Source organism: Paraeggerthella hominis, assembly GCF_021044775.1.
GTDB lineage: Bacteria > Actinomycetota > Coriobacteriia > Coriobacteriales > Eggerthellaceae > Paraeggerthella > Paraeggerthella hominis.
Genome location: NZ_JAJNOQ010000012.1, coordinates 1 through 57165, shown reverse-complemented (window position 1 = coordinate 57165; position 57165 = coordinate 1). Strand labels below are relative to the sequence as shown.

The 57165-nt window shown below is 63.7% G+C and carries 49 protein-coding genes and 2 tRNA genes (1 of these 51 only partly in view); 17 read left to right on the top strand and 34 right to left on the bottom strand.

The features are described from left to right. A protein-coding gene (locus tag LQE90_RS11290) for a UvrD-helicase domain-containing protein (protein ID WP_216529882.1) crosses the window boundary here: on the bottom strand, positions 1-2524 show its 5' portion. Its footprint begins 1067 nt before the window's first position; only the first 2524 of its 3591 coding nucleotides appear in the window; it begins with the start codon at positions 2522-2524; its stop codon lies off the left edge, out of view. Between the two features lie 3 nt (positions 2525-2527). After that, the gene (locus LQE90_RS11285; protein WP_231088312.1) at positions 2528-5413 is read right to left on the bottom strand and encodes a PD-(D/E)XK nuclease family protein; all 2886 of its coding nucleotides are present in this window, start codon (positions 5411-5413) and stop codon (positions 2528-2530) included. Between the two features lie 63 nt (positions 5414-5476). Here LQE90_RS11285 and LQE90_RS11280 point away from each other — a divergent pair, with 63 nt between their 5' ends. Beyond that, the gene (locus LQE90_RS11280; RefSeq protein ID WP_216529880.1) at positions 5477-6400 is read left to right on the top strand and encodes an EamA family transporter; all 924 of its coding nucleotides are present in this window, start codon (positions 5477-5479) and stop codon (positions 6398-6400) included. Positions 6401-6551: 151 nt separating this feature from the next. Here the strand turns inward: LQE90_RS11280 and LQE90_RS11275 are convergent. Beyond that, positions 6552-6626, bottom strand: a tRNA-Glu gene (locus LQE90_RS11275). 152 nt (positions 6627-6778) lie between these two features. Between LQE90_RS11275 and LQE90_RS11270 the strand changes: the two genes are divergently transcribed. Both LQE90_RS11270 and LQE90_RS11265 read left to right on the top strand, forming a co-directional pair. After that, complete coding sequence (locus LQE90_RS11270) at positions 6779-8230, top strand: glycosyltransferase (protein WP_231088311.1); 1452 nt, start codon at positions 6779-6781, stop codon at positions 8228-8230. 8 nt (positions 8231-8238) lie between these two features. Beyond that, on the top strand, positions 8239-9771 hold the full coding sequence (locus LQE90_RS11265; protein WP_114567436.1) for a DEAD/DEAH box helicase: 1533 nt from the start codon (positions 8239-8241) through the stop codon (positions 9769-9771). A gap of 137 nt (positions 9772-9908) precedes the next feature. Here the strand turns inward: LQE90_RS11265 and LQE90_RS11260 are convergent, their stop codons facing one another. Next, on the bottom strand, positions 9909-10280 hold the full coding sequence (locus tag LQE90_RS11260) for a DUF1667 domain-containing protein (RefSeq protein WP_114567437.1): 372 nt from the start codon (positions 10278-10280) through the stop codon (positions 9909-9911). After that, positions 10280-13243 (bottom strand): FAD-dependent oxidoreductase, encoded by a 2964-nt coding sequence (locus LQE90_RS11255; protein ID WP_216529878.1) that lies wholly within the window; start codon positions 13241-13243, stop codon positions 10280-10282. Before LQE90_RS11255 ends, LQE90_RS11260 begins: the two co-directional genes overlap by 1 nt. 99 nt (positions 13244-13342) lie before the next feature. Between LQE90_RS11255 and LQE90_RS11250 the strand changes: the two genes are divergently transcribed. Continuing rightward, positions 13343-13693: a NifB/NifX family molybdenum-iron cluster-binding protein gene (locus LQE90_RS11250; RefSeq protein ID WP_114567439.1), complete on the top strand. Its 351-nt coding sequence runs from the start codon at positions 13343-13345 to the stop codon at positions 13691-13693. A 266-nt stretch (positions 13694-13959) separates the two neighbouring features. Here LQE90_RS11250 and rplT read toward each other — a convergent pair whose 3' ends face one another. Genes rplT through infC form a run of 3 tightly spaced genes read right to left on the bottom strand, consistent with a single transcriptional unit; the run spans position 13960 to position 15117 of the window. After that, complete coding sequence (gene rplT, locus LQE90_RS11245; protein ID WP_114567440.1) at positions 13960-14313, bottom strand: 50S ribosomal protein L20; 354 nt, start codon at positions 14311-14313, stop codon at positions 13960-13962. A 23-nt stretch (positions 14314-14336) separates the two neighbouring features. Next, positions 14337-14534 carry a 50S ribosomal protein L35 gene (gene rpmI, locus LQE90_RS11240; RefSeq protein WP_114567441.1) on the bottom strand — a complete coding sequence of 66 codons (198 nt, stop codon included), beginning with the start codon at positions 14532-14534 and terminating at the stop codon, positions 14337-14339. Continuing rightward, positions 14527-15117, bottom strand: a complete 591-nt coding sequence (infC, locus tag LQE90_RS11235) for a translation initiation factor IF-3 (RefSeq protein WP_181792600.1) — start codon at positions 15115-15117, stop codon at positions 14527-14529. The genes rpmI and infC overlap by 8 nt, the downstream gene beginning before the upstream one ends. A 432-nt stretch (positions 15118-15549) precedes the next feature. Between infC and LQE90_RS11230 the strand changes: the two genes are divergently transcribed. Further along, positions 15550-15963, top strand: a complete 414-nt coding sequence (locus LQE90_RS11230) for a YbaN family protein (protein WP_216529877.1) — start codon at positions 15550-15552, stop codon at positions 15961-15963. 90 nt (positions 15964-16053) lie between these two features. Here LQE90_RS11230 and LQE90_RS11225 read toward each other — a convergent pair whose 3' ends face one another. From LQE90_RS11225 to LQE90_RS11185, 9 genes are all read right to left on the bottom strand, one after another. After that, positions 16054-16377 carry a VOC family protein gene (locus tag LQE90_RS11225; RefSeq protein ID WP_114567444.1) on the bottom strand — a complete coding sequence of 108 codons (324 nt, stop codon included), beginning with the start codon at positions 16375-16377 and terminating at the stop codon, positions 16054-16056. A gap of 34 nt (positions 16378-16411) precedes the next feature. Continuing rightward, positions 16412-17263 carry a class II fructose-bisphosphate aldolase gene (locus LQE90_RS11220; RefSeq protein ID WP_216529876.1) on the bottom strand — a complete coding sequence of 284 codons (852 nt, stop codon included), beginning with the start codon at positions 17261-17263 and terminating at the stop codon, positions 16412-16414. An 8-nt stretch (positions 17264-17271) separates the two neighbouring features. Beyond that, on the bottom strand, positions 17272-18270 hold the full coding sequence (locus tag LQE90_RS11215; protein WP_114567446.1) for a dihydroxyacetone kinase subunit DhaK: 999 nt from the start codon (positions 18268-18270) through the stop codon (positions 17272-17274). Positions 18271-18343: 73 nt separating this feature from the next. Beyond that, positions 18344-18973 (bottom strand): DAK2 domain-containing protein, encoded by a 630-nt coding sequence (locus tag LQE90_RS11210; protein ID WP_216529875.1) that lies wholly within the window; start codon positions 18971-18973, stop codon positions 18344-18346. A gap of 138 nt (positions 18974-19111) precedes the next feature. Then, a complete protein-coding gene (locus LQE90_RS11205; protein WP_216529874.1) occupies positions 19112-20260 on the bottom strand; it encodes a histone-lysine N-methyltransferase in 1149 nt (382 codons plus the stop codon). Positions 20261-20294: 34 nt separating this feature from the next. Beyond that, positions 20295-20660 (bottom strand): SURF2 Surfeit locus protein 2, encoded by a 366-nt coding sequence (locus LQE90_RS11200; RefSeq protein ID WP_216529873.1) that lies wholly within the window; start codon positions 20658-20660, stop codon positions 20295-20297. A 26-nt stretch (positions 20661-20686) separates the two neighbouring features. Continuing rightward, entirely contained in the window at positions 20687-21490 is an 804-nt protein-coding gene (locus tag LQE90_RS11195; protein WP_225749360.1) for an ABC transporter permease, read from the bottom strand. Next, a complete protein-coding gene (locus LQE90_RS11190) occupies positions 21487-22173 on the bottom strand; it encodes an ABC transporter ATP-binding protein (protein ID WP_216529872.1) in 687 nt (228 codons plus the stop codon). Before LQE90_RS11190 ends, LQE90_RS11195 begins: the two co-directional genes overlap by 4 nt. A gap of 45 nt (positions 22174-22218) precedes the next feature. Then, positions 22219-23601, bottom strand: a complete 1383-nt coding sequence (locus LQE90_RS11185; protein WP_216529871.1) for a TrpB-like pyridoxal phosphate-dependent enzyme — start codon at positions 23599-23601, stop codon at positions 22219-22221. Between LQE90_RS11185 and LQE90_RS11180 the strand changes: the two genes are divergently transcribed. The 4 genes from LQE90_RS11180 (at position 23600) to LQE90_RS11165 (ending at position 29100) form a co-directional block, all read left to right on the top strand. Next, positions 23600-23851: a hypothetical protein gene (locus tag LQE90_RS11180; RefSeq protein WP_216529870.1), complete on the top strand. Its 252-nt coding sequence runs from the start codon at positions 23600-23602 to the stop codon at positions 23849-23851. The genes LQE90_RS11185 and LQE90_RS11180 overlap by 2 nt on opposite strands. A 268-nt stretch (positions 23852-24119) precedes the next feature. Then, positions 24120-27098 carry an insulinase family protein gene (locus LQE90_RS11175; protein WP_216529869.1) on the top strand — a complete coding sequence of 993 codons (2979 nt, stop codon included), beginning with the start codon at positions 24120-24122 and terminating at the stop codon, positions 27096-27098. A gap of 235 nt (positions 27099-27333) precedes the next feature. Continuing rightward, entirely contained in the window at positions 27334-28110 is a 777-nt protein-coding gene (locus LQE90_RS11170) for an ABC transporter ATP-binding protein (protein WP_114567454.1), read from the top strand. Between the two features lie 60 nt (positions 28111-28170). Continuing rightward, positions 28171-29100 carry a SufB/SufD family protein gene (locus tag LQE90_RS11165; protein WP_114567455.1) on the top strand — a complete coding sequence of 310 codons (930 nt, stop codon included), beginning with the start codon at positions 28171-28173 and terminating at the stop codon, positions 29098-29100. A 53-nt stretch (positions 29101-29153) separates the two neighbouring features. On the opposite strand, the gene larC is transcribed toward LQE90_RS11165, so the two are convergent. The 4 genes from larC to LQE90_RS11145 form a co-directional block, all read right to left on the bottom strand. Beyond that, the gene (gene larC, locus LQE90_RS11160; protein ID WP_216529890.1) at positions 29154-29708 is read right to left on the bottom strand and encodes a nickel pincer cofactor biosynthesis protein LarC; all 555 of its coding nucleotides are present in this window, start codon (positions 29706-29708) and stop codon (positions 29154-29156) included. Next, entirely contained in the window at positions 29708-30493 is a 786-nt protein-coding gene (larB, locus tag LQE90_RS11155) for a nickel pincer cofactor biosynthesis protein LarB (protein WP_216529868.1), read from the bottom strand. Before larB ends, larC begins: the two co-directional genes overlap by 1 nt. Positions 30494-30673: 180 nt before the next feature. After that, the gene (locus LQE90_RS11150) at positions 30674-31888 is read right to left on the bottom strand and encodes an acyl-CoA dehydrogenase family protein (protein ID WP_216529867.1); all 1215 of its coding nucleotides are present in this window, start codon (positions 31886-31888) and stop codon (positions 30674-30676) included. A 358-nt stretch (positions 31889-32246) separates the two neighbouring features. After that, a complete protein-coding gene (locus LQE90_RS11145; RefSeq protein WP_231088310.1) occupies positions 32247-33236 on the bottom strand; it encodes a substrate-binding periplasmic protein in 990 nt (329 codons plus the stop codon). Positions 33237-33735: 499 nt separating this feature from the next. Here LQE90_RS11145 and LQE90_RS11140 point away from each other — a divergent pair, with 499 nt between their 5' ends. Continuing rightward, the gene (locus tag LQE90_RS11140; protein WP_225749366.1) at positions 33736-34566 is read left to right on the top strand and encodes a ComF family protein; all 831 of its coding nucleotides are present in this window, start codon (positions 33736-33738) and stop codon (positions 34564-34566) included. A 52-nt stretch (positions 34567-34618) separates the two neighbouring features. On the opposite strand, the gene LQE90_RS11135 is transcribed toward LQE90_RS11140, so the two are convergent. Then, on the bottom strand, positions 34619-35944 hold the full coding sequence (locus LQE90_RS11135; protein ID WP_114567460.1) for a glycosyltransferase family 2 protein: 1326 nt from the start codon (positions 35942-35944) through the stop codon (positions 34619-34621). Positions 35945-36265: 321 nt separating this feature from the next. Between LQE90_RS11135 and ahcY the strand changes: the two genes are divergently transcribed. From ahcY to LQE90_RS11120, 3 genes are all read left to right on the top strand, one after another. Beyond that, the gene (gene ahcY, locus LQE90_RS11130) at positions 36266-37525 is read left to right on the top strand and encodes an adenosylhomocysteinase (RefSeq protein ID WP_216529866.1); all 1260 of its coding nucleotides are present in this window, start codon (positions 36266-36268) and stop codon (positions 37523-37525) included. A 6-nt stretch (positions 37526-37531) separates the two neighbouring features. Beyond that, positions 37532-38452 carry a GGDEF domain-containing protein gene (locus LQE90_RS11125; protein WP_216529865.1) on the top strand — a complete coding sequence of 307 codons (921 nt, stop codon included), beginning with the start codon at positions 37532-37534 and terminating at the stop codon, positions 38450-38452. A 158-nt stretch (positions 38453-38610) separates the two neighbouring features. Further along, positions 38611-39846, top strand: coding sequence for a DEAD/DEAH box helicase (locus LQE90_RS11120; RefSeq protein ID WP_439651866.1), 1236 nt, complete (start codon positions 38611-38613; stop codon positions 39844-39846). 19 nt (positions 39847-39865) lie between these two features. Here the strand turns inward: LQE90_RS11120 and LQE90_RS11115 are convergent, their stop codons facing one another. The 5 genes from LQE90_RS11115 to LQE90_RS11095 all read right to left on the bottom strand — a co-directional run bounded on the left by LQE90_RS11115 (position 39866) and on the right by LQE90_RS11095 (position 45264). Next, on the bottom strand, positions 39866-42208 hold the full coding sequence (locus LQE90_RS11115) for an HAD-IC family P-type ATPase (protein ID WP_216529887.1): 2343 nt from the start codon (positions 42206-42208) through the stop codon (positions 39866-39868). Positions 42209-42218: 10 nt separating this feature from the next. Then, positions 42219-42890, bottom strand: a complete 672-nt coding sequence (locus tag LQE90_RS11110) for a pentapeptide repeat-containing protein (protein ID WP_216529863.1) — start codon at positions 42888-42890, stop codon at positions 42219-42221. Between the two features lie 213 nt (positions 42891-43103). Further along, the gene (locus tag LQE90_RS11105; RefSeq protein ID WP_231088309.1) at positions 43104-43556 is read right to left on the bottom strand and encodes a GNAT family N-acetyltransferase; all 453 of its coding nucleotides are present in this window, start codon (positions 43554-43556) and stop codon (positions 43104-43106) included. A gap of 71 nt (positions 43557-43627) precedes the next feature. Beyond that, positions 43628-43987 (bottom strand): hypothetical protein, encoded by a 360-nt coding sequence (locus LQE90_RS11100; protein WP_369412414.1) that lies wholly within the window; start codon positions 43985-43987, stop codon positions 43628-43630. A gap of 8 nt (positions 43988-43995) precedes the next feature. Beyond that, on the bottom strand, positions 43996-45264 hold the full coding sequence (locus LQE90_RS11095; protein ID WP_231088308.1) for a Y-family DNA polymerase: 1269 nt from the start codon (positions 45262-45264) through the stop codon (positions 43996-43998). A 246-nt stretch (positions 45265-45510) separates the two neighbouring features. Between LQE90_RS11095 and LQE90_RS11090 the strand changes: the two genes are divergently transcribed. From LQE90_RS11090 to LQE90_RS11080, 3 genes are read left to right on the top strand one after another with little or no spacing between them, the layout of a single operon-like run. After that, positions 45511-46125 (top strand): Type 1 glutamine amidotransferase-like domain-containing protein, encoded by a 615-nt coding sequence (locus LQE90_RS11090; RefSeq protein ID WP_216529861.1) that lies wholly within the window; start codon positions 45511-45513, stop codon positions 46123-46125. Further along, entirely contained in the window at positions 46122-47378 is a 1257-nt protein-coding gene (locus tag LQE90_RS11085) for a winged helix DNA-binding domain-containing protein (RefSeq protein WP_231088315.1), read from the top strand. Before LQE90_RS11090 ends, LQE90_RS11085 begins: the two co-directional genes overlap by 4 nt. Further along, the gene (locus LQE90_RS11080; RefSeq protein ID WP_231088307.1) at positions 47375-49843 is read left to right on the top strand and encodes an ATP-binding cassette domain-containing protein; all 2469 of its coding nucleotides are present in this window, start codon (positions 47375-47377) and stop codon (positions 49841-49843) included. The genes LQE90_RS11085 and LQE90_RS11080 overlap by 4 nt, the downstream gene beginning before the upstream one ends. Here the strand turns inward: LQE90_RS11080 and LQE90_RS11075 are convergent. The 3 genes from LQE90_RS11075 to LQE90_RS11065 are packed head-to-tail and all read right to left on the bottom strand — an operon-like array spanning position 49840 to position 52397. Further along, on the bottom strand, positions 49840-51357 hold the full coding sequence (locus LQE90_RS11075; RefSeq protein ID WP_216529859.1) for a hypothetical protein: 1518 nt from the start codon (positions 51355-51357) through the stop codon (positions 49840-49842). The genes LQE90_RS11080 and LQE90_RS11075 overlap by 4 nt on opposite strands. Before the next feature lie 5 nt (positions 51358-51362). Continuing rightward, a complete protein-coding gene (locus LQE90_RS11070) occupies positions 51363-52070 on the bottom strand; it encodes an ABC transporter ATP-binding protein (RefSeq protein WP_216529858.1) in 708 nt (235 codons plus the stop codon). Between the two features lie 24 nt (positions 52071-52094). Further along, complete coding sequence (locus tag LQE90_RS11065; RefSeq protein ID WP_216529857.1) at positions 52095-52397, bottom strand: hypothetical protein; 303 nt, start codon at positions 52395-52397, stop codon at positions 52095-52097. Positions 52398-52601: 204 nt separating this feature from the next. On the opposite strand from LQE90_RS11065, the gene LQE90_RS11060 reads away from it, so the two are divergent. Further along, positions 52602-53642 (top strand): hypothetical protein, encoded by a 1041-nt coding sequence (locus LQE90_RS11060; RefSeq protein WP_231088306.1) that lies wholly within the window; start codon positions 52602-52604, stop codon positions 53640-53642. On the opposite strand, the gene LQE90_RS11055 is transcribed toward LQE90_RS11060, so the two are convergent. From LQE90_RS11055 to LQE90_RS11040, 4 genes are all read right to left on the bottom strand, one after another. After that, the gene (locus tag LQE90_RS11055; RefSeq protein WP_216529855.1) at positions 53639-55018 is read right to left on the bottom strand and encodes a sensor domain-containing diguanylate cyclase; all 1380 of its coding nucleotides are present in this window, start codon (positions 55016-55018) and stop codon (positions 53639-53641) included. The genes LQE90_RS11060 and LQE90_RS11055 overlap by 4 nt on opposite strands. A 117-nt stretch (positions 55019-55135) precedes the next feature. After that, positions 55136-55672, bottom strand: a complete 537-nt coding sequence (locus LQE90_RS11050) for a VanZ family protein (RefSeq protein ID WP_216529854.1) — start codon at positions 55670-55672, stop codon at positions 55136-55138. Between the two features lie 259 nt (positions 55673-55931). Then, positions 55932-56006: transfer RNA gene (locus tag LQE90_RS11045), tRNA-Thr, on the bottom strand. Between the two features lie 171 nt (positions 56007-56177). Beyond that, on the bottom strand, positions 56178-56768 hold the full coding sequence (locus LQE90_RS11040; RefSeq protein ID WP_114567474.1) for a TetR family transcriptional regulator: 591 nt from the start codon (positions 56766-56768) through the stop codon (positions 56178-56180). Positions 56769-57165: the final 397 nt, after the last annotated feature.

The window sequence follows — 57165 nt, the reverse complement described above, 5'->3', positions numbered from 1 at the left end:
GCTGCGCGAGCGTCGCACGGTAGGCGGACTGCGTACATGAGCTGCTTCGGCCCTCGGCGCACGCGAACCCGCCGCCCTCGACCAACGCGCGGGCCGCGTCAAGGTCGGCGCTTTCCTCCAAGTCGCCCGCAAGCGGCATCTTGGACCGGCTCTTCACCTGCTCGAACGCATCCAAAGATGCGCCGGGAGCAAGCGAAGCCCGCGCCACGGACCCGCAAGCCTCCACCAGCAGCTTTCCCGCGCCCGCGCGCCCGTCGGCGAAATCCGCAAGCGCCACGATAGGAAACTCGAGGCCCTTCGAGGCGTGAATGGTCATGATCTTCACCACGTCGCCGCCAGCGCCGGACAGGGCGCCGGGCGACTCCTTCAAGCCAACCGACAGCTCTCCGGCGAAGATGCGGGCCGTCGAAGCCAGGCCGGCATGGTGCTCGGCCTCCACGGACTCTATGAGGCGAACGGCCTTCAGCACGTTGGCCGCGCATGCCGTTCCCACGGCCCCCTGCTCTTCGAGGCGCGCCATCCAGCCGCTTCGAACCACGGCGTCGCGCACCACGGCGGACGCGGGAAGGACCCGCGCCAAACGCTGCGCGCGGTCGAAGAGCCGCACGGCATGGGCCAGCCGGGGAGCAAGCTCGTCCGAGCGGGAAGCCAACCGCGCGAAGCCCCGATCGAGGTCGCGACGGCGCACCCTGCCCGTATCCGGGTCCTCCTCGGTAGCCAGCTCCAAAAAATCGTCGGCCGAAAGACGAACCATGTCGCTTGTCAGCACCTCGAACAGAGCAGCGGTGTTCGCCGGATTCGCAAGCGCCTCCAGCAGTCGCGCCACCACGCGAACCTCAGGCGCCGAAGCGAACTGCGATCCGCCCGTCACCACGCATTCGAAGCCCTCGGCGCGCAGCGCTTCGGCGTACACGCCCGCACGGCTCATCTTGCCCAACAGCACCACCATGTCGCCCGGAGCATGCCCGTCCTCGCGCAAAGACGCGAAGCGTCGGGCGATCTCCCGCGCACCGGCGCGCTTGACGTCGTCGATGCCCACGCCCGTGCCGCGCCCCGCCGGCTGCACGGCCAGCACCAGGTCGATGCGCGGTGCGCTCCCCCGGTAACGCGACGGGCGCGCATCGTGGGGTTCGAGCGACATGAACGCGTCGCCGAAGACCTGGGGCTGCTCGAACACGCGATCCACGAACGAGAGCACGTCGGCGTGACTGCGGAAATTCTTGGCAAGCTCCACGTAGAGCGCATTCACGTCGGCCGAGCGCATGACGCGTTTGTGGGCCTCGTACACGTTCACGTCGGCTCCGCGGAACCGGTAGATGGACTGCTGCGCGTCCCCGACCGTGCACAGGTGGGCGAAGCGCGGGCCGGACAGGCGCGCGATCATGTCGATCTGCAACTGGCTGGTATCCTGAAACTCGTCCACCATGACCAGCTTGAAGCGGTCCTCGTAACGGCGAGCGATGTCGGGATGCTGCTCGAACGCAGCCAGCGTGCGCGTGAGCAGATCGTCGTTGTCCAGCTTGCACAGCGCCTGCTTGGATTGCTCGTAGCGCAGCGACACCTCGCGCGCAAGCTCTTTGAGGTCGGCCGCCAACGGGAAAGCCAGCCCCAGCGCGATCTGCCGAGCCGCGTCCTCGTACACGGCCTGGTACGCTTTGACCGCCTCTTTCACGGTAGCCTTGAAATTGCCCCCGATGCGCGGGCACCCTTCGAGCGCGCCCGCCAGCGCGTGCAGGGCCGCTATGTTGTCCGCTCCGGCGGCAGGCCCCGCAACGGAGCCGTAGCGGCAAAGAAATGCCTGAAGGGCCTCGATCGCGTCCGCGGCCTGCCCGCGCGCACGCTCGGCCGTAGCGCTGCCGCCCGCCTGCTCGAGGGCGGGCTGCACCGTTTCGTACGCGAGCAGAAGCTCGCGCGCAAGCGCAGACGCGCACGCGGGCTCGGGTCCGAAGTCCACGGCGTCAATGCCTCCGCGCATGCTGACGGCTTTGTCCAGCAACGTCGCCAGCATGGAGGCCACCGACGGAGCCGAGGGCAAGGACGACCGCGCGGGATACTCGTCGAACAGCGCCGCATAAGACCCGCGCGCGATGATGTCGTTGTCGTCGCCGAGCGCCGCGTCGATGGCGTCGGCCACCAGATCCGCGCGCTCCGCGTCCCCCACAATGCCAAACGCAGGGTCTATCCCCAAATCGAGCGCATGGGTGCGCAGGATGCGCGCGCACATGCCGTGAATGGTGGATATCCAGGCTCCGTCCACTTTGAGCGCTTCTTCGACCAGGCCTTCCGCGCGCAAGGTGCGCTTGACGCGCGCTTTGATCTCAGCCGCCGCCTTCTCGGTGAACGTGATGGCCAGCACTTCGTCCACGCCGCCGGCTGCCGGCCCGCTTTCCGGCAGCAGCGCGTACGCAATGCGCTGCGTGAGCGTGAAGGTCTTGCCCGATCCCGCCCCCGCAGACACGAGCAACGGTCCTTTCACGTGCTCGATGCTTTCGCGCTGACCGGGCGTGCAGGTACGCAAGTCCATGGATCAACGCCTCCTTTCGCACGTGAGGACCGGACAATGGCCACAGGGGTCTTCGCCGCGCGGATCAGGCGCTATATCCCCGCGGGAAAGCGTGCGGACAGCCGCTTCGATACGCTGCTCCACCACGTCAAGAAGCTCCTGGAACGTCGCCGCGCCCACAGCCTCTCCCGCCGGGCCCGGAACGCCGCACGCCTGCATGTCGAGCCCCGGAACATCCGACTCGCCCACGACGCTGCGGTCCACGGCGCCCGCCACGCGAGCCGCCTTTCCGTACGACACGTACAGAGCGCCCACAACATCCAAGCCCAGCAAACGTCGCGCAACCTGCGCGTACGCAAGCGACTGAATCTTGTGCGGGAGCACGGCTCCGCCCGCCTGCGCCGCCTCCGACGCTGACGCGAGCGCGTAGTCGCCCGTGAGCGACCCCTTGTAGTCGATGACCACCGCTTGACCTCGATCGTTCACGTCAATGCGGTCAATGCTGCCGCGCAGCAGGCATCCCGCGTACGCGAACGGCTCGGCCTCGCCGAAATCGAGCTCGAAGCAGGTCGGCTTGAAGCCGGGAAGCAGAAGCGCCTCCCGATCAAGGTAGCCCAGCAGCCTTTTGCGCAGATCGGCCACTTCCGATTCCTCGAACTTCGTCCGAGGAATTAGCGGATTGCGGTTGCGCTTGAGCTCGCGTTGAAAGCCCAGGTGCCGGTCGAACGTAGCGCCCAGAAGCTCCCGTGCGCGCGCCAGGTTGTCCTGGGTCACTTTAGCGTTGCCCGCTTCACGGAAGCGCTCGTAGAAGCTTTTGAGCACCCCGTGAGAGAAGCTGCCCATCTCAAGCGGCCCGAACCCCGCGTCAGGCTCCGACAGGCGCAACCGGCGCAGAGCGAACCATTTGTACGGGCACTCCAGATAGCTTTCCAGAGCAGACGGCGAAAGGGCCGGTCGGTCGTCGCCGCCCGCGCCCCGCGGAACCACGATGTGCGAACGCAGGGGCTCGGACACCTCGCCGGAAGCGGGGACAGGCCACGCCAACGGCTTTCGAGCATCGCCCGCCGGCCGGGGCGCGAGGTTCGCGTGCAGCGCCTCCTCTCCCGCGCCGCGCGCATGCGGAACAAGGCTGCAAGGAAGTCCCGTGGCGCGATCCGAGGCCCCGTCCTGACCGTCGGACGCCCGGTAGCAATCGAGCAGTTCCTCGTACATGACCGCAGGGTACGCCTCGTCCGCGTCCTCGGTGTTGAGCGGGCGCTCCAAGACCGCAGCAGAGCACGCGCAAGACAGCGCGCGGAAAAACGTCCGGCGACCTTGCGCCAGCGCATCGCGGCAGCGCCCCAAGCCCAGCTTGTCCAGCAGCAAGGTCGCACCGTCTTCGTTCGCCCGCACGGGATAGGAACGCGCGTCCATGTCGCACAGCACAAGCGTCGAGCACGAGCACGCCGCGCGCTCGGCCACGTCGGCAAGCGAAAGAAACACCGCTTCGGGCTGCCGCTTCCCTTCAAAGGAAGGGTCCGCCGTTCGAAGGCTCGCGCGAACCATCGCGCGTTCCAGAAGCGGGCGCGCCGCCAAGGCGTCGGAGCCGGTGCGAGCGCATGCAGCCGCAAAGGAGCGAGCCGCCGAAACGGCAGCAAGCTGCTCCGAGCGAAACGACGCGTCAAGATCGATGCGACGGCGAAGGCGATCCTCGAAGCACGCAAGCGCACCGTCGACGTCGCCGCGCCGAAGCGCGGCCAGGGCGCACGCCGCAACCTCGCTCGCGTCCGACAGATCGCGCACGACGCGCTCCCGATCCGTTGTCCGATCGCCGCGCCACGCCGCATCGAGTTCGCACGCCGCGCGCCTCCCCAAGCCCGAAAACGCGCTGAACGCGAAATCGGAAGCCAGGGTCAAGCGGCAAGAATCGTCGCTCGCAAACGCCCACAGCGCCAGAAACGAGCGCCCGAACGCCGTATCCGCGAACGACCGGCGCGAAGACGCCGCCGCGCATATCCCGCTGACAGCCAAAGGACCCGCCAGCTCGTCGAAAAGGGCGCGCGGATCGCGAGCGGACACGACCACCGGCAGCGGCGCGCGCCCTTCCTCGCGCGCCGCTGCGCGCTCGGCGGCAACGGCCTCGGTCACGCACGAGAGCACCAGCCCGCAAGCCGCATAACGGCCAGCCGGTAACAGGAAGCGCACGGCGCCCGTCGGCTCGAGCGGACCCTCCTCCTGCGACAAGAACAACCGGTCGAGCAGCGACGTCAATTCGGGCGAACGGCCAAGCGACGACGACGGCGCACGGCACCCGTCGTCAAGGCGCACGACGTCGCCCCGCTCGGCAAGCGCGTCGAACAGCTCGCCGTACGCCTGGCCGATGTCGTCGAATCCCGCCAAAACAAGCGGAGGGAACGCGCAATCGCACCTGGAAAGCGCGCAAGCCGCCTGGGAGCGTTCGCACAGCGACAGCTCGTCGAGCAAGCCGGCGTAGCGCCCGAGTACCGCGAGCGCCCCGCGCTGCGCTGCGCTCAGCTCGCGCTGGCGCTCGTCGCACGCAAGCGCATCCAGCAGAGCCGGGAGCGATTCGCGAGCAAGCCCCGCCAAAAGAGAGACCGTGCCCGGCGTGGGCTCCACGGCATTGCCGCGTGCCCGCATCTCAAAGCAGGCTCGCTGCATCAGAAGGTCGCGCTCCCCGCCCTGCACGAGGGCGCGCCCGTCTCCGTAGATCTCCCATTGGTCCGCCACCCAGGAGTCGGGGGTTTCCACGCGCACGCCGAACGAGCAGGAGCCGTCCGCAAGAGCGCGCCGCAACCGCAGGACCGCGGCGGGCGTCGGCGCCAACAGCACGGGCACGCGCCCTGCGGCGCACCACGGAGCGAGCGTTTCGGAAATCGCGAAAAGCACGTCTTCCGCGTTGTCGAATGTCATGTGTTGGTAAGGCATGCCGTCATTGTAGCGCCCGAGCGCCCCTGCATGCGCTAGAATGGCGGCATGCAGAAGAACACCTTGAAATACTCGACCCTCGTATTCCTGGGTGGAGCGAGCTACGGCGTCATGGCGGCAACGGTCAAGATGACGTACGCCGCAGGTTTTTCCTGGACGCAAGCGGTGGCAAGCCAGGCCCTGTTCGGCACGCTCCTATTCGCCATCGCCCTTGCCGTGTCGCTCGGGCGCGGACGCAAACCGGCGCCCCTGACCCCGAAGCGCATCTTGTCGTTGATGGGACTGGGCCTGAACACCTGCGCCACGTGCGTGCTCTACAACCTTTCCCTCACCATGCTTCCGGTTTCGGCGGCTCTTACCATGCTGTTCCAATTCACGTGGATCGGCATTGTCATCCAGGTAGCAGTTACCCGGCGCAAGCCGCAGGCAGCCGAGCTGGTGGCCGCGGTCGCCATCCTTGGCGGGACGCTTTTCGCAAGCGGGATGTTCTCGAGCGCGGTCGGGGAGCTGAATCCGATCGGCATCCTCTGCGGACTGGGATCCGCCGTCAGCTGCGCGCTGTTCATGTTCTTCTCGAGCCGCGTGGGATGCGGCCTTCCGCCTATCCAGCGAGGGCTCGTGGTCTGCCTGGGCGCATGCGTGCTCGGATTCGCCCTGTGCCCGGACTACTTCGCCAGCGGTGCGATTCAAGCGGGCATTTGGAAGTACGGGCTGGTGCTGGGGCTGTGCGCGCTGTTCGTCCCCGTCATCTTGTTCGGCATCGCCACGCCCCATCTTTCGACGGGACTCTCCACCATCATGGCTTCGTCCGAGCTGCCCTGCGGCATCGCCATTTCGGCGGTTCTCGTTGGCGAGTCGGTGGACGCCCTGCAGCTTGTCGGGGTGATCGTCATCCTGATCGGCGTCGTGGTGTCGCAGCTTCCCAGCCTGCTTCCCGCGAAAACGGCAGCAGAGCCGCAATCCCCGAACTAGCCCGAGCGGCCCCGTCCCGACCCTGCGGGCAACCCGAATCGAAAACGTGGGCGCGACACGAAAAAGCGCGAACCCCCAATGGATTCGCGCTCGATGAATTGTCGTTCAAAAAAGGAAACCACCCCGGAAGGTGGTTTGCCTGTATCCACGATGGTGCCCCCAACGGGAATCGAACCCGTGTCTCAGCCTTGAAAGGGCCGCGTCCTGACCTCTAGACTATGGGGACGGTTGCGTTTTCGTCTCCGAAAAGCAGCCTGAATATTATTGCAAAGGTTTCCTCAAATTGCAAGAGAAAATTTTGGAGGAATATTTCAGGGCTTTTTCTCCTGCGCGCCACGGCGTCAACGAAGCGCGGCCGTTTGCGGTATGATAGACGGCATGGACAACGAAACCAAGTCAACACCCCTGTCGCCGGACGTCGAGAAACCCGGCGCATCCTCGGACGAGGCCCTTGAGGCGCGCGCTGGGCAATCGCTCGAAGCCGAAGCGGAGCCGGCAGCCGACGTTGCACTCGCCCCGGTGGAGCCGAAATCCGAAGAGCCTCGCAAGCCCCTCGTCATCGTCATGCACGCCTCCGTCGGTTCGGGGCACCGCAGCGCCGCGAACGCCGTGGCTCAGGCGTTCGACCTCATGCGCGACGAGCGAAACGCCCATGCCCGAACGGATGCCGATCAAACCGACGAGACGCTCGCCAGCCTGGTCCCCGAGGATCTGGAAGTCGAAGTGCTCGACGTGCTCGATTTCGGCCGCGTAGTGTTCGACGGAAACAAGGCGGCATCGCTGTTCACGGGCGCAACGCGACCCATCTACGACCTCACCTGGCGCTTCACGCTGACCGGCCGCCTTCTTTGGGGCGGCGGAACTATATGGAACCATCTCATGTACGGCGCGTTCACCGACTACGTGGAGAAAAAGCAGCCGATCGCGGTGGTCTGCACGCATATCACCGCAGCCAACGTTGCAACGGCCGCGCGCATGCTGACCGGGCAGCGCTTCCCCATCGTCTGCGTTCCCACGGACTACGAGACCGAAGGCCTTTGGCCCCATCGCGCCGCCGACCTGTTCTGCGTGGCGAACGAATCCATGGCCGAAACGCTGCGCCCGCGCAAGGTTGCCGAAGATCGCATCCTCATCACGGGCATCCCCACGCGCGACGATTTCCGCCGCGACTACGATCGCGTCGCCACGCGCGAGCGACTGGGGCTTCCCCAGAACAAGCGCGTCGTGCTCGCGCTGGCCGGCGCGTACCTGCCGCAGCCTTACGTGCACTTCCGCACCGCGCTCGACAAGCTGCTGCCCTACCTGCACAGCCTGAGCGGCACGCTGCACTTCGTGTTCATAGCAGGAAACGACGCCGAGTACGCACGGCATCTTCGCCAAGAGTGCCAGGAACTGAGCATCGAAAACGTCACGGTGCTCGATTACGTAGAGGGAATGGCCGCGCTCATGGCTGCAAGCGACCTGGTCATCTGCAAGTCGGGCGGCCTTACGGTGACGGAATGCCTGTGCTCGCAGGTGCCGATGATCCTTTTGGGCCGCGCGTACGGCCAAGAGAAGGTCAACGTGCAAATGCTCACCTCGCTCGGCGCGGCCATGCACGTGACCACGGCGCGCGAGCTTCTTGACGCTTTGCGCCACATCGCGAAGAGCCCCGACAGCGCCCGCGCCATGCTAGTCAACGGAAGCTTCCTGCGGCGGCCGAACGCGGCCCGCGACATCGCAGCAGCCACGTTGCGCCTGGCCGCTGCGCCGAAAAACGGCGACGATCCCATCTATCGCAAGCATTTCCTACATTTCTACTGGGGCGACAAGCCCGCACACATTCGCTAAGGAGAATCATGTTGCAATTCAACGAACTCGGCCTGTCCGACCAGGCCCTTGAAGCCGTCGCGCGCCTGGGCTACGAAGCCCCGACGCCCGTTCAGGAACAGGCCATTCCGCTCGCGCTGGAAGGACGCGACCTCATCGCTGCGGCCAAGACCGGCACCGGCAAGACTGCTGCGTTCTCGCTGCCCTCCCTCGACCGTCTGGAACACGCGAAGGGCGGCCAGGGCCCGCTCATGCTGGTGGTCACGCCCACGCGCGAACTGGCGCAGCAGATCGGCGAGGTGTGCACCGCCATCGCCACCTCCACGCACCATCGCATCCTCACCGTGGTGGGCGGCCTGTCCTACGAGCCTCAGATCAAGAAACTCAAGCACGGCGTCGACGTGCTCATCGCCACGCCCGGACGCCTGGTTGACCTCATGGAACAGCAGGCGGTCCGCCTGGGAGACGTGGAAGTGCTCGTGCTCGACGAAGCCGACCGCATGCTGGACATGGGCTTTTGGCCCGCCATGAGAAAGATCATCGGCGCTACGCCCACGACGCGCCAGACGCTGCTGTTCAGCGCCACCATCGACGCCTCCATCAAGAACAGCGTGGGAAAGCTGCTGCACGACCCCGCTTTCGTAGAGATCGCGCACAAGGGTGAAACGGCCGACACGGTGGATCAGTACGTCATCCACGTGCCGCAAGCCGTGAAGCCGGCGCTGCTCAAAGCCGTGCTCGCCGAGAAAGGCGCCGATCGCGTCATCGTGTTCGCCCGTACCCGCAGCCGCGCTGACGCCACCTGCCGGCGTCTCAAGCGCGCCGGTTACTCGGTCGAGGCCATCCACTCCGACCGCAGCCAAAACCAGCGCCGCCGCGCGCTCGACAACTTCGCCGCCGGAACGACCGGGATCCTCGTGGCCACCGACGTGCTGGCGCGCGGCATCGACGTGGAGGAAGTCGAGTACGTGGTGAACTACGACCTGCCCACTCAGCCCGAGGATTACGTGCACCGCATCGGCCGCACGGGTCGCGCAGGCGCCGCAGGCTACGCGGTGTCCTTCGTCAGCCCCGAAACCGTCGATGCGCTGCGCGACATCGAAAAGCTCATCAAGCGCCCCATTCCGGAAATGCAGCTCGCCTCGTTCGACATGCAGGAGGCCGAGGAAGACGCCGTTGCCAAGGCGCAGCGCGCCGACGCCCGCCGAGACCCGGAGATCAAGCAGGCGGCCAAGGAGCAGGCGGCTCGCGAGCGCAAGAAGGCGAAGGCGCGCGAACAGGCTCAAACGGAATCGACGCCGAACGCCGGCGGGCCGAAGCGCCGCGGCGGCAAGAAGCCAGCAGGAACGCAGGGAGCGCAGCCGAACAGGCAAAACCCCGGACAAGCCAAGTCTCAGCGCGCCGGCGGCAACGCCGCCAAGCCCGCCGGGCGCAGCACGAGCAGCGGGCGTCCGACCCAAAGCGGCTCGCCCAAGCGCACCGGAGCCGACCTGCGCCCGGGACGCGCGCATCGCGCCGACGTTGCCCAGCAGCGCTCCAACGGACGCGGCAAGCGTCGCTAGCCCGCACACCGCACACCGCACACCGCACACCGCACACCGCACACCGCACACCGCACACCGCACACATTGTCGCCCGAAACGCACGGTTTTCCCTTCGATTCCGTACGTTTCGGGCGACAATTCGTTTTACGTCGCCGTTACGGCACGCTTTTCGTGGCGATCACCGCCACGCCGGTACCGCAAGCATCTTCGATCAGCACCGCACCGGCTGAAACAGGCGCCTCCAGTCGCAGCGCGCCAAGCGCGGCCAGAACCTCGGCCATGCGGTCCTTCGGCACCGGTTGCGCGGTCTTCACGCTCACCGGCTCCAGACAACCCGCAACGGGAAGCACCGCGGTCACCATCCGCTCGGGGCTGACGGCCTCCTGCGCCGCGTACTCGGCTCCGCGCTTGCACGTGTGACCGGACACCTCGGCCACGGTTCCATCCTCGGCAAACGACACCTCCACCGGGCACCCCAGCGGGCAGCGAATGCACGTGAACACGGCAACGTCGGTCGCGAACTGCATCAGTCGGCACCTCCCCCGGTCATAGACGGGACAGAAAGCGCTCGATCCCCGTCGCCTGCGCCCTCGACGCGTACCCGCACGCTCTCCCAACGGACAAGCTCAGCCGCGCTCACGGGAATCTGGACCATCTCGGCAGGCACGGCGACCATCGTCTTCGCTCGCTTGACCGTATGCGCGCGCCCGTGCGCATCGACTCCCTCCACGACGAATCGAGGATTGCGAACGGAGCGCGAAACCCGCAGAGAAAGCGCCACGTTGCCGCTCGGGGAACCCGCCGCGTCCACGGCATGGGGAACCACGTAGCGCACGCCCTGAGCGGCCAACACGGGCACCGACGCGCGCCGGCGCTCGCGGCGCGCGTCGACCTCGCCAAGCGCGTAAGCCGCAGCGGAAGCGCCGGCCAAGTCGCCTTCGGCAGACGCATGGTCCGCCAAATCGTGCACGTGCAGCGCGTTTCCGCACGAGAACAAGCCCGCCACGTTGGTTTCCAGCCGGCTGTCCACGCGCGCGCCGCCGGTGACGGCGTCCAGTTCCACGCCGGCCGTCCGAGCCAGCTCGTTTTCGGGAAGCAGCCCCACCGACAAAAGCAGCGTATCGCACGCCACCCGCTGCTCGGTACCGGGAATCACCTGCACGGTATCGGGATCCACGTCCGACACGTACACGGCGCTCAACCGTCCTTCGCCCTCCAAGCGCGTGACCGTGCGGCTCAGGAACAGCGGTATGCCGAAGTCGTCCAGGCATTGGACGACGTTGCGACGAAGCCCCGACGGATGGGGCATGAGCTCGTAGACGCCCGCCACCTCGGCCCCTTGCGAAACCAACCGTCGCGCCATGATGAGCCCGATATCACCGGACCCCAAGATGACCGCGCGTTTTCCCGGCAAGCACCCTTGCAGGTTCATGAAGTTCTGGGCGCTGCCCGCGCTGAACACGCCGGACGGACGCGACCCTGCCACGTTGAGCGCGCCCAAACCCCGCTCGCGCGATCCCGTTGCCAGAACCACGGCCCGGGCACGGACCGCATACGCGCCGCGAGGACCCACCACGTGAACCGAGAACAGCCCGTCAGCTTGCTCCTGGGGCGCATCGATCGACGTAGCCGTAGCGTCTCGCAGCACGCAAACACCGGATGCGTTCGACAAGGCAAGCTGATCGGCCTCGCGCTGGGCGTACTCGGGACCCGTCAGCTCCACGCCGAACCGATGCAGTCCGAATCCGTTGTGCACGCACTGCTTGAGAATGCCGCCCAGCTTTGCCTCGCGGTCGATCAGCACCACGCGAGCGCCGTGCGCCGCCGCCGCGCGCGCCGCCGCAATGCCGGCCGCGCCGCCGCCCACTACGGCGACGTCGCACTCCCGGGCCATAGCGGGCGCACGCTCGACGCTTGCAGCGCTCGCAGCTTCGCTGCCCTCGAAGCCCTGCACGACGCTCGCGTAGTCGGTGCGCGCCGATGCCACCACGGGCGACCCCGGCAGGCGCTTATCCAGGCGATCGGGGGTCACGCCCGTTTCGCGCGCGACGATCTTCGCGATCTCGGGCGAGCAGAACCCGCCGTGGCAACGGCCCATCATGGCGCGCGTGCGCCATTTGAGCGCATCGAGCGACAGAACGGGCAACGGCCCCCGCAGGGCCGCAACCAATTCCGCTTCGGTCACCTGGCAGCATCGGCACACCACATGGCCCCAGCGGGCATCGCGCGCAACCGCTGCGGCGCGCGCGGCTTCGTCCATGTTCGCAAACGCCTTGCAAGCCTCTCTTCGGGCGCGGAACGACTCGTTGACCGGGGCGTCCAGCAGCGCGGCGACCTCGCCTGCGATATGCTCTCCCACGGCAGGCGCCGACGTGAGCCCCGGAGAGTCGAAGCAAGCCACGTTGAAGAACCCCGGGGCATCGTCGGGCTGGCCAATCACGAAGTCGTACCCTTCAGCGTTCGACGCGCGAAGGCCGGCGAAGTTGGTGATAAGGCCGCGGCCGTTCGCCTCCGGCCACGTCTTGCGCGCGGCGTCCAGCACGAACCGCAAGCCTTCGGCCGTCGTCGACGCGTCGGTCTTGTCGGCCTGGTCCACGGCGTTGGGGCCCACCAGCAAGTTGCCGTGCACCGTAGGGGTTACGAGCACGCCCTTCCCCGCCGACGACGGCGCCTGGAACATAGTGCGCGAGAACACGGACCCCTTGTCCGTGTCGTACAGGCAGTACTCGCCCCGTCGCGCCACGATGCGCAGCTTGCGGGCGCTGACCATGTTGTTGATCTCGTCGGAGAACACGCCGGCAGCGTTCACCACCGCGCGCGCCGCCATCGTCAGCCCGCCGGCGGTGCTCACGCGGTACCGATACGGAGCAGCGCTTCGGCGCACCTGCCCGCGCCGCTCGGCAACGCGCTCCGCCGCTGCTTGCTCCTCAGCGGTCAAGCGATCGAGGCCCGTCACGCTCTGCTCGAACAGAAAGGCAGCGCCATGCAGAGCCGCCTGCTCGGCAGCGAACAGCGCCACCTCGTAGGGATCGCATATAGCGCCCGTTTCGGCAAGCAGGCCGCCGCGAACCTGCGACGAGACGGAGGGCTCGAGCGCCCGCACGGCAGCCGCATCGAGCTCGCGCACCCCTTCGATGCCGTTTCGGGCAGCCCGCTCGACCAGCTGACGCACCGCGGCCAGCTCCTCGTCGGAGAACGCGAGCACCATCGACCCGTTCCGACGATACGAAAATCCCAATTCATCGGCCCAGCGGGAGAACAGTTGCGAGCCCCGTGCATTGAACCGCGCCTTGAGCGTACCGGGAGCAGGATCGTAGCCGGCATGCACGATCCCCGAATTCGCGCGCGTTGCACCGCACGCCACATCGTTTCCCGCTTCGAGAACCGTGACGTGAACCCGCCAGCGAGCAAGCTCGCGCGCCACGCAAGCGCCCGCCACGCCCGCACCGATAATCGCAACGTCCGTTGTGAGAAAAGATTCAGTATCCATGTCGTTCAGCTTACTATTTATCCCCGTTGGGCGAAAGAGCGAACTTGGCTTGCGCGAATAACGGTATCGTAGGCGCAACGAATCGAAGAAAGGAACGAGATGCGCATAGCCGTGGCTAGCGAAGGCCTGAAGGTATCTCCCGTGTTCGGGAAGTGTGCCAGCTTCACCTGCTACAGAATCGAGCGCGGCGTCATCGTTGAATGTCAGAACATGCCGAACCCACTCTTTCCCCCGAACCGTCTTGCCTCCCTTCTGCACGAGCTTGACGTCCGGGTGCTCATAACCGGAACGATCGAGCGCGAAGCCGCGGAAGCGCTGCGCGCCGTCGACATCGAAGTGGTGCCCAACAGGGGCGGTACCGCGCGCCATGCGGCCGAAGTCTACCTGGCGCGCACCTTGATCGGCTCGGACGAAAGCGATGAAGAGGAACTTGACGTCGTAGAGGCGTAAACCGCGCAAGGCGACCGCAAGGGTCGGCCCCGTTGCAGCTTCGCACCCCGTCTTAGGCATGCTGTTCGACACGGGAACGGAAAGACCCGCACGGTTTCCCTTTATCCTCGAAACGAACGAAAGGCCCCGCTCCGGGGCCTTTCGTTCGTGCAGGGCGCAAGCGCACCTCATCGGTTGCGGCGCTAGAACACAAGAAGCCCCCGAACGATCGGGGGCTTCTCAGCATTAAGCCGTTGCGCCGACCGGTAGGTCGGCGCAACTAAAAGCTACAGGGCCTTCTTGGCAACCTCGACCACAGCGGCAAACGCCTCGGGATCGTTGATGGCCATATCGGAAAGCACCTTGCGGTCCAGCTGCACGCCAGCCTTCTTGAGGCCGTTCATCAGCACCGAGTAGCTCAGGCCGTTCAGGCGAGCGGCCGCGTTGATGCGGGTGATCCACAGACGACGGATCTCGCGCTTCTTGTTGCGACGGTCGCGGTACATGTATTGCAGCGAATGCTGCACCTGTTCCTTCGCGGCACGATAAGAACGGGACTTTGCACCGTAATAGCCCTTGGCACGATTAAGGACGGTACGACGCTTCTTATGGGCGCTGACTGCGCGCTTAACACGAGGCATGTTGTATCACTGCTCCTTTTAGACTAGCGAAGGCCGAGATTACGCGCGATAACCTTGTTATCGGCCTTGGCCACTTCGGTCTCATGACGGAAATTACGCTTACGCTTCTGGCTCTTCTTCGTCATGATGTGGCTCTTGAAAGCCTTGGAGCGCATGATCTTGCCGGAGCCGGTAACGCGGAAACGCTTCGCGGTGCCGCGATGGGTCTTCATCTTAGGCATTGCCTTCGTCCTTCCCTTCTTCTTTCTTCTCGTTCTCTTTCTTTTTCTTCGCCAACGTCGCTGCAGGCAACGGGGCGATGAGCATGTGCATGTTGCGGCCTTCCATCTTAGGCTGGGTCTCGATGACCGCTACGTCCTTCAGATCGTCGGCCAGCCGCTCCAGGATGGTGAGGCCCTGCTCCGGGTGCGCCATTTCGCGGCCGCGGAACATGATAGTGATCTTGACCTTGTTGCCGCCGTCGAGGAAGCGCAGAACGTGCTTCTTCTTCGTGGTGTAGTCGCCCACGTCGATCTTCGGGCGGAACTTCATTTCCTTGGTCTCGATCTTGCTCTGGTTCTTGCGAGCCTGCTTCGCCTTGATGGCCTGGTCGTACTTGAACTTGCCGTAATCCATGATGCGGCACACGGGCGGGTCGGCGTTCGGGGCGATCTCGACCAGGTCAAGGCCCTCGTTATCGGCGATTCGCTGGGCCTCAGATGTGACGTAAATACCCATCTGCGTCCCGTCGAACCCGATCAACCGGCACTCGCGCACGTTGATTTGTTCGTTGAGCCGAGGCTCCTGAGCAGCTATCGCGCTCACCTCCCTTTCTAGCGCGCTTTTGCGCGTCAATAAAAAACCCGCAGCTCCGAGAGCTTGCGGGTTTCGCTTTTCGATCAGGCTGTGAAGCCGAATATTCGAGCGACCCGTCAGCTGCCGAAGCGCCGAAACAGGTGGAGGGTTTCCCCTCGCTTGTGTAAACAGCTTGTATATAATAGCACAGCGCAAACCAAATACAATATGCGGCTTGCAACTTTTTTTGCGTCTCCCCTTCTTCGTTTGGGACGACGCATTTCCCAGAACCTGGCCGACCGACAGAATAAGAGAAGCGCCCGAAAAACACCAGGAGATTCATAGAGGTTATGGACCCCTGGGGTAAAACCCCGTATGCGGCGCACGTCATGTTTGCTATACTCGCGGCACCGAATAAGCCTCCCGCCCTTTGGCGAGCACATCGTTCGACGGAAGGAACCCATGAGCCGCTTGACCCGAATCCTCATGCTCGCCGGAGCCTGGATCGCCTGCATCCTGGGTTGCGTCGGCGTGTTCATCCCCGTGCTTCCCACCACGCCCCTGCTTCTACTGGCCACGTTCCTGTTCGCCAAGTCCTCTCCGCGCTGCCATGCGTGGATCGTTTCGACGAGGGTCTACAAATCCTATGTTGCGGCGTTCAAGGAAGCCGGCGGCATACCGGCCGCAACCAAGGTCCGCATCCTCACGGTATCGTTCGTCGTTATGGGCGCGAGCGCGCTTCTGGTTCAAAAGCCCCTCGTCTGGGGCATCTTGGGGTGCGTGGCGGCATTTCTGGTCTACCTCATGTTCGTGCGCATTCCCACCATATCGCTGGAAAGCGTGCAAACCGTCCGTCAGGCCGAAGAAGCCGAATAGCGAACCGCGCTCGGGCAGCGCGCTCCTTTTCGCGCCCCTCTCCAAAAAAGAAAAGCCCGGTCTTCGCTGCTGCGAGGACCGGGCTCGACGCTAGTTCTTATCTTCGTACAGCTCGATGACGGCGCCGTCCATCTCGACAAACGCAAGGCGAACCCCCGGACCCGCATCCATAGGCCCGCAGATAGCACGATCGGCCTGCTCGACGTAGCGGTCCAGATCGTCCACCGCGTAAGCAACGTGCCAGCGACGGTGCAGCTCTTCGGGGAAAGGCGTGCCCTCCTCGAACTTCAGGTACTCGATCTTCATGTCGTAATCGTCCACGTTGGACACCCAGAACTTCATGTCCTCGTTGTAGGTCATGTTCGGCTTCTTCTCCGTGATGGGAATGCCGATGTGCATATAGGTTGCAGTCATCCTGGTTTCCTCTCGTCTCGGGTCGTTCGCAGCGTCAGGCCGACGGAGCCATGGAGAACATGTCCATGGCGGCCTCGGCATCGGCTTGCATGGCCTTCGTTGCCGCATTGGCCAATGCATGGAAGTACTTGGGGTGCGATTCGGCGATGAGCGCCTCCACGGCACGCACGCCCGCATTGCTCATGTAGCTGAAATAGTTGATCTTGCGAATGCCGGCCGCAATGGCCGCGCGCGTGTCCTCGCGCGAAAGCCCGCTGCCGCCGTGCATGACAAGCGGGACGCCGCAGACGCGCTTGAGCTCGGCTATGCGATCGAGGTCAAGCTGCGGATCAGCCTGGTAGAAGCCGTGCACGGTGCCTACGCTGGCAGCCAGCGCATCGATGCCCGTATCGGCCACGAAGCGGGCGGCCTGCGCAGGATCGGTGTACACGTTCTCGCGGTCGTCGTCGGCGTCTTCAAGCCCTTCGTGGCCCGTGGTGAACCCGATCTCGGCCTCTACGTCGGCCCCGTACCGGCGCGCCAGCTCCACCGCCGCCCGCGTGAGCGCGACGTTTTCCTGGTACGGCAGCTGCGATCCATCGATCATGATGGCAGAAAATCCCAGATCGAGCGCACGTTTCACATAGTCGAGGTCTTCGCCGTGATCAAGCATGACGCACACGGGCACCCGCGCGGCCTTGGCGCGCGCAACCATAACGGGCCCGATCACGTCGATGGACGTCTCGTGCTCGTGCAGTTGAGCGTGCTGGATGATGACCGGCTCGTTGCGGGCCTCGGCAGCCGAGATGGCCGCCAGCAAAAGCTCGAGGTTCGGCGTGTCGAACGCCGCCGCCGCGCAACCGCGCTCCTCCGCCCAATCAAGGACGGCACTCATGGAAGTGAGCATACCGGCCCCTACTTCTTGAGGTACGGCGTGTTGCAGGGGGCGTTCCATAGACGCAGCAGCTCGTCGTCCATGCGGGCCATGAACATCTGGAAGCCGGCCTGCTCCTGAACGGTCAGCATCTCGCCGACGAAGTTCGCGACCACCTCGATATCCTGCTTCGCCAGCTCCTTGACCGCGGCGCGGTACACGATAAGCTGCTCCATGAGCGTCGTAGCGCCCGAGCCGTTGATGATCAGCATGACGCGCTCGCCCGGCTTGATGCCGATGTCGTTTACCAGCGCGTTCACCATGATGGCCGCGGTTTCGTCGGCGGACTTCATCGGCTGACGGCCGCCGCCTTCCTCGCCGTGCTGGCCCATGCCGATTTCCATCTCGTCGTCCTCGAGCTCGGCAAGCAGCGTTCCCGTCTGAGGATGGGTGGCACCGCGCACGGCCACCGCCAGCGTGGCCATGTTGTCGGCGAAGCGCTGCGCGACGGCGGCCACCTCTTCCAAGCTCATGCCCTCGGCGGCTGCGGCTCCTGCGATCTTGTACGTGGGGATGCATCCCACCAGGCCGCGGCGATCGTCGCCGTTTTCGCGCGGGGCGTTGGCGATGTCTTCCTGCGTGACCACCTTCACCACGTTCAAGCCCTGCTTCTTGCACTGCTTCATGGTCATGTTGCCCGTCAGCATGTCGCCCGCATGGTTGAGCACGATGTAGAGCACGCCCTTGCCCTTGTCGGCCAGCTTGATGGCGTCGACGCACGCCTGCGGGCCGGGCGCGGCGAAGATGTCGCCCACCACGTCGATGTCGACCATGCCCTCGCCCACGAAGCCCTCGATAGCCGGCTCGTGTCCGCTTCCGCCCTGCGTGACGATGGTCACGCGGTCGGCTTCGGCCAGCTTCTTGTTGATAACCATGTTATCCTCGCCCAGTTCGAGGATGTCGGAATTGGCCAAGGCCAGGCCTTCGAGCAGTTCCGCGGTAAGATCCTCGGGGTCGTTGATGAACTTCTTCATGCTCATAGTGCTCCTCCTTGCAAGATGGACGATGGAAAAGAAAGGCCCGCTGCGCTCGGCAGCAGGCCCGATTCCTGAATCAGTGCGACACGCCCCCGGCGAGACCGCGCAAGAACAACGAAGTTGAGACGGCGCCCGCGTCGGGCGTGCCGATAGTCTGATCACCGTAACTGCGCGCGCGACCGAATTTGGAAGCGAAGCCCTCGCTCGCCTTCGCGCCGGCCTCGGCCGCCTCGGCCGCCGCAGCGAACACCGCAGCCGGATCGTCCGAAGCGCACGTCTGCGACGCCTCGACCGCAGGAATGAGCGCGTCCATCATGGTCTTGTCCCCCACCTGGGCATTCGTGATATCCTGCATCTCGGCCAAGCAGCCGGCGAACATCCGGCGCGCCGCATCCGCATCGATAGCGCTCTCGTCGTCGGCAAGATGGACGCCCAAGCCGCCGATCATCGTGCCGTAAAGCGGGCCGGCCGATCCCCCGCGCACCGCCATGGCGGCCATGCCCAGATCATCGAGGAAGTCTTTGATCGACTGGTCGGGATCCCACCCCGCAACCTGCTCTTGGACGAGCTTGGCTATCTTGGTGATGGTGATGCCGTGATCCCCGTCGCCGAATTTGGAATCGATGTCGCTTAGCACCTCGGCGTTCTCCAGCAGCAAGCGGGCGCTTTCGTCCAGCATGCGCCCAAACGCGTCGCGATCGATCATAGGACCCCTTTCCCGATGAAAGTCGATTGCCCTAACTCTAACGGTAAGCGTAGACGAAATCAATGAGAGAACGAGAAACGCCGCCTCGAAGCGGCGGCGTTTTCGCAGAGTCCGTCCCTGTCGTCGCAGGGCGAGTTCTTACGCGTTGACGTACACGTAGATGATGCGGATGGTGTCGGCCAAGTTGCCCGAGGTGTTCGCCGTCGAGTAGTTGTACAGAAGAACGCTCGACCACTGATGGGGCGCGCCGCCGAACTCCACGGTGCCCGAGAAGGAGCACGTTTCCTTCACGAGCGTCGTGCCGTCGCTGGCGTACTCGGAGTACGTCGACTTGTCGGACGGCAGCTCCACGGAACCCTCCGGCACGCTCACGCCGGCCTCCTGCAGCGTTTTCTCTACAATGTGCTCGTTTTTCACAGCATCGACGAAGCTCAGCGAGCCGTAGCCAAGCGATGCGGTGGCCGCCGAGTAGCCGGCTTGAATGACCTTGCCCTCTTCGTTCAGGCCCAGGTACACCGTAGGCGTGCCCGAACGCGTATCGGCAGGCTCGTCGGTAAGCGCCACCGTTACGTTGGTCTTGACGGGGTTGCCCTCCTCGTTGACCTCCTTGGAGCTGGTTTCGGTCGCGCCGCGCTTGAGCGCCGTCACGGCCTCGTCCTTCGTCATGCCAAGCAGCGACGTGAGCGAGGGGACCTGCGTCTTCTTCGCCACGGTGGTGCTGGCGTCCTTGGTTTCGCTCTGGCTTTGCTGCATAGCGCCGACTTCCTGGGCGCTTTGCTGCTCTTGAGCTTGCTGAGCGGCCACCAGCCTGCTCTCTTCGAACCACTGCCACACGAAAAAGCACAGCGCGCCCATGAGCAGGATCAGCAGGATGACAATGGCGATGAGAATCTTGCGCATGCGACGGGACTTGCGCTGATGGGGCGGAACGAAGGGCTTCTCCTTCTTGCCGTGCTTGCCCTTGGCCGGTTCGGGCTGGACCGCAACGGGATCGTCCCCGAACAGCAAGGGAGGCGCCTCCACGGGCTCAAGGCTCTCGAAGGCGTCGGGGTATTCGTCGGCGTTGTCCCCGCGGTAGCTGAAGCCGCCTGCGTGGGCGCCGTCAGCCACGGGAGCGAACGCCTCGGTCAGGCCGATTCGCCCCTCTTCGTCAGAGCGGTCCTCTGTAGGATCGACCGCCGCGCTCACCGGGGAGAACGCCTCGGTCAGGCCGATCCGCTCATCGGAGGCGAAATCGTCTTTGTGGCTCGAAGTGCCGTTGGGTTCGTTTGCAGCGTGTTTGGGCATCGAAGCACCTTCCTACTGGGCGCAGGCGCATTCGCTAGCGCATAAAGAGTACATAGTACGCAATGAAGCCGACGATGGCCAGAAGCGCCACCGCGATGATGATCTTCTGCATCGCGGACATCGGTTCGACCTCAAGGTCTTCCGCGGTCGTCTCGCGGTAGCCCTTCTTCGAACTCTTCGAGCCTGCGCTCGAAGGCCTCGCGTCGTCGGCCGCCGACGCCTCCCGCTCGTCCTCGGTCGAAGAGGGCGCGTCGAAAGAGGGCTCGGACGGCACCGCGCCGTCCGTTTGGGCGGGCTCGGGGGCAGGCGCGGACGGGCGAAGGCCCGCTTGGATCACGAAATCGTCATCGTCGTCAGCGTTAACGGTGATATGGGAGAATTTGGTATCGCCAGAAGCCACGGAGCCGTCCTTTCACGTCAGCAAGATTATAGAGGATTATCGGGACGTATTCCCTTGTCCAAATAATATCCATCGGGCGCGAAACGCTTGCGATACGTGAGAAAGCAGGCCGAAACGATGGCCACCGTATTGGCCGCCGACAGCATGAGCATGACCACGATCTGGTATTTCGCCGCCGCCAGAGGATCGGCTCCCGCCAAAAGCTGGCCCGACATCATGCCGGGGATGGCAACGATCCCGGCGGCCGACATGGTGGCCAGCACCGGCGTCATGCCCGCGCCGATAGCGGCCTTGATCGACGGGAACGCCGCTTCTTTCGGCGTAGCGCCAAGCGCCACGAGCGCGAACATCTCGTTGGAGCGCGAATCCATGTCCGCGAACAGCCGGTCGATGGCAACCGCGATGGCCGACATCGCGTTTCCGATGATCATGCCCGCAATGGGAATGAGCTGCCGCGCGTTGTACCAAGGATCGGCGTGCATGACCCCTTCCACCACCACGAAGCCCACGGCGATCGACGACGAGAACAGCGACGCGAACACCGCCGCGCGAAGCCCCGGCACCGAGCTTTTCACGCGCGAGGTTGCAATCTGCGTGGCCGCCGTCACCATCACGGCCAGCGCCAAGAGGACGAGCCACCAGGTCTGGTGCTCGAACAGGTACATGAGCACGAATCCCGCCGCCAGAAGCTGCGCGAACATGCGCGCGGCGGAAACGGCGATGCGCCGCGTCTGCCCCAGCTCGAGCTTCCACGACACCAGGCCCGCCACCAGCATGAGCGCGCTCGCGGCGAACAGCTCCACGTACCCGATATCCACCACGCCGCTCACGAACGACCCCCGCTTCCCGCCGCAACGTAGGACAGCGCGCCGTCCTCAAGCGTATAGGTTCCCGCAGCGTACCCGTCGGCCGACCGATGCCGGATGCGCAAGCACGTTGCATCGGAGCCGACGTAATCCCTTGTCAAACGACTGATCGCCTGCGAGGAAGCGGAATCGAGCGCCGCGTCCACCTCGTCGAGCAGAAAGACCTTCGGCTTCGTGGCGAACGAGCGCAGCAAGGCCACGCGCGCCTGCTGCCCGCCCGACAAGCGCGACGCGTCCCGCGAAAGCTCCACCTCTTCAAGGCCGGCAAGGCACAGCAAGCGAGCAAGCTCGCCGTCGCTCGGAGGCTGGGACGCGGCGTTCACCTTGAGGCGCCACGGCAGCACGAGGTTGTCCCGCACCGTCCCCGCAACAAGAGCGGGTTGCTGCGGCACGAGGCACACCTGCCGCCGCCATTCCTGCGGCCCGAACCCGTCCGAAGACCGCCCCTGCAAGTACAGGCTGCCGGCGTCTCGGGCGATCATGAGCGCGCACGCGCGCAAAAGCGTGGACTTGCCCGACCCGGAAGCGCCCGTCAAGTCGTAGATGAGCCCGCCTTCCAAGCGCAAGCACGCATCGTGGAACAGCGGCACGGCCCGCCCGTCGCGAACATGGGAGACCGAGATATGGTCGGCATGAAAAAGAGTCATGCCGACCATGGTACCATCGAGCGGCCGCCAGCGCCACGGCGCGCGCTACAGCCCCTCGATGCGCGGTATGCTGGCGAAGCCGACGGCCAGCTCCTCGTCGGTGGGCTCGTAATCGCCCAGCACGCCCTTGTTGTAAGCGTCGTACGCCTTCATATCGAAGTAGCCGGTTCCGGTTAAGCAGAACAGGATGGTCTTCTCCTCGTTCGCCTCCCTGCACGCCTTCGCTTCCTCCATGGCCTGGTAGATGGCGTGCGCGCTCTCGGGCGCGGGCAGGATGGTCTCAAGCCGCGCGAACTCCACGGCAGCGGCGAACACGTCGGTCTGCTTCACGGCGACCGCATCCAAAAAGCCGTCGTGCTTGAGCTTCGACACGATGGGGCTCATACCGTGATAGCGCAGCCCGCCGGCGTGGTCGGGGCTGGGGAGGAATCCGTTTCCAAGCGTGTACATCTTCGCCATCGGGCAGGTGCGGCCCGTGTCGGCGAAGTCGTAGGCGAAGCGCCCGCGCGTCAAGCTGGGGCAGCTTGCAGGCTCTACGGCCACGAAACGCGTATCGGGCCTGCTTCCGCGCAGCTTGTCGCGCATGAACGGCGCGATCAGCCCGGCCAGGTTCGACCCGCCGCCCGCACAGCCGACGACCACGTCCGGGTACTCCCCCAGCTCTTGAAGCGCAGCGTAGCTTTCCAGCCCGATGACGGATTGGTGCAGCGCAACCTGGTTGAGCACGCTTCCCAAAGTGTAGCGGCCCTTGTTCTGCGGAATGTTGAGCGCGCGCTCCACCGCCTCGGAAATGGCGGTGCCCAGCGAGCCGGACGAATCAGGGCGCTCGGAGAGCATCCTGCGGCCGATTTCGGTGGTGTCGGAAGGAGAGGGCGTCACGTTCGCGCCGAACGTCTCCATGATGTTGCGGCGAAACGGCTTCTGCTCGTAGGAGCACTTCACCATGAACACGTCGAGATTCAGGCCGAAATGCGCCGAGGCCTCCGCAAGCGCCGTGCCCCACTGCCCCGCGCCCGTTTCGGTGGTGATCCCGTCGAGGTCCTGAGCCTTCGCGTAGTACGCCTGCGCGATGGCGGAGTTCAGCTTGTGCGAGCCCGACGTGTTGTTGCCCTCGAACTTGTAGTAGATCTTCGCGGGCGTGTCCAACGCGCGCTCCAGGTTGTAGGCGCGGCACAGCGGCGAAGGCCGGTAGATGCGGTACATCTCCCGAACGGGATCGGGAATGTCGAAGCAAGGCGTGGCGTCGTCGAGCTCTTGGCGCACCAGCTCGTCGCAGAACACGGGCGCCAGGTCGGCGGCTTCGGCCACGCGACCGTCGGGCAGGCGCAAAGGCTCGGGCTTTTCCGGCATGTCGGCCCGCAGGTTGTACCATTGGGTCGGGATCTGGTCTTCGCGCAGGTACAGGCGGTAAGGGGCTTGCTCGGTCATGCTGGTTCCTTTCCTGGAATGGGTTCCTGCTCAAACGCTGCAGGGAAAACTGATGCTTGCTGGACGCGCAAAAAAGAGCCCCCGGATCTCCGAGGGCTCTTCTGATGACTGGTATGCGAGAACAGAAGCCTATGAGACCCGGGATCGATTTCTTCCGTTCCACCACCATGCGCAAGCGAACGCCGTCGCAGAAGCGACGGTGGCAAGAAGCGCGTTGCAAGCGGTCGTGGTCAAAAGACGCCTTTCGTGATAGGACGTTCCGGGTACGCGGCAAGTCTAACCCTCCCGGCGCGGTTTGTGAAGGGGGCAATCGCCGGCTGGCGCAGCAAGGCGAAACGCGCGGCGCGCACGGCGAAAGGAGCAGCGGGCGGCTCGCTCGGCGGAGCGCAGGGGGCACCGCTCGGACGACAGCGGGCGCGACAATTTGCGAAAGCGGTGAACGCGCCGCGCAAGCCGAACGCGCGCGAAGCGTTGTGCGACAATGGGAGGAAACCTTCAACGAAAGGCGGAAACGAGCCATGGACCTTGCCAAAGACCAGAAGCTGCACGGCTTCACCGTGCGCACGTGCGAACCGCTGCCGGAACTAGACGGCAACGCCTACACGCTCGTGCATGAGAAGAGCGGCGCGAAGCTGCTGTACCTGAAAAACGAGGACGCCAACAAGTCGTTCTCCATCGCGTTCAAGACCCCGCCCGCCGACGACACGGGCGTGTTCCACATTCTGGAGCACTCGGTGCTGTGCGGATCCGAGAAGTTCCCGGTGAAGGAACCGTTCGTCAACCTGCTGAAAAGCAGCATGCAGACGTTCCTGAACGCCATGACCTTCCCCGACAAGACCCTGTACCCCGTAGCCAGCACGAACGACCAGGATCTTCTGAACCTGGCCGACGTGTACTTGGACGCGGTGCTGCATCCGATGATCTACCGCAAGCGCGCCATCTTCGAACAGGAGGGCTGGCACTACGAGCTTGCCGGCGGCGCGGATCGAAACGGCGAAGCGACCGACCCCGCCGGCGGCGCGCCCGAGCTTGCGCTCAACGGCGTGGTGTACAACGAGATGAAAGGCGCGCTGTCCGATCCGAACTCGGTGCTTTACGACGAGCTGCAAGCGGCGCTCTTCCCCGACACGGCCTATCGCTTCGAGTCGGGCGGCACGCCGCGCGCCATTCCCGACCTGACTTACGAGCAGTTCCTCGACGAGCATGCCCGCCACTACCGTCTGAGCAACAGCTACCTCACGTTGTACGGCAACCTCGACCTCGAGGCCATGCTGGCGTTTTTGGACGAGCGCTATCTCTCCCCCGTCGCCGACGAGGAAGCCGCCCGCGACGAGGCGCGCCTTTCGGCCGGCGATGCGCCGCTCGAACCGCACGAACTGCGCGAACAGGCGCCCGTGGAAGCGCTCGGCATACGCCGCACGATGGCGACCGCGCCCGAAAACGCATGCATGGGGCTTGGATACGTGATCGGCAACGTCAGGGAACGCACGCGCATGGTGGCCGTGGACATCCTCATCGACGCCATCGCCGGCAGCAACGAAGCCCCGCTGAAGCGCGCGCTGCTCGACGCGGGCCTGGCCGACGACGTGCAGGCGTTCTTCGCCGATTCGCTGCTGCAGCCCTTCGCCGTGATCCAGCTCAAGGGGCTGGCGGACGACGCCCCCGCGCGCTTCAGGGCCGTTGCGGAAGGCGCGTTGCAGTCGCTGGCCGACGGGGGCTTGGATCGAAACCTGGTGGAAGCCTCGCTCTCGCGCGCCGAATTCGTCATGCGCGAGCGCGACTTCGGCATGGCCGACGGCGTGGCGCTGTCCATGGCCGCGCTGGCCGGCTGGCTCTACGACGACGAGCTGGCAACGTCGTACCTGCGATACGAGGACGACTTCGCGTTTTTGCGGACCGCCCTGGACGAAGGCTATTTCGAGCAGCTCATCCGCGACGTGTTCCTGGCCAACAACCACCGAGCCGAAGTGGAGATCGTGCCCGTCAACGAGGACGAGGACGCCTGCGAGGCCGAGCGCCTGGCAAACGTCGCCGCGCGCATGGAGCCCGAGGACTTCGCCCGCGTAGCCGATGAGGAAGCGGAGCTTCGCCGCCTGCAGGAAGAGCCCGACTCCCCGGAGGCGCTGGCCACCTTGCCGCGCTTGTCCGTGTCCGACATCGGGGCCACGCCGGACGAGCCGGCCTACGGCCTGGAGGAAGGCGCGCCCGTCCCGTGCCTTCGTCACCGCGCCGCCGCGCACGGCATCGCCTACGCCTACCGCTACTTCGACCTCAAGGGCGTGCGCTTCGAGGACCTTCCCTACGTGACCGTCCTGAGCATGGTGCTGGGAAAGCTGGACACGGCAACCCGCACCGCATCGCAGCTGGACACGCTCACGAACGGCAAGCTGGGCAACCTGTCCTTCTTCTCGGAAATCTACGAGGACGAGCACGACCCGCGCGCAATCCGCCCGATGTTCGTGGTAAGCGCAAGCTCGCTGTCCGAGAACGTGGAGCACCTGGCCGCCCTTCCGCGCGAAATCCTGCTGACGACCGACTTCTCCGACACGGGCAAGATCAAAGACGTGCTGCAGCAGCGCCGCATCGCCATGGAGCAGGGCTTCGCCTCCGCAGGCCACGCCAGCGCCATGGCTCGGCTGGCATCGTACTACCTGCCCGCCGGCGTCGTGCGCGAGCAGCTTGGCGGCGTGGAGTTCTACCGTTTCTTGAAAGACCTGCTGGCCTCCTATGACGAGCGCGCGCACGACCTTTCGCAGCGCTTGGGCGATCTTGCGGCACGCCTGTTCGTCGACGACGGATGCCTGGTCAGCTTCACGGGAAACGAGGACGACTACCGCCGCTTCTGGGATTGCGGCGCCGCGCTCGGGCGCGCGGGGGGCGCGCGGGACGAACGGCTGCAGGTTCCCGATCCCGTCGTGCGCAACGAGGCGTTCATCGTGCCCACCGACGTGTGCTATGCAGCGCTCGGATTCGATCGACGCTCGTTCGGCGCAAGCTACACGGGAGCCTGGCAGGTAGCTGCGAAAGCGCTTTCGTTCGACTACCTGTGGAACGAGGTGCGCGTCAAGGGCGGTGCGTACGGCGCGGGCTTTCAGACGGCGCGCACCGGAAACCTGCGGTTCTACTCCTATCGCGACCCGCATCTCGACGAAACGCTCGAGCGCTTCGCAGGAGCCTCCGCATGGCTGGCCGCGTTCGAGCCGACCGACGACGAAATGGAGGGCTACGTGGTGAGCACGGTGGCCGGGTTCGACACGCCGCTCAAAACGCGTCAGCTCGTGCGCCGTCAAGACGGCGACTGGATTGCCGGCAGAACGCCGCAAGCCCGTCGCGAAACGCGCGATCAGATGATCTCGTCCGATGCGCGCGCCGTGCGCGAGCTGGCCGGGACCGTGGCCCACGCTGCCGAAGCCGGAGCTTTCTGCGCCTTCGGCAATAAAGACCTTCTGGAAGGATCCTCTGCGGGATTTCAGGTAATCGACCTTCTGAACGAATAGCGCAAACCCCTCAGATCCAACCGCCTCGCACGCCCCCGCCTGCATCGGCAAGCGGGGGCGTATTCGCTTTTCGATGACATTCCCGCCGCTCGCAAAGCTATTTCAAGCTAGAATAAACCGTTGGGAACCAGAGCGCGCACCACGGCGGTTTTGCGCGCTGCCGGCCTTGACGAGATCCGGCTTAAATGATAGTAATAGAGTATCATTTAGACGAGAAGAGACGGAGAAACGCATCATGCTGGAACTGAAGAACCTTACGTTCGAGGTGCCCTTGCAGGAAGGGTCCAAAGAAACCAAGCGCATCATCGACGACCTATCGCTTTGCATCCCCGACGACCGCTTCACGGTCATCACGGGCCCGAACGGCGGAGGAAAGTCGACGCTTGCCAAGCTTATCATGGGCATCGAACAGCCCACCTCCGGACAGATCCTGCTCGACGGCGAAGACATCACGAACCTGCCCATCTCCGAGCGCGCCAAGCGGGGAATCGGCTACGGGTTCCAACAGCCCGCCCGCTTCAAGGGCATGAAAGTCAAGAAGCTCCTCGACATCGCAGCAGGCAAGAAGCTGCCGATGCTCGCTTGCAACGAATACCTGGCCAAAGTGGGCCTGTGCTCCGCGAACTACCTCACGCGCGAAGTGGACAAGAACCTGTCCGGCGGCGAGGTGAAGCGCATCGAGATCGCCACCATCCTGGCGCGCGACCCGAAGCTGGCCATCTACGACGAGCCGGAAGCCGGCATCGACCTGTGGAGCTTCGACCGCCTGACTGAAACGTTCCGCGACATCCATGAAGCGCGCGACGGGCGCTCTATCGTGATCATCTCCCACCAGGAGCGCATCATTCAGCTTGCCGACGAGATCGTGCTGCTGAAAAACGGCAAGGTCGCCCAAACCGGCAAGCCCGAGGATCTTATGCCCACGCTCGGCTTCGTGGCGAAGGGCGTTCCCGGCTGCAAGCTGAGCACCCCCACCGAGCTGCATATCACGGAGATCCCCACCACCTGCTAACTCAACCGGCGCGCGTCGGGTTTCCATCGCGCGCCGTTCGCACCCGCAAAGGAGGCCATCATGGCTGTTGACCTGTCCCCTATCGACGAGGGCTTGCTCGCCGAAATCGCCAATATACACGGCATGCCGAAAGGCGCCTTCAACATCCGCAAAGACGGGCAGCTCGTCGAGCGCCATTCGTCGGCGAGCATCGAGATCGCCACGAAGACGGACAACCCCGGCATCGACATCCGCATCGCGCCGGGAACCAAGGGCGAGACCGTCTACATCCCCGTCATCGTCACGCAATCGGGCCTGAAAGACGTGGTGTACAACACGTTCTACATCGGGGAAGACTGCGATATCACCATCATCGCCGGATGCGGCATCCACAACGAAAGCCACGCCCCGTCCGAGCACGACGGCATCCACACGTTCCACTGCGGCAAGAACAGCCGCGTGAAGTACGTGGAGAAGCACTACGGGCAGGGCTCGGGCACGGGAGAGCGCATCCTGAACCCCGTCACGAACGTCATCATGGAGGAGAACTCGCACTGCGAGATGGAGCTCGTGCAGCTGCGCGGCGTATCCTCCACGGTGCGCGACACGAACGCCGAACTGGCTGCAGGCGCGAAGCTCGTGCTGATCGAGAAACTGCTCACGCACGACGAGCAGACGGCCACGTCGAACATGAAGGTGGAGCTGAAGGGCGACGACTCCAGCGTGCAGGTCATTTCGCGCTCGGTCGCGCAGGACAACTCGAAGCAGGTGTTCAATCCGCTGGTCATCGGCGAGGCAGCTTGCCGAGGCCACGTGCAGTGCGACGCCATCATCATGGGAAAGGCCAAGGTCACGGCCATCCCCGGCATCGAAGCTGCCAGCGAAGACGCCATCTTGGTGCACGAAGCGGCCATCGGAAAGATCGCCGGCGACCAGATCACCAAGCTCATGACGCTCGGCCTTACGGAAGAAGAGGCGGAGCAGGAGATCTTGGAGGACTTCCTGAACTAGCATCGCTTCGCCGGCTCCGATCGGGGTGCGCCCTAATCGGAGCCGGCGGATTCTCACGCCTCGAAACGATCCGCGAAGTGCCAGATGAGCGCCGCGGACGTTGGCGTGCAGAGCTCGCCCGGCAGCTTGGAATCGCAAACGGGAATGCCGCGCGCAAGAATGGCGGCCGTAGCCGGCGCGGGAACGGCCAGCTCGCCGTGAGCGCACGCGACCACGCCTTCTCCCGTCTGAACGGTCGTGCAGACGATCTCGTCGGGCGCGACCGCTTCGATCGCAAGGCAAATATGGAGCGCGTTTCTTATTCCGGCAGCATTGCCAACTTCGTGAAAATGCGTCTGATCGACCGTGCACCCATGAGCCGCCGCTTCGGCTTCGGCAAGAATACGGTACACGCTGCGCAGATCCTGCTTCACGCGATCGCTCGCGCAGAGCGCGTCCACCACGGCATGCACCTCGGCCAGATTGTGGCAATGCCCGTCCGGCACGCCCGCCGCGCAGCACCGCTCCTCCACCGCGCCGCGGGCCTCGTCGTCAAGCTGGGAGCAGGTCGCCTCAAGAAGGGCGACGCGCGTAGCGCTCTCCCGTACATTCCAGAACAGCGTCTTCATCACGCACTCGCTTTCGTATGGTTGATCAGATGCGCTTGGTAGCCAGCACCGAAGCCGTTGTCGATGTTGACCACCGACACGCCGGAAGCGCATGAGTTCAGCATGGCCAGAAGAGCGGCCACCCCGCCGAAGCTGGCGCCGTAGCCCACGCTGGTGGGGACCGCGATGACCGGGCACGATGCAAGCCCTCCCACCACGCTTGCCAAGGCTCCCTCCATGCCGGCGACCGCCACCACCACGCGAGCGGCCGCGATTTCGTCGGCATGCGCCAGCAAGCGGTGCAGGCCGGCCACGCCCACGTCGTACAGGCGCGTCACGCGATTGCCCAGCATCTCGGCCGTAACCGAAGCCTCCTCGGCCACGGGCAGGTCGCTCGTGCCCGCGGCGGCCACGACCACGCTCCCGTTGCCATCGGGTTCCGGAAAGTCGCCCAGAATACCCAAGCGGGGCAGCTCTCGATAGGCGAACGCCAACGCATCGCAGCTGCCCTCCCTTGCCAGGCTGTTGCGAACCTCCGAAGCCTTCTCGGCGTCCAAGCGCGTGATCAGCACGCGCTGCTGGCCGCCCTCGACGAGGGCACGGCACACGCCCGTTATCTGCTGGGCGGTCTTTCCCGCGCCGTACACCACCTCCGGCACGCCTTGGCGCACGCCACGATGATGATCGACCTTGGCATAGCCCAAATCCGTGAACGGAGCGATGCGCAGCACTCGCTCCGCGTCGTCCACCGAAGCCGTCCCCGCCGCCACTCGCTCGAGCAGTTCATGCAAATCGCGTTGATCCATGCGCGCTCCCTTGTCGTTCGATTGCGAAATCCATTGAACCACTTGAAGCCCAGTCAAGGTCAAGTTCTGCACGAAATCTCGAAAAGCGCACGGCCGCACCGGGATCCCGAGCCTCAACCTAAAAACCCCGAGCAGCGGCTCAGCGCTGCTCGGGGCGACAAGGAGCATGATCGCGAAAGGCTACAGATCGCCGCCGGCGATCCAATCAAGGCCCGGATACTCCAGATGGGCGTTGTGCTTCTCAAGCTCGCGCGCAATGGTGATGCGCTGGATGGTGGGAGACCCCTCCTCCAGCCAAAGCGCGCGGCAGTCGCGGTACAGGCGCTCGGTCGGTCCATAAGGAGAGTCTTCGAAGTAGCCGTCACCACCGAATATCTCGAGCATTTCGTCGGACACGAGTTTGACCGCATCGATCGAGAACAGCTTGCACATGGCCGCTTTCTCGGCGATGTAGGGGTTGCGATGGTCCAGGTCGTAATCTTCGGCGAAATCGATCACCATGGTGCGAAGCGCATGGGTCATCGTAGCCATGTTCGCAAGCTTCATCTTGATGGCCTGGCGCGTGTTGATGGTCTTGCCGAACGTCACGCGATCACGGGCGCGCGCAAGCGACATGTCCAGCATGCGCTGGCACATTCCCAGGTTCGAATCGGCAATGTGCACGCGCGAAATGGCAAGCGAGTGCATGGCGACTTCCATGCCCTGGCCCTCTTCGCCCAGCAGGTACTTCGGCTCCAGCTTCACATCGGTGAACTTCAAGCCCGCGTGCCCGGCGCCGCGGCAGCCCATCATGTGAGGCATGGGAACCAGCTCGAATCCGGGAGCGTCCATCGGCACGAAGAAAGCGGACAGGCGCTCGTCGCCGGTCTTCTCGGGATCGGTGACGGCGATGACGTAGGCGAACTGCGACACGTCGGTGTGCGAGATCAGCCACTTCTCGCCATTCAAGATGTAGTTTCCGTCGGCATCCTTGACCGCCGTGGAATGCACGTCGGCGCCGGTACCGCCGGTCTGCTCGGTCAGGGCGAAGCAGGTGAACACGCTTTTGTCGCAGAACTTGTGCATGTACTCGGCTTTGAGCTCAGGGCAACCGTAATCGTCGAGAATGCGCCAGTTGAGGTCGGCCGCGTAATGCAGGTGCATGCGCATGCCGCCGGGGCCGCGAGAGAATTCCTCTTGGACTTGCAGGATCTCCTTCTCGGTAAAGCCCCATCCGCCATACTCCACCGGAAGAGCGTAGCGATACAGGTTGTTGTCACGCGCGAGGTCGATGAACTCCTGCGGGAACTTGTTCGTGACCTCGACCTCCTTCTGCATTTCTTCAAAAGGCCCCTCGGCGAGCTCGCGGCAGGTCTTGAGGAAGCCCTTGAATTCCTCCTGCGTCAATGTGCCCATACGTCCTCCTTAGCCTCTGCATGCAACGTCTCGGCTGCGATATCCGCGAAACGCGGCGCGTCATAATAGTCCCAGTGTGCCCCAGGTGCAGCAAGGGTGTCCAATAGGAAATGACCGGGGTTTCGTTGCGATCTATAGGAAATTCCGATAGGTTTTCTCAAAATTGAGCAGGACCCGCATTGACTACAGTATTTCCCCAGATCAGGGCATCGTTGAAACGAACGTGGCCCGCTGGTTCAGCCGACGCCGACCGCACGCACAAAACCAGCAAACGCCTACGTTTGGCCAATGACAAAAAAATCGCCTGGAACTTCGAAGCTCCAGGCGGTTCAGGCCGTACTCAGTGCAAGGCGAAACGCTACGCGCTCGCATTCGAAGGCGACACGGCGTTCGAACCCGCCTGGCCCGTCGAAACGTTCGTCGTGGACGAAGACGCCGGCGTGGTTCCATTCGTCTTGCTGGAAGAGGACGCCTCGGCGCCGGCAGTCAGCGGAATGCTGGACAGGTCGAGCGCAGAGCCCAGCCACTTCTTTTCGATAACCGAAATCACGCCGCTGCCTTCAAGCGTGGCCAGCGCGTCGGAAATCGCCTGCTTCAAATCGGAGTTCCCATCGAGCACGCCCGCCGCGTACCCGCTCGGCTGCTGCATGAGCGCCACGATCTTCACGTCGTCGCCCGCGTTATGCGCCGCGTACGTGCCGATGATGGCGTCGGCCGCAACGTACTGCACCTGGCCGGACGCAAGAGCGGCGAACGCGCTCTTCAGATCCTCGGTCGTGGTGATGGTTCCCTGATCGAACTCGTTCGTAACCGCCCACGCGCTCTTAGAGGACACCTGAGCCGCGATTTTCGGCTGGGAATCGTTGGTAGGAACCGCTGTGTTGGAAGGAGCGGAGAACAGGGCCACCGCGGTAGGCAGGTACGCATCCGAAGTCCAGAAGGAATTGCCGGTGTCGGACTTATCGACGTCCATGACCACGTCGACCTTGCCCTCGGTCAAAGCGCCTTCCGGATCGGTTCCCACGTCTACGACCTCAAGCTTCAGGCCAAGGCTGTCGGCCAAAGCGGCCGCCACGTCCACGGCTATGCCGACGATCTTCGTGGAATTCTGGGGCGTGCCCGCAAGCGGGACGTTGCTGGTGTTCACGCCCACGCGCAGCACGCCTTCTTTAGCGATCGTCGGAGACGAGAGCTTCGGCGTTGCCTCGGGCGGCGTATAGGTTTGCTGCGATGTGCAGCCCGTCATACAGGCGACCAGGGCCGCCATGCAAGCGACGACGAAACCGCGCGTCGCAAGCGTTTTCAAACGCTTCATAACCGAAGAGCCTCCATCCACTGCATCTCTCATGATAGCTTCTTCCGACTGACCTAGTCTTTGCCCCCACACTCGCGCACTGGAACCGAGCTTGCGCCATTGTCCTCTCGCCCGCCGCGACGGTATGCCGCGTATAGACGGGCGGTGCGTCTTACCTCTAGGATACGCCATGATCGTCGCGCGCTGCGCACGCGGCTTACGTGGGTCCTTTCGACCGCATCTGCCGTGGACTGAGGTTTTCACCCGCAACTACAGACTCGAAAGAAGCATCCGCTAGTGTATCAGATGATGAATTGAGCCGGAAGCACGCCCGCAGAATCTGCGGGAAACCGTTGCGCACGATTCGACGCGGTTGCAGTTTCAAGAAAGGCACGGGGCCTCCCGCGCCCCCCGTGCTGGATCGGCGCAAAGCACCTGCTGGATCTGCGCTAGGTTTTCGCTGGGTTTGCGCTGGATCCACGTTGGAAAGAGACTGGAAACACGTGCGGAAACGTGCAGATTCGCGCTAGAGAGCACATGGTACGATCCGACCATGATGACATGGAACGCAGCAGAGACGCCCCTGTACGGCGCAGGCAACGCGCCCGAGGCGCAGCGCCTTGCGAAGCGGACGGCTGGCATGCAGGAGCGGGTCCTGCACGTCGCAGCCGCGTACGGACGCGGCGCGGCCGAGGCTCTTGCGGAAACGCTCTGGCCTACGCGCTGCGCAGTGTGCGACAAGCCGGGAGAAGTCCTTTGCGATCGCTGCCGGCTGAACCTTTCCTACATAGACTGGTGGCGCGCCTGCCCTCGATGCGGCGCGCCGTACGGGTTTGCGCAATGCACCGAATGCAACGCGGTGACGTTGAGCGCGCTCGGAAGAGCAGAGCCCGCGCACGACGGCTGCGTCAGCGCCGTCGCCTACGACGACGCCGCCGCGCGCATCGTGCGAACCTGGAAAGACGCCGGGGAGCGGCGTCTCGCGCGCACCATGGCCCTGATCATGGCGCGAACGGTCCCTCCCGCGTGGCTGGCCGAGAATCCCATGGTGGTCGGCGTCCCCGCAACGTCGGCGGCGCGTCGAAGGCGAGGCTTCGACCACGGCGACGACTTGGCGCGCGAAGTGGCAGCGCAGCTGTCCTTGAGCGTCGCTCCCGTGCTAGCGCGCCCCCGCAGCCGGGATCAGAGAACGCTCGCGCGACGCGGGCGCCTCGAGAACATGGATGGAAGGCTTCGTCCCTTGCCCGGCGCAAGCGTTCCAACTGCGGCGCTGGTGGTAGACGACGTATGCACCACCGGGGCCACGCTGTTCTCCGCCGCCGATGCCGTGCGCGAAGCGGGCGCCTCGCATGTCCGATGCCTCACCTTCGCGCGCGTCTGGTAAGGGGCCGCGAGCCCGGCGCTTGCTCCTTGGAGCTGGTTGCCGATGCTGCAGGCTACAGGGAGCGCTCGCGCTTCTGCGCCGCCGCAGCGTCGGAGAACTCGGTCACGTCCACCGAGATGCTGTGCTGAATGGGCTTCCACTTGCACTTCTTCACCAGGGCCACCAAAGCAATGGGAATGTAGGTGAGCATGAACAACGGGAAGGTGAACATATAGAGGACCTTCTTGCCCGTAGTCGACCGGATGGAGTCCCACTCCACGAACGTGGTCAGCACGCCGAACATGAACATGAACACCAGGTAGTTCATCAGGCAGAAGAAGATCGAGGACAGCGACGAAGCCACCATGATGCCCGTGGACATAAGCCCCATCGTGGACAAAACGATGATGATCGCGTTGAACGTCACCGAAACGATGGTCAAAAGCATGCCGGGCGCAATGGTCATGAGCATGTCGTAGCACGCGAAGCGCGACCCCTTGGGGTTGGCGACGATGCCCTTCGCCAAGCGCGCGCCGTAATGCCAGAACACCTGATAAAAACCCTTCGCCCAGCGGAAACGCTGGTTCCAGGAATCGCGAAACGTCGTGGGCTGCTCGTCATAGAGAATAGCCGTGGGGCAATAGCTGATGCGCTGCCCCTCCAGAATGCTGTTCGCGGAGAACTCGATGTCCTCGGTCAGCAGGTGCCACTTCCAACCGCCATGGCGCTCGATCACGTCGGCGGCGATGAAGAAGCCCGTGCCCGACACGGCGCAGCTCGTGTTGAGCGTGAGGCGCGCCTGGTTCAGGAACTTCGCTTCGCGCAAAAACCATACGGCGTAGCCGGCGGAAATCCAGTTCGAATCGTAGTTCTTCGAGTTGCGGTAGCTGGTGGACGCCTTCGCGCCGTTGTCGAAGGTCTTGTTCATCTCGCGGAAGTAGTTCACGTCAAGAACGTTGTCCGCATCGAACACGAAGTACGCTTCGTAACCGCGGTCGGCGTATTGCTCGCGAATAACCTGGAAGCCGTAATCGAGCGCGTAGCCCTTCCCCACTTCCTTGTCGTTGGTGCGCGGGAACACGATGGCGCCGGCCTCGCGCGCTACCTGAGCGGTGTTGTCCGTGCAGTTGTCGGCGATAACGAACACGTCGATGAGCTCGGACGGATAGTTCTGCACCTTGATCGAATGGATGAGGTCGCCGATGACCGCGCTTTCGTTGCGCGCCGAAATGACGGCTGCGAACTTGTGGTTCTTTTTGGCCGTCAGCTCCTTGGGCTTGCGCGTAAGCACGACGAACACGTAGTACAGCTGATACGTGTAGCAGATCGTGAACGTGATGAACACGCAGAAGTTGAACACGTCGACGAACGAGATCTGCGAAAAAAACTGGTCTAGCACCTTAGCTCCTTATTCGGCTCCCCCCAGTGGAAGCGCACGCCAAATGCGGCCCAAAGGGCACACAGCAAACTTTTGAAAGTATAGCGACTGCAAAGCCCTTTGGGGCAGCACTGAGTCCGTTCGTTACCGTTTCTTTCGGTTTCGACTCAATAAATCACCGGTCTTCACACAGGTTCTGCATACGAACTTCACAAACGCACCCGCAGCGTGCGGTTCGTCCGTTTTATGAAACGCGCTTCAAGGGCCCCTTCCCCTGCAGCGTGTGATACGCTTACCCACGCAATCAAACGAACCATCGCACGAGCATCGGGAGGCAAATCCTTGAATCACGACATCAAAGACATCGCACTGGCGGACGACGGGTTGGCGCGCATCGAATGGGCCGATCGCGACATGCCCGTGCTGGCATCTATCCGCGAGCGTTTCGAGCGCGAAAAGCCTTTGGAAGGCGTGCGCATCGGCGCGTGCATGCACGTGACCACCGAAACGGCCAACCTCATGCGCGCGCTCGTGGCTTCCGGCGCGCACGTCGCGCTGTGCGCCTCCAATCCGCTGTCCACGCAAGACGACACCGCCGCTTCGCTTGTGCGCGACTTCGGCGTGAGCGTGCACGCCGTGGCCGGCGAGGACATGGAAACCTACGAGAAGCACCTTGAAGCGGTCATCGCCATCAACCCGCAGATCATCATGGACGACGGCGCGGACCTCGACACCGCGCTGCACACCACGTTCACCGACAAGCTGCAGCACGTCATAGGCGGCACCGAGGAAACCACCACGGGCGTCGTTCGCCTCATGTCCATGGCGGCCGAAGGCACGCTCGCCTACCCCGTGTTCAACATCAACGACGCCAACACGAAGCACTGCTTCGACAACCACTACGGCACCGGCCAGTCCACCCTCGACGGCATCGTCCGCGCCACGAACCGCCTGCTGTGCGGGCGCACCATCGTGATCTCGGGCTACGGCTACTGCGGCAGCGGCCTTGCCCTGCGCGCCCGCGGCATGGGCATGAACGTCATCGTGTGCGAAATCGATCCGCTCAAGGCCCTCGAAGCCCACATGGAGGGCTACCAGGTCATGAAGGCCGAAGACGCCGCGCGCTTCGCCGACGTATGGGTGACGGTCACGGGCAACTGCAAGGTGGTCGACGGCCCCGCGTTCGAGAACATGAAGGACGGCGCCATCGTATGCAACTCCGGCCACTTCGACTCCGAGATCAACCTGGAATGGCTCGAGCAGCACGCGGTCAAGAAAGAGGAGATCAAGCCGCTGGTCGAGGAATACACGCTGGCGGACGGACGCACGGTGATCGTGCTGGCGCAGGGACGCCTGGTGAACCTTGCATGCGCGGAAGGCCACCCCGCGTCGGTCATGGACATGAGCTTCGCCAACCAAGCGCTGGCCGCCGAGTACCTGTACCTGCACGCTGGCGAGCTTGAGAGCAAGGTCTACGACGTGCCCGCGAGCATCGACGACGGCGTCGCTCGCGTCAAGCTGGAAACGCTCGGCATCGAGATCGACACGCTGACCGAAGAGCAGATCAAGTACATGAGCTCCTGGAACTTCGCGACTCTGTAACCGACCATGTACCCCTACTCGGACCTGCATACGGATCTACGCGGCTACGCCGTGGACGTCGCGCTGTTCGACAGCTACCGCCTGGTGGATACGAAGACGAACCTCGTCCACTCGTACTCCGCGCGCGGCGAAAGCGACGTCCCCGTATGCAGCGGGGACCTGTGCTACCGTATCTGGGGTCGCAAAAGACCTTGCGAAAACTGCACGTCGCAAGCCTGCCTGGACAAGCAGGAACAGGTCATCAAGATGGAGCAGCTCGACGGCCGCGTGCTGCTGATAAGCAGCCTTCCCACGGTGATCGCGGGGCGGCCTTACGCGCTCGAGCTGGTGAAAGACGTGACGAGCAGCCTCATGGTGACCGACGAGATAGCCCATGAGAACATAGAGATCACCAGCATGATCGACCGGTTCAACACGCTGGCCGTGCGAGACGCGTTCACCATGCTGTACAACAAGACGTTCATCCACAGCGAGCTGGAGACGCTGACAGGTCAAGCCGAAGCTCAGCTGGCCGAAGACGGCCGTCCCGCAGCCCTCGTGGCCATCGACGTGGACCTGTTCAAGGAGATCAACGACAACCACGGGCACAGCACCGGAGACGACGTGCTGCTCTACCTTGCCCAGCAGCTCAAGAAGGTCGCTCGTTCGTTCGAGGACGGGTGGGCCGGCCGTTTCGGGGGCGACGAGTTCCTGCTCTGCGCTCCCCACGGCCTCGGTCCCGAGGATCTGGAGCTTCTCGAAGCCACGATCGAAGAAGCCGGACGGCATCGCTTCGAAAACGGCTCCCTGCCGTTTGCCATCACCGTGAGCTACGGTATCGCCTACCTGCGAGCAGACGATACGCGCCGGTCGTTCATGGAACGCGCCGACGAAGCCATGTACGCGGCCAAGCGCGAACGCCATCGCAGCCAGCAAGGCGAAGGATGAGGCGAAGGGCGCACCGCCCTGCCCTGCCCTGCCCTTCGCCTCGCATCCAAGAATGCAGTATCATAGATCCTCACGAGCGGAATCCGATGCCGGATGACCCGCAAGCAACACCGAGCACCGCGCCGTCGCGCGTGCTCCGTACGGTTTGGAGATGCGGTTTGAGCGCAACGTTTCAAGACCTCGGCCTGTCCGAGACCACGCTGGCAGCTGTTCGCAAGATGGGGTTCGCCACGCCCACCGAAGTGCAGGAGCAGGCCATACCCCTTGCCCTGGAAGGCCGCGACGTCGTTGCGGCGGCGACCACCGGCACCGGCAAGACCGCGGCGTTCGCGCTGCCCATGATCGAGCGCATCGGCCGCGCCAAGCGCCCCGGACGTCCGCGCGGACTCGTGGTCAGCCCGACGCGCGAGCTCGCCCAGCAGATTGACGCCGCCTGCGTCGAGCTTGCGAAGGGATCGGGACGGCGCATGGTCACCGTCGTAGGAGGCGTTCCGTACAAAAAGCAGCTCGGCAAGCTCGAGCGCGGCGTGGACGTTCTCGTGGCCACGCCGGGCAGGCTCCACGACCTCATGGAGCGAGGCGTCGTCAAGCTCGACGACGTGGAGGTGCTCGTGCTCGACGAGGCCGACCGCATGCTCGACATGGGATTTTGGCCGACCATGAAAAAAATCGTCGCCGCCACGCCGGCCCGCCGGCAAACGCTGCTCTTCTCGGCCACGCTCGACCGGCGCATTATGGACAACGTCGCGCAAATGCTTCGCGATCCTGCGTTCGTGGAGATAGCCCACAAGGGCGAAACGGCGGAGACCATCGACCAGTTCATCATCCCGATCGGGCAGATGCAGAAGCCCGCGCTGCTCCTTGCCCTGCTCGAGGAACGCGGCAGCAAGCGCGTCATCGTGTTCACCGGAACGAAGACCCGCGCGGAAATCTGCATGAACCAGCTGGTCAGGGCAGGCTATCGCGCAGACTCCATCCACTCGGACAAAACGCAGGCGCAGCGCAAGCGAGCGCTCGACGCATTCAGCAAGGGCACGGTCGACGTGCTCGTGGCCACCGACGTCCTGGCTCGCGGCATCGACGTATCGAGCATCGCCTACGTGGTCAACTACGACCTGCCCGAATCGCCCGAAGACTACGTGCACCGCATCGGACGCACGGGACGCGCCGGCAAAACCGGTTGCGCCATCTCGTTCGTAAGCCCCGAAGCGAAGCCCGAGCTCCTGGAAATCGAGAAGCTGCTCGGCAAGAAGATTCCGGCGACCGCCCTGGAGAGCTACGACAATTCCGAGGCGGTGACCGCGCTCGAGAATCGGTTCGTGCCCAAAACGACGGCCCGCAGCGCAGCGGCGTTCTCCCGATCCATGCGCACGCGAGGCCGCGGCTGGCGATAGCGCATCGCCGCAAAAGCGCCTACACCGTTTCCGCCAGCCGCTTCGCGTGCCACACGTCCATCACGGCGTACAGCACGCGGAACAACGCGGTAGCCGAAGCGGCGATGACCGCGAACAGCACGGCCATCTCGAACGTGAACGGCTCGATCCCGAACAGGCCGGAAAACAGCGTGGCGCCCAGTATCGTGCCGCCCACCACGACCGCCAGCAGCGCCGCGCGCAGCGGGGTGAACGGCACGGACAGCTTCACGATGAGCAGCATGCCCACCCAGGCGGTCAAGAGCACGCACAGGGTGGAAACCTGCGCGTAGCCGATATGCAAAAGCCCGTACCCCGCAACGTTCGCAGCCAGAACCGAAAGCACCGCGCACACGGCGCTCGGCACCGACCGCACGATCACGTTTTCAAGAAAGCGGCCCCTGATGCGGTCCTTGTTCGGCTCGAGCGCCAGCACGAACGATGGGATGCCGATAGTGAACGCGCTGATGAGCGTCATCTGGATAGGCTGGAACGGATACTGCCACGGCAGCAGGATGAACAGCACCGCAAGCGTCATGGACAGCAGCGTCTTCACCAAGAACAGCGAGGCGGACCTCTGCAGGTTGTTGATGGAGCGCCGCCCCTCCGCCACCACTTTCGGCATGGCGGCGAAATCGTTGTCCACCAGCACCAGCTGCGCCACGTTGCGCGCAGCATCCGACCCGGAGGCCATGGCCACGCTGCAATCCGATTGCTTGAGCGCAAGCGTATCGTTCACGCCGTCCCCGGTCATGGCCACAACGTGGCCGCGCTCCTGCAAGGCCAGCACGAACGTCTTCTTCTGCTCCGGCTTCACCCGGCCGAACACGCTGTAGCGCTCGATGGCGGCGGCTATGGAGGCGTCGTCGGTCAGCGAGGCGGCGTCCACATACTCTTCCGCACGCGGAACGCCGACCTTGCGCGCGATGCCCGAAACCGTGCGCGGATCGTCGCCGGATATCACCTTGAGGTCGACGCCCTGCTCCTTGAAGTAGCCGATGGTCTGCGCCGCCGTGGCGCGAATCTGGTCGTGGATGGCCACGAAGCCGATCGCGACAGGCGATCCCAAGATGGCGCCGTCGTCGTCGAAGCCGTCGACGCGCGCCAGCAAGAGGACGCGCGCATCGCTCGCAAGCGCATTCTGCTGCGCCTCCACCTGGGAAAACGCATCGCCTAAGACAAACTGGCCCGCGCCCATCACGTACGAGCAACCGTTAGCGAACGTGGCCCCCGACCATTTCTTGTCGGAAGAAAACGGCACCGAGCGCACCGAGGCGTAGGACTTCACGGTGGATTTCGCGTAATGGTCCAGAACGGCCAGCGCTGTGTCGTTCGGATCCTCGTCGGCGCGCGCAAGGGAAGCGAACGCCGCATCCACTTCGGCCTTGTCGGCACCGGGAACGCACTCCACGGCCACGACCTCCATCTTCCCCGTCGTGATGGTGCCCGTCTTGTCCAGGCACAGCGTATCCACGCGGGCAAGCGTCTCGATGCAGTACAGCTGCTGAACCAGCACGCGGCTCTTGGACAGGCGCACCACCGCCACGGCCAAGACCGTGGACGTGAGCAGTATGAGGCCTTCGGGGATCATGCCCACCAGCGCCGACACGGTGGACAGGACGGCGCTGTCGAACTCGGTCCCCGACATAAGGTGCTCGCGCGCGAACAGGAGCGCTCCCAGCGGGAAGATGACGAAGCTCACGAACTTGATGATGCCGTTCAAGCTGTTCATGATCTCGGAGTTCACGGCTTTGCGCTGCTTTGCCTCGGCGCTGATCTTCGCGGCGTAGTTCTCCGCTCCCACGTGCACCACGCGCGCCCACACGACGCCGGCGTTCACGAACGACCCGCTCATAAGCTCGTCGCCCGTCGTCTTCTTGATAAGCTTGCTCTCGCCGGTCAGAAGGCTCTCGTTCGCATCGCACGAACCGGACGCCACCACGGCGTCCGCGGGAACCTGATCGCCGCGGCCCAGCTCTATGACGTCGTCGCGTACCAGCTGATCGAGCGGAAGCTCCACCCGAACGCCGTCCCTCAGGACCGTGGCCTTCGAGCTGGCTACGATAGACAAGGCGTCGGTGGTCTTCTTCGACCGGATCTCCTGCACGATGCCGATCAGGGTGTTGCACACGATGACGCCCATGAACAGCATGTTCTTGTACGAACCCGTGATCAGCACGAACAGCGCCAACACCACGTTGATGAGGTTGAACAGCGTGCAAACGTTCTCCGCGACGATCTGCTTGACGGAACGCGTTTTCACGCCGGCGTCAACGTTGACCGCTCCCTCGGCAACGCGCCGAGCCACGTCCTCCGCGGTCAATCCGATCCGTTCCTCGCCCATCACGACGCCCCTAGTCCTTGACGTTCACGCCAAGGCGCCGGGCAATGCCCGCCGCCTGGAACAGGTCCATCGCGCATCCGCGCAGTTCGCCCATGGCGTCCGACAGCACGATGTCCGACAGCTGGCACGTTGAGAAGTCGACGCCGTCCAGATTCGCTCGGAAGAAGCTCGTCCCCGTAAAGCGCGCATCGTCGAACGAAGCTCGCTTCTGGCGCACCTCGGAGAAGTCGGATTGCGAGAAGTCCGTCGAAACCGCGAGGAAATCGGCCAGCCGAGCCTTCGCAAACGATGCGTAAGCGAACGTGCAGTCGCGCAGCTCGACTCGCGCGAGCACGGATTCGGACAGGTCCGCTCCGGTGAACTTGCACGAAGCGAACGTGCAGCGCGTGAAATTCGCTTCCGAAAACGAGCTGTTGGAGAAATCGCAGTTCGAAAACGCCACGTCGGCAAACGCGGAACGCGCGAAATCGCACCCTACGTAGGAGCATCCCTCGACGCGCGACCCCGAAAGATCGAACAACTCGAAGTCTTCCCCGACCGAACCGTCCCCTGTTACACGCACGTGAGAAATCTGCAGATCGCCGTCTGCATCTTCAATCCACGAAGACAAGCTGGCAACGTCGACAAGCTCACCGGGGATACCGGGGTTGGCGGAACGCAGGCGCTGCGCGGTTTCGGGCATACAGTCTCCTTCCGATCACGTTCATTCTACCTGACGCCCGCAGCGGCTCCGCTCATGCAACCCGAAAGCACAAGACGAAAAGGAAGCGGACCGCCGCCGGCCGCCGCCGGGCTGAGCCCGGCGTGGACGAGATGCCGCCCTCCCGTCCGCCCCGCCCGCTCAAGACGGCACCCCAACCGGCGAACGATCGCGGCAGACGGCTCTCGGCAACGCTTAGTCGAGGCTCATGCGAAGCAGCGGGAACGGGCGACCCGCATCGTCTACGGCAGAGCGCTCGGACACCGTGAAACCCTCGTGCCGGTAGAAGCCGACGGCCTGGGGATTCTGCTCGTTCACGTCGAGCCGCGTCGCTCCGTGCAGCTCGACCGCGCGCGCAAGAAGCACCTTTCCCACACCGCGGCCGCGCGCCGGGGGCGCCACGAACAGCATCTCCAGCTTGCCGCCCTGCACACCCGAGAAGCCGCACGGCTCACCGTCCAAGCAGGCGACTTCAAGAACCTCCACTCCCGCAAGCCCTGAACGCACTTCGGGGCGAAGGGCTGCAACGTCTTCCTCCGTCAGGAAGTCGTGCGTCGCACGAACCGAAGCCTCCCATATCGACGCAAGCGCGGAAATCACGTCGTCCGATCGCTCTTCCGGCACTGCTATGCTCAGTCGCTCATCCATAGAAACCCTTTCTCGCACCGCGCATTCTACCCGAATCCGCAAAAAGCGTGCGGCGGTCCGCCGCGAACACCTCAAGCTCCCCAGACGTCCCAGGCATCCGTCCCGCACGCGCATCCATCTTCCTCGCGCGCAGAAGACGCCTCTTCCGGCACGATCTCCTCCACGAACCAGCGAGGCCCCTCGAAAAACAGGCAGGTGGTTCGTGAGCCGATGCGCACGATGAAACGCGTGCCCATGCCGCCCACTTTGAGGGACGCGGCTTGACGCACGTCCAGCACGCGATCGATCGCGAACACGCGCCCGTCGTCCCACGCGATGGTCAAAGGAGCCAGCTTGCCGTCCTCAAAATGACGGGCGACCACTTCCACGTAGCGTTTTCGTCTGCCGCGCCCATCGCGCGGCGGCGCCTTCCGCATTGTCGTCTGCATCATGACGTTCTCTAACGATGCAGTACGCCGACGGGATGCACGGTGTTCTCGTCTTTGATGTCGGTGCCGGCAAGCGTCTCGTCGGCCAACTCCGCCCCGCGCACAACGCACGTGTTGCCGTAGCGACGCCGCAAGTCGTCAATCGCGAAATCAAGATCCTCCAGATGCGCACGCCCGTCGTCGACGAACGAGAGCTGCACGGGCTCGCGCATCGACGAGAGGTCGGAGGCGCGCACATGCAGCGCGCGCACCGGATGCCCTTCATCGAGCGCTTCGTTGGCTCGCAGCAGTCCCCAGGCCGCCTGCGCGATCTCGAGCGTGGCCGCCGTGGGACGGCGCAGCTTCGCCTGCCGCCCGTAACCGGACAGATCAAGGCCGCTGCGAACGCCGATGCTCACCGTTCTCGCGCGCACGCCGTCTTCGCGCAAACGTTGCGCCACCGACTCCGACAGCAGCCAGATGAGAGCCTTCGCTTCCCGCTCGCATACGATATCGTGCGGCGCGGTCAGCCCGTTGCCGTAGCTCTTGACCGTGCGATCGACGTCGCGCCGGTCCGGATCGTACGGCTTGACGGGAGTATCGTCTTCACCGCGCGCATACGTGCGCAGCATGAACCCGATCTTGCCGAACCGCCGCTGCAAATAAGCATCGGACGCGTGGGCCAAGTCCCCTATGGTGAGGATGCCCGAACCGTGCAGCTTGCGCTCGGTTGCCGGCCCCACGTACAAAAGCGAGCGAACGGGCGCCGTCCACACCACGTCACGGTAGTTCGCGCGGTCGATAACGGTGATCGCATCGGGCTTTCTGTAGTCGCTGCCGAATTTCGCGAACACTTTGTTCCAGCTCACCCCAATCGACACCGTCACGCCCAGCTCCTCTTTCATACGGCTGCCGATCTCCTGGGCGACCTCGTACGCATCCCATCCGCGCCGTCGCATCGAACCGGTGATATCGAGCCAGCTTTCATCTAAGCCAAACGGTTCGACCAAGTCGGTGTACTGATTGTACACGGCGCGCGCCATTTCCGAATACGCTCGATACAGCTTGTAGCGCGGAGGAAGCACGACGAGGTCCGGGCATTTCTTGCGCGCCTGCCACAACGTCTCGGCCGTCCTGATGCCGTACGCCTTCGCCTCTTCGCTCTTCGTGAGCACGATGCCGTGCCGCAATTCCTCCTTGCCCGCAACCACCACGGGCCTGCCGCGCAGCTCGGGCCGCTGCGCCTGCTCCACGCTGGCGTAGAAGGAATTCATGTCGCTGTGCAGAACAATGCGCTCCAATGGTTCTCGACGCCCCCTTGACTCTTTTGCACCTCTCGTCGTATTATACGAACTAATGTTCGCATGATAGGCTTCAAAAGTCAATCGAACAAAGCGTGAAAACCCCTCGGAAGGCAGCCGACTCCGAGACCGCGCCCGTTCGACGGAAATCGAAACCAGCATGTCGGCATCGTCGTTGATCGTCAGCCGCGCAAAGCCTAGGAGCCGCCGCCCCGCCCGCTTCGCGCACCGAAAGAAAGGGAGCTTATGAAACGTCTTTTCTTGTCCTCCTCGTTCGAGGACGTTGCGCACATCTTCGATGACTTCGCGGCCGAAGACCTGCAAGGCAAGCGCGTCGCGTTCATCCCCACGGCAGCGCTGCACGAAAGCGTCGATTTCTACGTAGAGGCAGGAAGGGCAGCCCTGGCGAAGCGCGGCCTCGTCATCAGCGAGCTGGAGCTTTCAACGGCTACCGCTTCGGAAGCGGCGGCTGCGCTCGAAAACAGCGATTGCATCTACGTTTCGGGAGGAAACGCGTTTTTCCTGCTTCAGGAGATGCGGCGAACCGGAGCCGACAAGATGATAGCCGCACAGATAGAGTCAGGCAAACTCTACATCGGGGAATCGGCAGGGTCGATGATCCTATCGCCGAATATCGAGTACGCCCAAGCTATGGACAACCGCGAAGAGGCGCCCGATCTACCCGACTTCGAAGCGTTGAACGTCATCGACTTCTATCCCTTGCCCCATTACGCAAGCGCGCCGTTCGAGACGGCGACCGAAAGCATCGTCGCTTCGTACGGAACAAGCCTTGCGCTCACGCCCATCGGCAACGCTCAAGCCGTCACCGTGTACGGCGACGTGACCACTATGAGAGAATAGATCCCGCCGAACACCGTTTCAGCGCACGGCCACCGAAGGAGGACGGAGCCATCGACGCCATCGACAACGCGCGCGTACGATCGTACCGACTGCGCGCCCATCACCTGGATCGGAAAGTTTCCATCGATCAGCTGCTGCAAGCTGCCGGAGCCTGCGGACTGCAGAACACGCCGCCCGGAGCGTGGGAAACCGCGCTGTTCAACCGCGTAGAAGGGTGCACCCTGACCCACCTGCGCGAGCAGCTGTACGAGCGGAAAACCCTGGTACAGGCATGGAGCTTTCGCGGGGCGCCCGTCGTGTTCCCCGCAGACGAACGCGACGCGTTCCTAACAGCGCTCGTCGCCGAGCCCGACGAGGAGCCTTGGATCTACACGCGCGGCGCATCGGGCGCGCTCGATCATGTGGGCATGTCGTTCGGCGATCTGCTGCCTCTGGTGGAAAAGGCCGCGAAACTGCTCGACGACCGAACGATCGAAGGCAAAGATTCCCTCGACCGCGCAATTGCGGACGCGATCGAGGCCGACCTGCCGCAAGGCGCGCTCGGTCCATGGCGCGATCCGTCCATGTACGGCAATCCCGACAAGCAGACCGTCGGTCAGGCCGCCGTTTCGTTTCTGCTGCGCCCATGCTCGTTCAAATCGCTCGTCGTCTTCGGCAGACGCGAAGGGTCCATCCCTTCGTTCTCATCGTACCGAGCATGGACGGGGCGGCGGGATGCGCCTGCGCCCTCCCTCGCTGCAGGGAAGCAGCTTGCTCGGAAGTTCCTCCATTGCTACGGACCGACCACGCTCGGCTCCTTCGCCGCGTGGCTCGGCAGCTCCAAGGCTCAAGCCAAACGGCTCTGGTCGTCCATCGAAGACGAGCTTTGCGCCGTATCCGTTGACGGAAAGAAGCGTTTCGTCCACGCTCTCGATATCGACAACCTGCGACAAGCCGAACGGCCCGCCGCACGCCTGTTGTTGCTAGGGGCGCATGATCCCTATCTTGACCTGCGAGATCGCGAAATCATCCTGCCCGATCCCCAGCGACGAAGGCTCGCATGGAAAACCGTGGGCAATCCAGGCGTCGTGCTCGACGAGGGCCGCATCATCGGGGTATGGAACGCAAGGACGGCGAAGAGCTCCCTTGACGTCTCGATACGCCTATGGGAACCCCTCGAGCCCGCAAGGCAGGCTCAGCCCGAACGGCTTGCCGAAGAGTATGCCGCGTTTCGCCAACTCGCCCTGAAAACCTGCACCGTGGAAAGCGAATGAAGACCATGCCGAACATCACCGTCAGCCACGCCACCGAAGGAACGCTTGCCGACGTCTGCCTGGACATTCCGAAGCGCGCCCTGACGGTGTTCACCGGACTTTCCGGTTCGGGAAAGTCAACGCTTCTCGTAGACGTGCTGTTCAACGAATGCCAGCGCCAGTATTTGGAAGCGATGGGAATGGAAGGCATTCGAAAGCCGCGCGTCGAACGCATAACGGGGGCCTCCCCTGCCGTTCTGGTAACGCAGTCCGACGTCAACAGAAATCCCCGTTCCACCGTAGGCACCGCAACCGATATCTACACCGATCTGCGCATGGTGTTCGAAAAGCTGCACGTGCGCGCATGCCCATGCTGCGGTGAAGAGATCTGCGCAGCCGATTGCCAGGAAGAAACCGAACGAGACGGCGACGAGTTCTTGGTGTTCATGCGCTGCAGCCTATGCGGGCACCGCATGCGCAAGATCACGCGCACCGAGTTCTCGTTCAACACGAAAGAAGGCGCCTGCCCCGTATGCGAAGGAATCGGCAAGACGCTCGCCATCGACTGGAGCCGAGCCCTGCACGAGGATCGGTCGGTGGAAGACGGAGCGGTCGACGCCTGGAACCATCGATACCAAGCCTACCAAGCCGATGCGCTGCAGCGCGCATTTCGCCACTACGGTCTGCCCGACGCAAAGAGCCTGCCCGTCGCCCAGTTCGACAGCCTGCAGCGAGAAATCCTGCTGCAAGGCACGGAAAGCCCCGCGCTCGCGCAGGCGCTTCCAAACGTCGAGCCGCCGAAAACCGTTGCCGCAGGCCGGTTCGAAGGCGTAGAACCCCTGCTCATGCGCCGTCTTGCCGAACGAGAGGGCGCCGCGCGCGACGAACTTGCGCAAGCGTACTTCGCCTCCGTGGAATGCCCCGCATGCAATGGAGAGCGGCTGGGAACAGCCGGCAGGCAGGCGCATATCGACGGCATGCGCCTGCCGGAATTGGCGAGCGCGACGCTCGACGAGCTGCAATCTTGGGTCGCAGACCTGGCGGACGCGCTTTCTTGCGAGCATCGACCGCTCGTCGAGGACTACCTGCGCGACATCGAAACGAAACTGAACCGTCTTCGATCGCTTGGCTTGGATTACCTTTCGCTCGACCGCCAAACCGTTACGCTTTCGGGCGGCGAACTGCAGCGCATGCGCCTGGCCGCCGTGCTCGATTCGGAGTTGACCGACGTCGTGTACATCATGGACGAGCCGACGGCGGGCCTGCATCCGCGAGACACCGCAGGCATGACGGCAACGTTGAAACAGCTCCGCGACAAGGGCAACACGGTGCTCGTCATCGAGCACGACCCCGACGTGATGCGCGAAGCGGATTTCATCGTGGACATGGGACCGGGCGCGGGACGCCGCGGCGGGCGCGTCGTAGCACAGGGAACCGTTGAGGAGATAGAGCGCTCCGGCGCTTCCGTCACGGGTTCCTGGCTGAAAGCCCCTCGACCGGGAAAAACCACGTTTCGCCCCTTCGCAAGCACGGCGCTGGAAGTGCGCAACGCCCGCGTGCACAACCTGCAGGGCATTGACGTGCGAATACCCGAGCAATGCCTGGTCACCGTATGCGGGCCATCGGGGTCGGGAAAGTCGACGCTCGTGTTCGACCTGATAGCTCAAGGAGACCGTCCCGGCACGCAAAACGCCGTTGCGGGCCTGGATCGTTTCGACCGGATAATCCAAGTCGACCAAACGCCCCTTGCCCGCATGAAGCGCTCGAACGTGGCCACGTATGCAGGCGTCTACGAAGGCATCCGCAAAGCCTTCTCCGCCACCGCGCAGGCGAAGGCCGCCGGGCTGACAGCGCGCAGCTTCTCGTTCAACTCCCCGGGCGGGCGATGCGAGCGCTGCGAAGGGCTCGGGCGCGTAAGCAGCAACATGCTGTTCTTCCTGGACGTCGAAACAACCTGCCCCACATGCCACGGCAGGCGATTCTCCGAAGAAGTGCTCAACGTGCGCTACAACGGGCTTTCCATCGACGAGGCGTTGGCCCTCCCCGTCGACGAGGCGTCAAGCGCCTTCGAAGCGCTTCCGAAATCGGCGCGCGCGCTTCGCTTGCTCGAAGACGTGGGCTTGGGCTACGTGCAGCTGGGACAAACCCTCGCAACGCTTTCCGGAGGCGAAGCCCAGCGCTTGAAGCTTGCAAAGGAGCTGATAACGGGTTCGTCGAAGTCGAGTCTGTATCTGCTCGACGAGCCTACGCGAGGTCTGCATCCCCAGGATGTGGAGCACTTCTTGAACCTTGTAGACAGATTGGTGGACGCAGGCGGAACCGCGATCATCGTGGAGCATAACGCGCACGTGATAGAGCGCAGCGACTGGGTCATCGAGCTGGGGCCGGAAGGAGGCCGCAAAGGTGGGTGCATCGTGTTCGAAGGAACTCCCGCCAAGCTGAAGTCAGCCGAAACGGAAACAGCGCGATACCTGCGCCGAAGCTAACGCACGCATTCCGATCCGCGCCGAATCATGCGCGCCATCGTCACGCAGGCGACGATGGCGGCAGCCACCACCAGCAACGGTTCGGCCAAAAGCGAGGCGAAGCCGCACAAAGACCCAACGATCGCAAGGCCCCCTTCGCCCCACGGTCGCATGCTGCTCGAGCGCAGGCGCACGGCTTCCAACCCGAAGCTGAGCACGACGGCGGCGTTCAGCGCAACCGCCAGGACCAACGCCGGCGCAACAGGCGCGCCCGCAGGCAACGTAAACGGAACGGTCGCGCACGAGACTGCCGTCACCAAGCAAAACGCCGGCAAGGAGTCGCCCACGAGCAACGCGAGCGTTCCGTAGGGCAGCTGATCGCGCACGAGCCGCACGCGCATATCGTCGCGAAACGCATGCGTGACCTCGCGCGCCGTCGATGCCAGGCCCACCAGCATCGCCAACCAGAATACCGGCCCCGCAACGCCGTACCCGCCGAGCAGCGCGCTCACGCCGAAAGGCGTTATCCCTGCCCCCAGCATCAAAAGCGCCGGCAGGCCCTCGTACTGGCGCACCAGGGAAAGCGCCGCGCGCGCCACGAGCGCAGCAGGACCCGCAGCCTGCGGCAACCGCAAAAACGGACCGCGCCGAGCCAACTTGCAGCGACGGCGGTAATCCCCCACCGTCGTAGAATCAAGCAGCGAGAAAAACCCGAACGAGCACGTATCGGCGTACAGGGCGTTCTCCTCCACCATGCGCACCCTATCGACCCGCTTCGCCAGCAGCAACAACGCCAAGAACCCCGCGACAAGCAGCCCTATGGCAGCAGCAACCGCCTGCACGACGGCGTTCGATTGCGCAAGCACAACGGGAACCCAGGCAATCGCAAGCGCTCCATACGCCACAACCGCGACCAGCGACGCAAGGGCGAGCATCGCGACAGCCTTCCAACGGCGAATCGTGCGCGGCAAGGCGAGGCGCGCCGTTCCCACGACCCTGCCTGCCGCAAGCGGAACCGCCGTCCACAGCGAAGCGATCAGGGCCGTCGTCAAAGGGTCGACGAACCACCCCAAAGCCGCTCGCACCCCAACGGCAAGCAGATAGCCCGCAGGCGCCGCCACAGCCCCTCCCGCGATCATCGTTATTGCAGCGGATACGCCGACGAGCGCCGTCGACCCGATGGGGCTTGCGGCAACGTAGGCGATATCGGGATGGGAAAGCTTGACCCACGATGCGCGCAACCCCCGAAACGAGCTCACCGCGAACACGACCGCCGGCACCGCGAACGCAAACAGAAGAACGCCGAGGGCCAGGTCAGGACCCAATGCGACGAATGCCTCCTGCACCGTATCGAGCAGCCAGAGCCACATCATAGCCAAGCATATCCCTATGAACCCTATGATGTACGCTTGGTAGCTCCGCTCTCCCCACCCGCGATCGTCGACAAGGTCGGAACCCGTTGCATGCAGCGCCCGCACCAGGAACGTGCGAGCGTGCCGCACGCGCAGCCGCAGAAGCAATCGCACATCGCCCATGCCGATCAGCCTCGCTCGAAGCCGTCGAAAAGATCGCCTGGCCGCACGTCGCGCACCGTCGACAGCCGCTCGCCCTCAAGATGCAGCAGCAGGTCGGGATTCAAATCGGGGACGTTGTGGTGGCAGCTGACCAGCACCGCCGCGCCGTCAGCGCGAGCAGCCGACAGCAAGGCGCTCAACCGTCGCGACGCATCTCGGTCAAGCGGTCCGTACGGCTCGTCCAGCAACAGCAGACGCGGCTTGCGCATGAAGGCCAGCACGAGCGCCAGCTTCAATCGCATGCCGCGAGAATACGACGAAGGGAACCGATCCGCATGCGCCGCGAGCCCCAGGCCGTCCAGCAATCGCCGAGCCTCGTCGGCGGCATCGGGCACGCGGTTCGCATCGAGTACGAAGCGAATATGCTCAGCGGCGGTTAAATCGTCGTAAAAGGACGGCACGTCGGGCACGAAGGCGATCTCTCGACGCACAGCGCGATCCGAACCGTCGAACGGCCGCCCGAACACCTCGACCGTCCCTTCGCTCGGCATGCTCCATCCCGCCAAGCATCTGAGCAGCGTGGATTTCCCCGACCCGTTCGGGCCGGTCAGAAAAGCAATCTGACCAGGATTGATCCGAAAAGCCACATCGCTCCACACCTCGCTTCGCGCATAGCGAAACGAAAGACCCTCCGCCCGCAGCGCCGACGTCTTCTCCACTGCCTCGACATCCATGCTCTCACGCTCCTTCGCGACGCATCATAGCGCTTTCAGTCGGACAAGCAAGCCCGAGAAACGCGGCGAGCGCTCGAGGCCATCCAGCACGCCGTCGCGCAGGACGCCGTCTCGAACCTGACCCTTCAACCCCGCTTTTCCGAACAGGGCTTGAGCCATGCGCGGCGTCGACGGATCCTGCCCTCTCGCGCCGGAAAGCCGATCGAAAAGAACATCGGACGGCGGCTTCGGCGTCGCATCCTCGTCCATGCTTTCCAAAAGGAGGACGAACCGCTCGAGACACGCTGAAGCGCGGTCCTCGACGCTCTCGTGCAATAACGTTTCCAATGTTGATATCGTTCATGGTCGGTCTTTCTGAAGGTTGCGACGGCTGCACGGCCCAAGCGCATGCGCGGGCTTGAACCCAGTATGAGAGAACACCGCCGCTTGACGCAAGCGAGGGCTTGTTGACCGCAAGCCGCTTCAGTCAACCCCTCGCAACCGAAACGGCCTGCTATCCTTGACCAAACGACTCCCATGATCGGAGGATCCATGAACGCAACGTTCACGCTACCGCCCTCATCTGGTCGCAACCGCAATCTACCCCTGACGGCGGGCCTGCTTGCATGCCTTGCCCTTTACACGATCGACGCGGTTTGCCTTGCGTTCGTTCCGAACGAAGGACGCACCCTCGCTGCCAACATCGCCGTGCCTTTCGATCTGATGGTGTGCGTGCCCGCAGCTTTCTACTTGCTGGTGATCAAGCCCCGCAAGCTATCGCCCGTAGCCGCGATCCCCGTCATATACGCAGGCTTCGTCGTGTCGATGCTGGTCATGCAGCCCGGATCGTTTTCCCTGCTGACCGTGCTGCTTCCGATGATGCTCGCCGTGGAAGCGGTCATCCTCGTACGCGAGATCGCCCGCTTCTTGCACGTTTTTCGCGCGGCGCGAAAAGAATCCACCCGCCCGATAGTATGGTTCGAAAAGCCGTTTTTCGAGCTCAGCCGCAACGAGACCACATCGCGCCTCTGCGCGCTCGAATGCTCTATCTGGTATTACGTGCTTGCCTCATGGCGCTCGAAGGCCGACGTGCCCAACGGCGCCCGTCCGTTTTCCTGCCATAAGGAAAGCGGGTACCTGGCGCTTTCAGGAGTGATCATGGCGTTGCTTCCCATCGAGGCCCTGGTCACGCATTTGCTGGTGGCGAAATATTGCGAACCGGCCGCCATCGCGCTGACCGTGCTTACCGCCTACACGCTTGTCTGGTTCATCGGGAATACGAGGGCGGTGGTCCTCAACCCTCTTCTGGTGGACGACACGTCCGTAACGGTGCGCTGGGGAGCCTACTTCAGCGAGCGCGTGCCCTTCGCTTCCATAGCGCGCATCGACCGCCGGGAAGAACCCGACGTTCCCAAGAGCGAGCGACTGAACATGGCCGTCATGGGCGCGCGGCCCTGTTGGATCGTGCTGCACGAACCGCGCATCATGCGGACCCTTCTTGGAAAGCCGCGCGCAGTGCGAGCCATAAACGTCTCGCCCGACAATGCGTCCGATTTCGAGAAATCGATCGCCGCGCAGCTGCCGAAACGCTAGCGGTCGGACACGTCGACGAAGCGCACGCGGTTCTTGCCCGCGCGCTTAGCCCGGTACAGCGCGCGATCGGCAACGCGGAACAGCCCCTCGTACGTATCGGCGTCCAGCCCCGCAAGCGCGCATCCCGCGCTCAACGTCACGGGGCCGTCGAAGCCTTGCAGGCATTCCGCCTTTCGACCCAGTTCGCACGCGAACTCCCAAGCGCGGGAGCGATCGGCATCGGGCAGGAACACCACGAACTCGTCGCCGCCCACACGCGCGGCCGTCCGTGCCTCGCCCTCCAGGGTCGACTCCATCGCCTGCGCGACGTGCACAAGCAGGTCGTCTCCCACCGGATGCCCGAACGTATCGTTAACCAGCTTGAAATCGTCCACGTCGAACACGAGCAGCGCCCCGCAGCCGTTCGTCAGGCAAGCGGGCAAGGCCCGATCGACCAAGCTCGATACCGTTCCCTGGTTGAACAGCTTCGTAAGCGGGTCGCGCCGCGCCTGGTCCACCAGATCGTCGATCAAGCGACGCTCGTCGGTAATGTCTTTCCAGCTTCCCACCGTTTTCGCCACGCTGCCGTTCCGGTCGCGAAGAAGCGTGACGTGTATGCGAACCCATCGCCATTCGCCCCCGTGTATCGGCACCACGTGGCGAACCTCCATAACAGCCGAATCCTCTGACTGCAGCGCCTCGGAAAGCCGAGCGTAATCTTCCGTGCGCATGCGCGTTCCCTTTTTGATCATATCCGAGTAGCAGGGGAAGCGCCGCTCCTCGCTGGACAGCTCTTCGCCCGAACCGGAGATTCGCTCGTATTCGACCAAAACATCTTGCACGTTGTCGTACTCGAACAGAACGTCCGTCACGCTGCGCAGCGCGATTCGATACCGCTCCCGTTCCAATTCAAGGGTTTGAGTCTTCTCGCGCAGCAGCCGCTGCAAGTACTCGTAGCTTTGAGCGCCCGCCTCGAACGGAAAGTACAACTCGTCTTTCATCGCCTGGTAGGGATTGGACACATGCACATGGCGGATGAGCAACCGTCCGTCGGATTCGACCAGATAATAGCTGCACCTTTGGTGCTCCTCGAGAACCATGCCCGTGCTCTCATCCGTGCGAACGCGATAACGACCCATGACCAGGCACGTTTCGCTCGTAGTGCTTGCCAAGCAGAATTCCTCGTCGGAAACCACGCAGGCGGGAGTGAGCGGCGCCTGTTCGACGAAGTACGCCACGATGGCGGCCTTGTCCGTGAAAAACTCAACCTCGCCTGCGCCTATCCACGAAAAATCGTCCGTAAAGCGAGAGAGCACGACGTCGATCGCCGTGCCGGAATAAAACAGCCGAACGGTATCGGCCACGAATTCGATCGCTTGCCCAAAGAGCGGATTCATCGGCCCTCCTCCCCCGCATGCCTTGCCTGCGCGCGCACGCGCATAAAACTCTCTCGGGGAGTATACAACCTCGACCGCTCCTCGGGGGAGACAACGAGCAAAAACGTAGCAGGAAGATCAGCTATTGGCAATGAACACGAGGCCGATAAAGCCAACGGCAAGAAGCGTGCAGCACAGGCCCACCGTATTGCAGACGCGCCGCGCGCGGGCATCTGACCCCGCGATTCTTCGCGTCACCGAGTACAATCCCAAACCAACCGCGGCGCCAAGCGTGTTGGCAATCAGGTCGGTCGCATCCGACGCCCCCGCCGCAAAAGCAAACTGCAACACCTCGAACGCCAAGCTGGTCGCCGCCGCAAACGCCAAGCCGATCGCGAGCGGTCGCTTTCCCAACAGCATTCCCATGTACAGGCCGAACGGAACGAAGGCCACTAGGTTCTGCACGACTTCGGAATAATCAGGCTCGCCGTTCACAACCAGCGCGCCCGCCAAGGGCACCACGTTCACGCTGCGCATCGTGCCGAACACGTCCAACGAAACCTGCATCTTGAACAGGATCGCCCACACGAGCACCACTGCGTAAATCGCGAACAGCGCCCCTGAGATTCCGCGGCTCCCCAGCACGGACCGCCCGCCCGCCGATACCTCGCCCATGACCTTCGACCCCTTCCCCGGCGGCTGCGCAGACCCCCGATCTTTCCGTTGCCAGCCCATGGTAGCCAAGCAGGCGGAACGGCACGACGAAAGGTCAGCTTTCGTTTCCGCAGGTTAAGAAAAATTAAGGGAATTATAAGGGGCTTCGGGAACACGAGCCTTTTCGTTTTAAGCACCCGAATTCGCGGGGCGCTGCGGGGTATCGTGCCCCTAGCCAGCAAAAAAGCCGAGCGCTGCATGCGCCCGGCCTGGTGTTTCGTGGAGCCAGTGACAGGACTCGAACCTGCAACCCACAGTTTACAAAACTGTTGCGCTACCATTGCGCCACACTGGCCCGTTGCGAAAACGTGCCCGAATATTGTACGACATCGCTCGCGATTCGCAAAGCGCCCGCAAGAAATGCATGATAAGCCGAACCGATTCTTCGCACCTCGAGGCTCTGCGCAACGCACGCCAACGCACGCGCCGCGTCCCACAGCGCATCGCAAACCGAGCGAAGCCCCTCCTACTGAGACGACCCGGGCTCTTCCACCCGCAACGCGCGATACAGGCGATCGGGCACCAAGCTGACCAGGTCGTCGGTCCAGCGCACCAGGTCGGTCGGCGCATCGGATCGGAACCAATCGTTGAGCACCTCGCACTCCAGCTTCGAGAAAATCTCCACGATGAAGCGCATGTTGTCGTTCACGGTAACGTGGCGGTACTTTTCAAGCGTTTCCAGCAGAACCGTCTTGCGGTTCTCGGGCATGACCGTCTGGCCGAAAGGCGTGTTGATGCTGTACTGGATCGACTTGCGGTAGAAATCGCGCTCCTGATCGATCAAGCGTAGATGGTGGTAGTACCCCGTTTTCCAGTCGACGGTTCTCCCGATCTCGTTCAGGTAGAACTGTCGACAGAAGATGGAGTGCCACCAGGGAATGTCGTACTTGCTTTGGAAATGGCGGTAGAACGTCTGGCGCGAGATGCCGGCATTCTCGCATATCTCGGCAATCGTGATGCGATCGAGCGACTTGTCGACAGCATGCAGTATCTTCATTTTCGTTCGCAACTCCGGCGACCCGAAAATATCCTGGCCATGCGCAAGATCCGGCAGCATGCAAAGCCTCCTCTTTGAACGTTCCCTTACCCAGTCCCCTGCAAGAAATCTGTCCACCGAATTAAACATACCCCACAAAAACGCCTGACAGCACGTTACATTCTTGCACAATCGTCCGGTCTAGTTTACATGCATTCCCTTTGATTCCGCAACACGGACATACTGCGGGCCTTGTGCAAACCCCCCACGACACCCACCGCGCCACGACCTTTGAACAGCCGCGCGGCGGCCATCACAATATCTTCACAGAGGTGGACATGCCACCCGAAAACCTTGGCGGCAACGCAGGATGCGCTGCCGGAGAAAGGAGACTGTCATGGCGAAGATAGTCAATTCTTGGAACGACTGGGATCCGTTGAAGCGCGTCATCATCGGCCGCTGCGACAACTCGATGATC

Bases quoted from the DNA above. Each gene is read 5' to 3' on its own strand.
- LQE90_RS11050 (WP_216529854.1), bottom strand. From the start codon at position 55,672: ATGGGCGAGGTATCGGCGGGCGGGCGGTCCGTGCTGGGGAGCCGCGGA.
- LQE90_RS11205 (WP_216529874.1), bottom strand. From the start codon at position 20,260: ATGCCCAAACACGCTGCAAACGAACCCAACGGCACTTCGAGCCACAAA.
- LQE90_RS11140 (WP_225749366.1), top strand. From the start codon at position 33,736: ATGATGACATGGAACGCAGCAGAGACGCCCCTGTACGGCGCAGGCAAC.
- LQE90_RS11090 (WP_216529861.1), top strand. From the start codon at position 45,511: ATGAAACGTCTTTTCTTGTCCTCCTCGTTCGAGGACGTTGCGCACATC.
- LQE90_RS11230 (WP_216529877.1), top strand. From the start codon at position 15,550: ATGAGCCGCTTGACCCGAATCCTCATGCTCGCCGGAGCCTGGATCGCC.
- LQE90_RS11110 (WP_216529863.1), bottom strand. From the start codon at position 42,890: ATGCCCGAAACCGCGCAGCGCCTGCGTTCCGCCAACCCCGGTATCCCC.
- LQE90_RS11100 (WP_369412414.1), bottom strand. From the start codon at position 43,987: ATGATGCAGACGACAATGCGGAAGGCGCCGCCGCGCGATGGGCGCGGC.
- LQE90_RS11080 (WP_231088307.1), top strand. From the start codon at position 47,375: ATGAAGACCATGCCGAACATCACCGTCAGCCACGCCACCGAAGGAACG.
- LQE90_RS11125 (WP_216529865.1), top strand. From the start codon at position 37,532: ATGTACCCCTACTCGGACCTGCATACGGATCTACGCGGCTACGCCGTG.
- LQE90_RS11150 (WP_216529867.1), bottom strand. From the start codon at position 31,888: ATGGGCACATTGACGCAGGAGGAATTCAAGGGCTTCCTCAAGACCTGC.
- rplT (WP_114567440.1), bottom strand. From the start codon at position 14,313: ATGCCTCGTGTTAAGCGCGCAGTCAGCGCCCATAAGAAGCGTCGTACC.
- LQE90_RS11190 (WP_216529872.1), bottom strand. From the start codon at position 22,173: ATGACTCTTTTTCATGCCGACCATATCTCGGTCTCCCATGTTCGCGAC.
- LQE90_RS11060 (WP_231088306.1), top strand. From the start codon at position 52,602: ATGAACGCAACGTTCACGCTACCGCCCTCATCTGGTCGCAACCGCAAT.
- larB (WP_216529868.1), bottom strand. From the start codon at position 30,493: ATGGATCAACGCGATTTGCATGAACTGCTCGAGCGAGTGGCGGCGGGG.
- LQE90_RS11180 (WP_216529870.1), top strand. From the start codon at position 23,600: ATGCTGGTTCCTTTCCTGGAATGGGTTCCTGCTCAAACGCTGCAGGGA.
- LQE90_RS11165 (WP_114567455.1), top strand. From the start codon at position 28,171: ATGGCTGTTGACCTGTCCCCTATCGACGAGGGCTTGCTCGCCGAAATC.
- LQE90_RS11270 (WP_231088311.1), top strand. From the start codon at position 6,779: ATGGACAACGAAACCAAGTCAACACCCCTGTCGCCGGACGTCGAGAAA.
- LQE90_RS11220 (WP_216529876.1), bottom strand. From the start codon at position 17,263: ATGCTCACTTCCATGAGTGCCGTCCTTGATTGGGCGGAGGAGCGCGGT.
- LQE90_RS11115 (WP_216529887.1), bottom strand. From the start codon at position 42,208: ATGGGCGAGGAACGGATCGGATTGACCGCGGAGGACGTGGCTCGGCGC.
- larC (WP_216529890.1), bottom strand. From the start codon at position 29,708: ATGAAGACGCTGTTCTGGAATGTACGGGAGAGCGCTACGCGCGTCGCC.
- LQE90_RS11070 (WP_216529858.1), bottom strand. From the start codon at position 52,070: ATGGATGTCGAGGCAGTGGAGAAGACGTCGGCGCTGCGGGCGGAGGGT.
- rpmI (WP_114567441.1), bottom strand. From the start codon at position 14,534: ATGCCTAAGATGAAGACCCATCGCGGCACCGCGAAGCGTTTCCGCGTT.
- LQE90_RS11215 (WP_114567446.1), bottom strand. From the start codon at position 18,270: ATGAGCATGAAGAAGTTCATCAACGACCCCGAGGATCTTACCGCGGAA.
- LQE90_RS11255 (WP_216529878.1), bottom strand. From the start codon at position 13,243: ATGGATACTGAATCTTTTCTCACAACGGACGTTGCGATTATCGGTGCG.
- LQE90_RS11265 (WP_114567436.1), top strand. From the start codon at position 8,239: ATGTTGCAATTCAACGAACTCGGCCTGTCCGACCAGGCCCTTGAAGCC.
- LQE90_RS11285 (WP_231088312.1), bottom strand. From the start codon at position 5,413: ATGACATTCGACAACGCGGAAGACGTGCTTTTCGCGATTTCCGAAACG.
- LQE90_RS11040 (WP_114567474.1), bottom strand. From the start codon at position 56,768: ATGCTGCCGGATCTTGCGCATGGCCAGGATATTTTCGGGTCGCCGGAG.
- LQE90_RS11260 (WP_114567437.1), bottom strand. From the start codon at position 10,280: ATGCAGTTCGCGACCGACGTTGCCGTGTTCACGTGCATTCGCTGCCCG.
- LQE90_RS11075 (WP_216529859.1), bottom strand. From the start codon at position 51,357: ATGGGCGATGTGCGATTGCTTCTGCGGCTGCGCGTGCGGCACGCTCGC.
- LQE90_RS11105 (WP_231088309.1), bottom strand. From the start codon at position 43,556: ATGGATGAGCGACTGAGCATAGCAGTGCCGGAAGAGCGATCGGACGAC.
- LQE90_RS11185 (WP_216529871.1), bottom strand. From the start codon at position 23,601: ATGACCGAGCAAGCCCCTTACCGCCTGTACCTGCGCGAAGACCAGATC.
- LQE90_RS11210 (WP_216529875.1), bottom strand. From the start codon at position 18,973: ATGATCGATCGCGACGCGTTTGGGCGCATGCTGGACGAAAGCGCCCGC.
- LQE90_RS11250 (WP_114567439.1), top strand. From the start codon at position 13,343: ATGCGCATAGCCGTGGCTAGCGAAGGCCTGAAGGTATCTCCCGTGTTC.
- LQE90_RS11170 (WP_114567454.1), top strand. From the start codon at position 27,334: ATGCTGGAACTGAAGAACCTTACGTTCGAGGTGCCCTTGCAGGAAGGG.
- LQE90_RS11145 (WP_231088310.1), bottom strand. From the start codon at position 33,236: ATGAGAGATGCAGTGGATGGAGGCTCTTCGGTTATGAAGCGTTTGAAA.
- LQE90_RS11280 (WP_216529880.1), top strand. From the start codon at position 5,477: ATGCAGAAGAACACCTTGAAATACTCGACCCTCGTATTCCTGGGTGGA.
- LQE90_RS11225 (WP_114567444.1), bottom strand. From the start codon at position 16,377: ATGACTGCAACCTATATGCACATCGGCATTCCCATCACGGAGAAGAAG.
- LQE90_RS11175 (WP_216529869.1), top strand. From the start codon at position 24,120: ATGGACCTTGCCAAAGACCAGAAGCTGCACGGCTTCACCGTGCGCACG.
- LQE90_RS11055 (WP_216529855.1), bottom strand. From the start codon at position 55,018: ATGAATCCGCTCTTTGGGCAAGCGATCGAATTCGTGGCCGATACCGTT.